Origin of the sequence: Micromonospora hortensis, from assembly GCF_022230935.1 — a bacterium.
GTDB lineage: Bacteria > Actinomycetota > Actinomycetes > Mycobacteriales > Micromonosporaceae > Micromonospora > Micromonospora hortensis.
On the sequence record NZ_JAKKFE010000017.1, the window covers coordinates 56759 to 114429 of the forward strand.

Genomic DNA, 57671 nt, shown 5'->3' on the forward strand with positions numbered 1-57671 from the left:
GAGCTCGCCGATGCCGTCGATCCGCACGGTGACCGTATCCCCCTCGACAAGCGGGCTAACCCCGGCCGGAGTGCCGGTGAGAACCACGTCGCCGGGCAGCAGAGTCATGACGTGCGAGATGTAGGACACCAGGCCCGGCACGTCGAAGACCATGTCCTTCGTCCGGCCGAGTTGGCGCACCTCCATCTCCTCCGGGTTGCGACCCACCTCACAACGGATCTCCAGGTCGGAGACGTCCAGCCCGGTGGTGATCCACGGGCCGATCGGGCAGAACGAGTCGAAGCCCTTGGCCCGGGTCCACTGCCCGTCCGAACGCTGGAGGTCACGAGCGGTGACGTCGTTGGCGCAGGTGTAGCCGAAGATGGCGCGTTCGGCGGCGGCGCGGTCGGCCCGACGCGCACCCGGCGCCCCGATCACGACCGCCAGCTCCGCCTCGTGCTCGACCTGCTTGGAGAAGATCGGCAGCCGGATGGCGTCCCGGGGGCCGATCACCGAGGTGGACGGCTTGAGGAAGAGCAGCGGCTCCTTGGGCACCTCGTTGCCGAGCTCGGCGGCGTGGTCGGCGTAGTTGCGGCCGACACAGACGACCTTGCTGGGCAGGATCGGCGAGAGCAGCCGGACGTCGGAGAGGGCCCAGCGGGCCCCACTGAAGGACAGATTGCCGAACGGGTGGCCCTCGATCTCGGCGATGGTCAGGCCCTGCGGCCCAGCCTCCGCTTCGCCTTCGACGGCACCGAACGACATTCCCTTGGCATGGGCGAAACGAGCGATACGCACCCGGCCAATCTAGCGCCGACGGCGCCCCAACCGGCCAGGACAGGCGCTCGGGTGTGCTCAACCTGTCAGCGCGCGGCACCCTATCGGAGCTGGAGGTGACCGGCGCGGACTTCTCGACTTCGTACCCGCACGGAGGCGGCTCGCCCCTAGCGTCGGCTCCGGAGGTTCGTTCGTATGCCTGCATCGACACGACACCACAGAGCCCTCGCAGTGTTCGTGCACTGCCTCGGCATCCTCGCCGCCGTGCCGGCCCTGCCGTCGGCGGCTCCGGAGGCGGCGGCCGCACCACGACCACCGGCCGCCACGCCACAACCAACGGCGGCCGCACCACGACCACCGGCCGCCACGCCACAACCAACGGCGGCCGCACCACGACCACCGGCCGCCACGCCACAACCAACGGCGGCCGCACCACCAGCGACCGCACCACCAGCGACCGCACCACCAGCGGCCGCACCACCACCGGCCGCCACACCAGCATCAGCGGGAACCCGGCCGCCGCTGGCGATGGTCGCGCGGGTGACCGAGCCCACCCCGCCGTCGGCGCCACCGGCGATGGCACCACCGACCCGGGCACCGGCGTCAGCGCCCCCGCAACAGGTCACGGTGGCGGTCGCGACGGAGAGCAGCCCGGCGCCGAGGTACCGGATCCAGGTGCGCAACGTGAGCAACTCTCCGCTGGAGACCACTGTGCGCCAGGAACTGCCGCCGGGCTCGTCGACGACAGCTATCAGCGGTGGTGGCCGGTCCACCCCGGCCGGCGGATCGGCCACCGAGGTGACCTGGCGCTTGCGGCTGCCCGCGCACAGCACCACCACCCTGGGCACCGCGCTCGCGACGACCGCGCCGGGCCGGCCACTGACCGCGCCGACCTGCGCGTTCACCAGCGACGGCAGCCGGCCGTACGACTGCGCCACGGCCACCTGGCGGGCGGCAGCGGCACCGGCGGCCGAGGTGAGCGAGGCGCCGCCGTGGCGCCGCTACCCGGTGCTGCTCGCCGGCTTGGCGGTCCTGCTGTTGATCAGCGCCGCCCTGGTGTGGGTGTGGCGACGTCGGCGCGGGCGTCGGGTGACGGCTGCCGCGTTGTCCACCGGCGGCGGCGAGGGTGACCGCGGGACGGTCTACCCGCGCCCGGCAGCCCCGAGTCCGGTACGGCGTCGGCGTACCCCACCGGTCTGGATGTTGGTGGGCGCCGCCGTCGTGGTGCTGGCCGGCGTGGTCGGCACCGCGGGTTGGACGGCGACCCGGCAGGTAGCGGCGATCGACACGCAGAAGCAGCCCACCAGCGGCGCGTGGGTGGGCACCGGGGTCAACGGGTCGCTGGGCGTGCCGCTGCGCGAGTCGGCGTTCGAGTTCACCGTGTACCGGATGACCTGCGGCGCGCCCGGCACCGCCGGGAAGCCCGACGGTGGCGGTGCCGCACCGGCCAACGGGCGACGCTGCGAGGCCACAGTGGGTGTGCGCAACGTCACCGGCGAGCACCAGCCCTGGCACAGCGAGCTGCAACGGGCGTACCTGCCCGGTGGGCGCTGGGTGAGCACCGACGAGTCGGCCACCCGGACGGCGAACCTGGGCCGGGACGTCTTCGCCGACCCGATGGCGGCGGGCACCCGGATGGTGCTCCCGCTGGTCTTCACCGTGGACGGGCGGGACCCGCCCCAGCAGCTGGAGCTGCGCAGCGGGGTGTTCTCCGCCGGGGTCCGGGTGCAGATGCCCTGACCGGGTGTGCGGGCGGCGGTCGTACCCTGGGTGCGTGACCGCCGCCCTCGCCCCCGCCGTGCTCGACGCGGCGCGGTGGCGGGCCCGCCGGCGGGCCCACGAGGAGCGGGTCGACGTCTGGCTGACGCCGCACCTGGCCCGGCGACGACGCGGTGAGCGGCATCCGGTGGCCGACTTCCTGTTCACCTACTACTCGCACCGCCCGGCCCAGCTGCGTCGCTGGCATCCGGGACCCGGGGTCGAGCTGCGCGACGCCGATCCGGGCGAGTTCGGCCGCGACTACCGCGCCAGCGCCGCCGGGGTCACCCTCGACACCGCTGGGGTACGCGCGCGGCGCGGCGAGTCGATCGCCTGGATCCGCTCCCTGCTGGAGGCGACGCGGAGCCGGGCACCGCACTTCGGCTGCTTCGGGATGCACGAGTGGGCGATGGTCTACCGGCAGACCCGGGAGGAGTTGCGGCACAACTCCTGGCCGCTGCGGCTCAGCGCGGAGCGCACCGCCGAGGTCGTCGAGGAGCGGGGCGTGCGGTGCAGCCACTTCGACGCGTTCCGGTTCTTCACCGCGCCGGCCCGCCCGCTGAACCTGCTCACCCCGACCCGGGAGACGCAGCACGCGCACGAGCAGCCGGGCTGCCTGCACGCCAACATGGATCTGTACAAGTGGGCGTACAAGTTGTCGCCGTTGGTCTGCTCGGAGCTGGTGGCCGACGCGTTCGACCTGGCCCGGGACATCCGCACGCTGGACATGCGGGCCAGCCCGTACGACCTGGCGGCGCTCGGCTACCCGCCGGTGCGGGTGGAGACTCCGGACGGCCGGGCGGAGTACGCGGCGGCGCAGCGCGGGTTCGCCGAGCGGGCCGCCGTGCTGCGCGACCGGCTACTCGCCGCCGTCCCGGCCTAGTCGCCGTTCCGGGCGGGTCGTCGTCCCGAACGGGTCGCCGTCCCGGGCTGGTCGTCGTCGCGGGCTAGTCGTCGTCGGCGCGGCGGTCCCGCTTGCGCTGGGACTGGCGTTTCTTCTCGGCCAGCCGGCGTTCCTTGGCCCCGCGGGACGGGCGGGTCGCTCGGCGGGTCGGCGGTGGGGGCGCTGCGGCCTCCCGCAGCAGGGCGGTCATCCGGGCCCGGGCCGCCTCCCGGTTGGCCAGTTGGGCCCGGTGTTCGCTGGCGGCGATCGTCAGCACCCCGTCGACGAGGCGGTTGGCCAGCCGGTCCAGCGCCCGCGACCGCAACCACTCGGGCACGGCCGGCGAGTTGGCCACGTCGTAGCTCAGCTCGACCCGGGAGTCAGCGGTGTTCACACCCTGCCCGCCCGGCCCCGACGAGCGGGAGAAGCGCTCCCGTAGCTCCCCGGCGGGGACGACCCACCGGTCGGTCACCCGCAGTCCGTCGTCCACGCCCCGAGGCTAACCCGCGACGACCCGCCGGGGGTCATCGGTGCGGAGGCTCACTCTGCGTCGGGGACTGGCTGGGCACCGGCCCGGCGGTCTCCTCGTCGGAGCCGACGGCCGCGTACGCCACAGCGCCGAAGAGCAGCACCCCGATCACCGCGGCCTTCACGACGACGCCACGGATCAGCGACCAGGCGCCCCGGCGGGCGCCTGGCACCGATTTCTTGACGGTCTGGTAATCGTTCCACCCGCGCCGTGCCCGGGTGTACGCCGACCCCACTGCACATCCGATGACCAGGCCCACCAGCAGGAGGACCGTGAGAAGAGGACGCTCCACCTCCGCCAGTATCCATACCGAGCGTAATATTTCCATGGTCCGATGCCGTCCGGCCGGATATCTGACAGTGGTGGCCCCCGTGGGGGCGTTCGGGCAGCTCAGCCGCCCTTGCCGATGATGGTGTCGGCGGTCTGCTGCACCTGGTCGATCGGGATGGCGAACCCGATGCCGATCGAGCCGTTTCCGTCGATGGTGGCGATGGCGGTGTTCACCCCGACCACCTCCCCGCGGGCGTTGACCAGTGGTCCACCCGAGTTGCCGGGGTTGATGGACGCGTCGGTCTGCACAGCGCTGTGCCGGTTGTTGCCGAGCCGTACCTCCCGGTCGAGCGCGCTGACGATGCCCGCGGTGACAGTTCCGGCCAGACCGAGCGGCGACCCCACAGCGAGCACCGGCTCACCGACCCGGGTCGCGCCCGGCTTGGCCAGGGGCAGCGGGGTGAGACCGGCCGATGCCGGCACCTTCAGCACCGCCAGGTCGCTGCGCGGCTCCCGTCCGACGACCTCGGCGGCGAACCGGCGGCCGTCGGGCAGCTCCACTGTCACCGGCCCGCCACCTGCCTTGGCCAGGATGTGGTCGTTGGTGATCAGGTGCTGCTGGTCGTCCACCGCGAAGCCGGAGCCGGTCGCGGACCCGCCGGTCGTGGACCCGCCGGTCGTGGACCCGCCGGTCCTGGATCCACCGGCCAGCACCGACACCACCCCGGGTACGGTCCGCTCGGCCGCGGTGACCAGCTCGGCGGGCACCGGGGCGGCGGACGCCGCGGCCGGGCCACCAGCCCCGTCCCGGCTGGCCACCACGCCGCCGGCGAGAGCACCGGAGACGGCCGAGACCGCCACCACTGCCAACACGGCGAGCAGCCGCCCGGGCCGTCGCCCGCCCGGGTCGCGCTCGGGCGTGTCCCACCACCCGCGCCCGTCCGGGCCGAGTTCCGGTGAGATGAACCAGGGACCGCGCGGTTCGCCCAGTCCGGTCTGCACTGCCATGCGTGCTCCTCACTGTCGACGTCGGTTGTGCGCGGCGATCAGGGCAGTCGGGAGAACCAGCGCATCGAGCCGGCGGCGGCGCCCATCGCGAACACCAGTCCGAGGCCGATGAACCGGGCCGAGATGTCCTGCCGCTCCGTGCGGTAGCCGACCGAACTGCCGATGTCGTCGTAGACGGCCCGCAGCTCGTCGGTGGTGCTGGCCTCGTGGAACATGCCGCCGGTCTCCTCGGCGACCGCCTTGAGGGTCTGTCCGTCCACCGGCACCTGGATGGGCCGTCCACCCCTGTCGACGAAGCCGGACGGGGTGCCGAACGAGATCGAGTGCACAGGCACCTCCGCCTTCACCGCTTCCGCGGCCGCCTCCATGGGGTCCATCCCGGAGGTGTTGGCGCCGTCGGAGAGCAGGATGACCCGGGCGGGTGGTGTCTCCTTCGCCGCCTCGCTGTCCAGGCTCTTGACCGCGCCGAGTGAGGTGTTGATGGCCTCGCCGATCGCGGTGCCCTGGACACCGGTGATGCCCTCGGCGAGCCTGTCGATCCCCTCGTCGAGGGCGTCCCGGTCGGTGCCCGGGGGCACCAGCACTGCCGCACTGCCGGCGAACGCGACGAGACCCACGTTGAACTCGTCGGGCAGGCCCTCGACGAATCGCCGGGCGGCCTCCTTCGCCGCGGCCAGCCGGTCCGGTTCGACGTCGGTGGCGAGCATCGACGTGGAGACGTCCACCGCCACCATCACAGTGGCACGTTCCCGGGGCACCCGGACCTCGGCGCTCGGACGGGCGAAGCCGACCACGAGCAGCGCCAGCATGGCCAGGAAGAGCCCGGCCGGTACGTGTCGACGCCAGGCGGGCCGCTCCGGCGCCACCCGGTCCAGCAGCCGCAGGTTGGTGAAGCGGACCGCGTACCGGCTGCGTCGCCGCTGCAGCACCAGGTACGCGACGACCAGGGCGAGCACGCCGAGCAGCAGCCAGAGCCGCAGCGGCGACTGCCAGATCACGCGGCACCTCCCCGGTGTCGGCCGGCCGGCGCGGCGGCCAGCCGACGCTGGGCGTGCACGTGCCGGACGATGTCCGCGCTCCAGTCGCCGTCGGTGCGCAGCGGCAGATGGGTGGCCCCGCTGCGGCGCAGCGCCTGGTGGACCTGTTCGCGCTGGGCGGTGGCGGCCTCGGCGTACCGCTCGCGCAGCCCACGGTCCGATGTGCACACCTCGCGGTGTCGGCCGGTCTCCGGGTCGACGAGCGTGATCAGGCCGACGTCCGGTAGTTCCAGCTCCCGCGGGTCGGTGACCTCGATCGCCAGCACCTGGTGCCGGACGGCCAGCCGGCGCATGGTCCGCTCCCAGGGCGCTGTCTGGCCGGGGTCGTCGGGTAGGCCGTCGAGGAAGTCGGAGACCACCACGACCAGCCCACGCCGGTTGGCGATCCGGTGCAGCGCGTCGAGCCCGTCGGCCAGATCGGGCGGTCGGGTCGCCGGCCCACGCCCCGGCCGGTCGGTGGGCGCTGTGGCCCGGGGGGCGGCGAGCAGCGCGCGGAGCAGGGAGAGCAGATGGGTACGCCCGCTGCGGGCCGGGAAGCGGCGTACCCCGTCGGCGCGCAGCACCTGGGCGCCGAGGCGGTTGCCGACGCCAGCGGTCAGGAAGCCGACCGCCGCGACGGCAGCCACGGCCAGTTCCCGTTTGTCCAGCTCGGCGGTGCCGAACTCCATGCTGGCGCTGCCGTCGACGAGCAGCCAGGTGGTCAGCTCCCGGTCGGCGTCGACCTGCCGGACGTGCGGCACTGCGGTCCGGGCGGTCACCGCCCAGTCCATCCGGCGGACCTCGTCCTCGCCCGGCCGGTATTCGCGACTGCCGGAGGGTTCGCTGCCGGGACCGGGCAGCAGACCACGGTACTGGCCGTGCAGCAGACCGTTCAGTCGGCGCGTGACGGTCAGTTCCAGGCGGCGCAGGCGCTGGTCCGGGGCCAGCTCGGCCAGGCCGGGGTCGGCGGGCGCGACGGCGGCGCGTCTCATGCCGCCGCCAGATCCGGTGCCTGCTGCGGGTGTCCGGTGGCAAGCCGGGGCGGCGGTACCGCCTCGACGAGCCGTCGCACCACGCTCTCGGCCGACACCCCGTCGGCCACCGCGTCGAAGGAGAGCACCAGCCGGTGGGCGAGGACGTCGACGGCAAGCTCGCGGATGTCCTCGGGCAGCACGTACTCCCGCCCCCGCAGCAGGGCCTGTGCCCGGGCGGCCGCGACCAGGCCCAGGGTGGCCCGGGGGCTGGCCCCGTACGCCAACAGCGGGGCGATCTCCGGCAGCCCGAACCGGCCGGGGTCGCGGGTGGCGAGGATCAGCCGCACGACGTACTCGGCCAACGCGTGGTGGACGAAGACCCGCTCGGCGTGGAGCTGGAGGTCCCGCAGCCGTTGCGCGTCGAGCACCTGGCGCGGGGTGGGACGGTCGGTGCTCATCCGATAGAGGATGGCCAGCTCGTCGGCGTCGCTGGGGTAGTCGACCACCACCTTCATCAGGAACCGGTCACGCTGTGCCTCCGGGAGCTGGTAGACCCCCTCGGACTCGATCGGGTTCTGGGTGGCCAGCACCAGGAACGGCTCCGGGACCGGCCAGCTGCGCCCGCCGATCGAGACCTGCCGTTCGGCCATCGCCTCCAGCAGCGCCGACTGGACCTTGGCCGGGGCCCGGTTGATCTCGTCGGCCAGCACCATGTTGGCCATGATCGGGCCCAGCTCGATGTCGAAGGTCTCCTTCGACGCCCGGTAGATCCGGGTGCCGACGATGTCGGAGGGCACCAGATCCGGGGTGAACTGGATCCGGGAGAAGGTGCCGCCGACCACCGTCGCGAGGGTCTGCGCGGCCAGTGTCTTGGCCACGCCGGGTACTCCCTCCAGGAGGCAGTGTCCGTTGGCGACCAGGGCGGTGAGCAGGCGTTCGACGAGGCGATCCTGCCCGACGATCACGCGTTTGACCTCGAAGAGGGTCTGTTCCAGCTCGATGCCGGTCGGCTCCGGATCGACCGGGCTGGGCATGCTGGCCAGGGTGTCCGAGATGTCCGTCACGGTGCTTGCTTCCCTGGCACACGCTCGACAAACGTGGGATTGTGCGGCAGGGACCGGCCCGGAGTGGCCGGAATGGGGATGAGCCGCGCGGAAGGGTGACGACCTTCGCGAGCCTGCCGAGTCTCGGACAACCGGCGAGGGATTGGCCAGTGTGCGCCCGACCGGCACGAACCGGTCGAGGAGGGCCCGACGCTTCCTGGGCTGCCGATCCGGGCGGGCGGCGCGCGCCGGGCAGACAGGGTCCGGCCCCCGCGCCGGAGGCGACGGGGGCCGGGTGTCGGTTGGTCAGGGTGTGTGGGTGAGCAGGGTGAAGCCCAGGTTGGCCGGCGTCCCGGCCGAGTTGCGGGTCTGCACGAAGACCGCGTTGGGCGTCAGCAGCCGCGGGGCGACCGAGACCTCCCCACCCGGCGGAATGCAGCAGGAGCCGGACAGGGAGAGGGTGGCCAGGAAGGCACCAGCCGAGACGGTGTGACCGAAGATCACCTCGTACTCCCCGACGCCGTACTTGACCACGGTGCCGCCGCCGCGCGCCTTGGTGCCGTTGGAGTTGACGACGGTGAAGACGTTTGTGGCCACCAGTGGGGTGGCCGCACTCGCCTTCAGCGCTGCTTTCGCGATGCGCGCCGACTCGGCGCTGACCGGCGGCTGGGAGTTCGTGCCGCGTGCCGGCTGGACCGTTTCCTGCGGCGCCTTCGCGGACGGCTGGGCGATAGCGATGCCCCCGCCGGCGAGACTGAGCCCCAGGACAGCGAACGTGACCGCCGCCACCTTGCGTCGGAAGGATGTGCTCATGACAGGTCCCCCTTGTGTGACCGTGCGAATTCGGCCGACCCGCAGGGCGGGACGGATGACTGCCCATAAATAGGCGTACGACGACAGTTGGGCGGGGGAAAGCTGCCTCGCTCACACCCGATGAGATTGATTTTCCACCAATCCTCATCCCCTCTGAGCTGCTGTTACTACTCAGAGTTGCGTCGTTTAAGCCAGATGGAACGTAGCACCGGAAAAAGCCGCCAGTCAATAGTTGATCTCGCTTTTCCGGGGTGTCAACCAACCGTCAGATAATTGTGAAAGGTGAGCGCATCGCCATTCATGAAATGGGTTCGTCGGGGCCGACTACGATCACCGTCGTGATCGTCGACGCTCCACCCGCGCACCGGAACGCTCGGCTCGGCACGGTGCTCTGCTGGCTTGCCGTCGTACCCACCGCCCTCTGGGCGGCGGCCCGACTGCTCGGCCTTGACCGGGGGCCGTTGGTGCAGGCGCTCGCCTTCACGCCGTACGTCGCGGGGGTCAGCGTGCTGGTCCTTGCCCTCGCGCTCGCCCTGCGGCGCTGGTGGCCGGCGGCGCTCGCGGCCCTGGCAGCGGTGGCGTTGCTCGGCACCGTCGCACCTCGGGCGCTGGCCAACCCGCAGCCGGCGGCGGCCGGGCCGACAGTGCGGCTGCTCACGGCCAACCTGCTCGCCGGCGCCGGCGACGCGCGGACACTTGTGGAGTTGGTCCGGCGACACCAGGTGGACGTGCTCACCGTGCAGGAATTCACCCCGGACGCGCAGGCCGCCCTGGATCGACTCGGCCTCGCCACGCTGCTGCCGCACCGGCAGCTCAACCCGGAGATCGGCACCCCCGGCTCCGGGCTCTACTCGCGGTGGCCGATCACCGACGGCGGCGTCCGACGCAACCTCGAAGGTTGGGGCTTCAGCCAGGCGTACGCGACGGTGTCCGTCCCCGGCGGGCCCGCGGTCCGCGTCGAATCGGCCCACCCCTCAGCGCCGTACGCGCTGGACCAGGTGGGTGCCTGGCGTGCCGACCTGACCGCCCAACCACCGGCCACCCCGGACGGTGGTCTGCGTATCCTCGCCGGGGATTTCAACGCGACCCTCGACCACGGTCCACTGCGGGCCCTGCTGCGCAGCGGTTACGTCGACGCCGCCGATGCCACCGGAGAGGGCCTGACCGGCACCTGGGGTCCGTACGACGGCGACCTCATCCCACCCGTCACCATCGACCACGTCCTGGTCGACCACCGGATAGCGGTCCGCTCGGTCCAGGTGTTCACCCTGCCCGGCAGCGACCACCGCCCCGTCCAAGCCACCCTCACCCTCCCTAACCCCTAACCCACCCCACCCCACCTCGTCGATCTTGCACTTACTGTCCCGGCATCAGCGACAAAAGCCGCAGACCGTCGACACAAAGTGCAAGATCGCGGGAGTGGGGGGTGGGGTGGGGGTGGGGGCGGGGAGGCAGCGGGTTAGACGGGGGTGGGGGCTAGGCCGTAGGTGAGGGCGTCTACCAGGGCGTGCCAGCTGGCCTCGACCACGTTGGGGTGGACGCCGACAGTGGTCCAGTCCCGGCCGCCGCCGTCGGAGGTTTCCAGCAGAACCCGCGTGACCGCGCCGGTGCCGTGGCTGCCCTCCAGGATGCGCACCTTGTAGTCGGCCAACTCGAAGTCGCGCAGCTGCGGATAGTGCCGCGCCAGCCCCACCCGCAGCGCCTCGTCGAGGGCGTTGACCGGGCCGTTGCCCTCGGCGGTGGCGATGACCCGCTCACCGCGAACCCGGATCTTGACAGTCGCCTCGGAGACCACAGCGCCGTCCTCGCGATGCTCGACCAGCACCCGGTACGACTCCAGGGTGAACGGCCGGGCCGGGCTGCCCTCCGGCAGCTCGGAGCGGACCAGCAGCTCGAAGGAAGCATCGGCCGCCTCGAAGGACCAGCCACCCGCCTCCAGCTCCTTGACCCGCTTGGTGACCCGGGTCAGCGCCTCGGGGCTGCCGGCCAGGTCCAGGCCGAGCTCACGGCTCTTGAGCTCGACGCTGGCCCGGCCGGCCATCTCGGTGATCAGGATCCGCATGTCGTTGCCCACCACCGACGGATCCACGTGGTTGTAGAGCAACGGGTCGACCTTGATCGCGCTCGCGTGCAACCCCGCCTTGTGGGCGAAGGCAGCGGCCCCGGCGTACGCCTGGTGGGTGTCGGGGGCGATGTTGGCGATCTCGGCGATGGCGTGCGAGACCCGCACCATCTGCTCCAGGCAGCCCTCCGGTAGGACGGGCATGCCGAGCTTGAGTTGGAGGTTGGCGACGACAGCGAAGATGTCGGCGTTGCCCGGACGTTCGCCGTACCCGTTGGCGGTGCCCTGCACGTGCCGGACGCCCGCCTCCACGGCGGCGATCGTGTTGGCCACCGCGCAGGCGGTGTCGTTCTGGGCGTGCATACCGAGCAGCGCGGCGTCGATCCCCAGCCTGGTCGTCAGGTCGTGGATCACGGCGGTCACCTGGGACGGCAGCATGCCGCCGTTGGTGTCGCAGAGCACCATCCGCTCGGCGCCGGCGGCGAGCACTGTCTGCACCACTGCCGCGCCGTACGCGGGGTCGTGCCGATAGCCGTCGAAGAAGTGCTCCCCGTCGACGAAGACCCGTCGTCCCTCGCGGACGAGGTGGTTGACAGTGTCGTGGATCATGGCGAGGTTCTCCGCGCCGGTGGTGCGCAGCGCGCGCTCGACGTGCCGGCTGTCGGCCTTGGCGACCAGGGCCACGGCCGGGGTCTGCGCGTCCAGCAGGGCGCGTACCTGGGGGTCGTCCGCGACCGCGACGCCGGCCTTGCGGGTGGCGCCGAACGCGACGAGCACGGCGTGCCGGAGATCCAGCTCGGTGCGGGCGCGGCGGAAGAACTCGGTGTCCTTGGGCACCGCGCCCGGCCAGCCGCCCTCGATGAAGCCGACGCCGAACTCGTCGAGCAGCCGGGCCACTGCCAGCTTGTCGACCACCGAGTAGGTGAGCCCCTCGCGCTGGGCGCCGTCGCGCAACGTGGTGTCGAAGACCTGGAACGTCATCAGGATCCTTTCTCGGAGCAACAAAAAGACCTCCCGCGGATGCGGGAGGTCTGCGCGCTCGGCAGAGGGGAGAGCCGGCGCGCTAGGTCGCAATAATCAGGGCGGTGCTGGTCACGATGGCCACTCTGCCACCCCTCCCCTGTATGTGGGAGGAACAATCCACATAGCGGGATGCTGATGGAGGGTTCGTTCGCCCCGAACCGCCGCTCGTGATCGGCTTCACAAGCCACCGGGCCACCCATTGGCGGAAACAGCGATGCGGAAGCATCTGGAACGGATCCGATGATGGCCACCGTGCCGTCTGCAAGGAGGACCTGTGCTCACCGTCAGTGACCGCTTACCTGAGCACGGACCCGCCGCCTGCGTATCGCTGGGCGCCAACAACGCGTCCAGGACGATCAGCCACACGTCCCACGAGGGCACGTGGTGCGTGGTCTTCGTCGGGCCGATGGGTTTCACCTCCATCAGCCCGACGGAGATCGCCGACCAGCCCCCCGCCGCCGGAGTCTGACCATGGGCCTGGACGCGATCAAGGCAGCCCTGCCGGAGTACGCCAGGGACATCAGGCTCAACCTCGGCTCCACCATCGGTTCCTCGGCGTTGACCCCGGCTCAGACCTGGGGCACCGCGCTGGCCTGTGCGGTGACCGCGCGCAACCCTGTCGTGTTGCGGGAGATCGCGGCCGACGCGCTCGGGCACCTCGGGCCGGAGGGCGTCGAGGCGGCCAAGGGCGCCGCGGCGATCATGGCGATGAACAACATCTACTACCGGGCCAAGCACCTGATCGGCGACGAGCAGTACGCCTCGATGCCGGCCCGACTGCGGATGCAGATCATCGCGAGGCCGGGGGTGGACAAGGGCGACTTCGAGTTGTGGTGTTTCGCCGTGTCGGCCATCGCCGGCTGTGAGGTGTGCCTGGAGTTGCACGAGAAGAAGCTGCGCGCCAGCGGCTTCACCCGGGAGCAACTGCACGAGGCCCTGCGGATCTCCGCAGTGGTGCACGCCGCCGCCGTCACCCTGGACGCCGAGGCCGCCCTGGCCTGAGCCTGTCGCCGTTTCCGGCCCCCGACGGCCGGGTAGCTCCTGCGGAGACATGAGTTGATCGGTGACAGTCAGGAGTGAACGGCATGGACAGGATCGATCCGCACGCCACCCACGCCGGGCCGGACCCGCTGCGCGGCGGCGACCAGGGCGCGGTGCCCGGCGGCGCGCCGGCCGGCACGTTCGACCCCTGGCGCTACCGGGACCAGGCCGGCGTGGCCGACGTCGACCTGGTCGGCTACAAGGTCGAGGCCACCGACGGTGGAATCGGCAAGATCGACAGCGCCAGTCACGAGGTGGGCGGCAGCTACCTGGTCGTGGACACCGGGCCCTGGATCTTCGGCAAGAAGGTGATGTTGCCGGCCGGCACCGTCAACCAGGTCGACCACGACCAACGCACAGTCTCCGTCGACCGGACCCGGGACCAGATCAAGGCCGCCCCGGAGTACGACGAGACCAGCCACAGCGACCCGAGCTACCGGGACCAGTTGGGTGGCTACTACGACGAGACGTACGGCGCGCTCCCGCCCGGCACCGCACGGTGACTGTTCGGCCCGACGGCCGGTGGGGCACTGTCCCACCGGCCGTTACCGTGAGGGCGTGGACGCCATCGACGACAGCCGACAGATTTCGCTCCCCGCCACCTTCAACTTCCGCGACGCCGGCGGCTACCTCGGGCACGGCGGACGACCCGTACGCCGTGGCCGGCTCTACCGCTCCGACTCGCTGCACCGCCTCACCGAACAGGACCGCGACGCGTTCGTCGCGATCGGCGTCCGCACCGTCATCGACCTGCGCCGCCCCACCGAGGTGGAGCGGGACGGCCGGGTGCCGGCATACGAGGGGTTGACCTACCGGCACATCCACCCGGAGCACGACGACTGGGCGGGCGTGCCGCACGAGGAGGGCGCGAGCCTGGCCCGGTACCTCGCGGACCGGTACGCCGACCTGGCCCAGACCGGCACGGCCGGGCTGGCCGAGGCGGTCGGGCTGATCGCCGACTCCGCCAACGCCCCGGTGGTCGTGCACTGCGTGGCTGGCAAGGACCGCACCGGCATCGTCTGCGCGCTGACCCTCGCCGTGCTTGGCGTCGACGACGCTGACATCACAGCGGACTACGCGTTGAGCAGCGAGGCGTCGGCCCGGTACAGCGCCTGGCTGGCCTCCATCAACCCGGACGGAGTGGAGGTGCCGGCGCCGTTCCTGGCCTCCCCCGCCGAGGCGATGCAGATCTTCCTGGACGAGCTGCGCGCGGGGCACGGCTCGGTCGAGGCGTACCTGCGCCACGCCGGGGTGACCGACGAGCAGCTCGCCGCGCTCCGCGACCACCTGCTCGACGAGCCCACCAAGGCGCAGCCCACCGACGCGTAGGGGCGACTGTGCCGGCCCGTCCGGGTGGACGGGCCGGCACAGCGACGGAGATCAGAAGACCCGCTGCACCCAGCCGTGCGGGTCGGCCGCCTTGCCCCGCTGGATGTCGACCAACTGCTGACGCAGGGCCATGGTGACCTGACCGGGCTCGCCACCACCGATCAGGAACTCGCCGTCCGGGAAGCGGACCCCACCGATCGGGGTGACCACCGCGGCGGTGCCGCAGGCGAACACCTCCCGAAGGCGACCGCTGGCGGCGTCGGCCTGCCAGTCGGCGAAGCTGACCGGCCGCTCCTCGACCTGGTGCCCGGCCGCGCCGGCCAGCGCGAGGACGGCGTCGCGGGTGATGCCCGGCAGGATCGTGCCGGTCAACGGTGGGGTGACCACAGTGCCGTCGTCGTAGACGAAGAAGACGTTCATGCCGCCCAGTTCGTCGACGAACCGGCGCTCCACCGCGTCCAGGAAGACGACCTGGTCACAGCCGGCCTCGATGGCCTCCGCCTGAGCGGCGAGCGACGCGGCGTAGTTGCCGCCGCACTTGGCCGCGCCGGTGCCGCCGGGCGCGGCCCGGGTGTAGTCCGGGGAGACCCAGACGGTGACCGGCTTGACGCCACCGGTGAAGTACGCCCCGACCGGTGAGGCGATCACCATGTAGAGGTACTCGTTGGCCGGGCGGACGCCGAGGAAGACCTCGCTGGCGAACATGAACGGCCGCAGGTAGAGGCTGCCGTCCTCGCCGGTGGGGATCCACTCCCGGTCGATCTCGATGAGCTTGTGCAGCGAGTCGACGAACACCTCCGGCGGCAGCACCGGCATCGCCATCCGCTGCGCTGAGGTGGCGAAGCGGGCCGCGTTGGCGTCCGGCCGGAACATCGTCACGCCACCGTCGGCAGTGCGGTACGCCTTGAGCCCTTCGAAGATCTCCTGCGCGTAGTGCAGCACCGCGCTGGCCGGGTCCATCGGGATCGGGGCACGGGCTTCCACCCGGGCGTCGTACCAGCCCTTGCCGTCGGCGTAGCGGACGGTGACCATGTGGTCGGTGAAGACCCTGCCGAACCCGGGGTTGGTCAGCAGTGCGGCCCGATCGGCGGCGGATACCGGCGCGAGATTCGGACGGATCTCGAAGTCGATCTTGTCGCCACCGCTCATCGCGCTGACCTCCCTGCGGAACAACGGCATGCGGGACCGCACACCGACATGGCTGTGCCAGAAACTTACCCCGAACGGTCGTTAAGCGGGTAGCGCCGGTCGGGCTGCCCGTGGCAGATCCGCCTCAGAGGCCGGTCGCCACTCGGGCCGGGGCGATCAGGCTACGGCGTGGGCGGCGAGCCGGTCGCCGACCTCTTCGGTACGCAGCGTCACGCCCGGCACCCGGCTGGCCAGCTCGGCGGCGACCGCCGCGTTGACCCGGGCGGCCGACTCGCTGTGCCCGAGCTGTTCCAGTAGCAGCGCGGCGGAGAGCACCGCGGCGACCGGGTCGGCGATGCCCTGCCCGGCGATGTCCGGCGCCGAGCCGTGCACCGGCTCGAACATCGAGGGGTACGCCCCCTCGGGGTTGATGCAACCGCTGGCGGCCAGCCCGATGCCACCGGTGACGGCCGCGGCGATGTCGGTGAGGATGTCGCCGAAGAGGTTGTCGGTGACCACCACGTCGTAGCGCTGCGGCTGGGTGACCAGGAACATGGCCGCCGCGTCGACGTGCTGGTACTCGGTTTCGATGTCCGGGTGCTCGGCGGCGACGGCGTCGAACGTGCGCGCCCAGAGCGACCCGGCGTGGGTGAGTACGTTGGTCTTGTGCACGAGGGTGACCTTGCGCCGCTCCCGGCGGCCGGCGCGCGCGAACGCGTCGCGGATCACCCGCTCCACGCCGTGCCGGGTGTTCAGGCTCTCCTCGGTGGCGACCTCGGCCGGGGTGTCCCGGTGCAGGGAACCGCCGGCACCGGCGTAGAGCCCCTCGGTGCCCTCGCGCACCACCACGAGGTCGACCTCGCCCGGCTTCACGTTGCCCAGCGGGCCGGCGACCCCGGGCCAGAGCCGGGACGGGCGCAGGTTGACGTACTGGTCGAAGGCGAAACGGAGCTTGAGCAGCAGCCCACGCTCCAGCACACCCGGCGGGACCGTCGGGTCACCGACCGCGCCGAGCAGGATCGCGTCGTGCCCGGCCAACTCGGTCAGCACCGAGTCGGGCAGCACCTCTCCGGTACGGTGCCAGCGGGCGGCGCCGAGGTCGTACTCGGTGGCCTGCACGTCGGGCAGCACCGCGTCGAGGACCTTGCGGGCCTGCGCGACCACCTCGGGCCCGATGCCGTCTCCGGCCACCACCGCGATCCGCGCCACGACCGCACTCCTCTGCTCAACGGTTCCGTCCGGGCAACGGTACGTCGCTGTCCCGCCTCCCGGTACGCAGCGTCCATAATTTGGGATGCGGGAATGCACAGCACCCTCTCAGCTGGGACTCATGGGGCGGTCATCTCCGCTGCCTACGGTAGTGCTCAGTGGGTCGCGGGGGCCCGCTGACCAACGGGGTCGCGGTGACGCGGCGCCATGCGCGAGGGGGCAGATGCGATGCGCATCGACGAGCAGCCACGGACACGCTGGCCGGACCCGTCCGCGTTCCGCAACCGCCGGCCGGACCTTCGACTCGGCAGCCGTCGGCACCGGATCGACCCGGCCGCGGCCACCGAGGGCCGGATCGCGGTGCAGCACACCGTACGCACCGCGACCGCCGAGTACACACTGCTGCTCAACGCCCCCGAGTGGCTCGGTCGCCGGGGCGTGGGCGAGGCGCTGCGGGACAGCGTCGCCGAGCTGCGCGCCATCGACCTCACCTATGGCCCCAACCGACCGGAGAGCCTGGTCTCCCGGCTGCGTCGGGGCGAGATCAGCCCGGAGTCGTACCCGCCGCTCGCCGACCTGGTGGACCGCTGCGCCGCGATGCGCGCGGCCACCGACGGGTGGTTCGACGCCTGGGCGGTGCCCGGCGGCTTCGACCCGGGCGGCCTGCTCGGCGGTTGGGCCGTGGAACGCGCCGCCGAGCGACTGCGCGCCGCCGGCATCCACGACTACGCCGTACTCGCCGGCGCCGACCTCGTCGTCCGGGGCCGCGCGGCGCACGGCGGACCGTGGCGGGTAGCTGTGCACCATCCGACCGCACCCGAGCGCGCGCCGCTGGTGCTGGAGATGACCGCCGGCGCGATCGGCACCTCCGGGGTGACCGGGCGGCAGGGCCACGTGGTGGACCCGCACACCGGCGAGCCGGCCGATCACCTCGTCGCCGCCACAGTGGTGGGCCCCGACCTGACGATCGCCGACGCCTACGCCACGGCGCTCTACGCCGCCGGCCCCACCGGCCTGGCGTGGTTCCGGGGCAACTCCGACTATCGCGCGCTCTTCGCACACCGTCGCTGAGCCGGTCGGGCGCGCGATCGGCCCCCACGGTCTCGGCAACGACCGTGAGGGCCGGTCAGCGACGAGTGCGCGTGGCTCGCACAACCGAGGGGTGCGGACCGGTCGGGCCGGACGTCGACCGCGCCACCCGAAGACGGGCCGGCGCCTCGAACTCGGCCAGTGACCGCAGTGCGTACGCTAGCGAATCGACGCAACTCGACGCAAGAGTCTCCACACCGGACCGTCGTGACCGGAGCACGCGGTGATCGGTGGTTGACCGGCGGCGAGGCAGTTTCGACATGCTGAACGGCGGATGGCACGCTATCCGCCGTGAGTTTCGATCTGAGCGTGTGGGCCCTGGAGGACGGGGCGACGCCCGAGGACGTGCGGACAGCGGTCAACGGTTGCCGGCAGGGGCGGCACGTGGATCGCTATCCCGATCCGCGGGTGGTCAGCTTCTACCGGGCGATCACCGCCTCCTATCCGGACCGTCACCCCGGCCCGAACAGCCCGTGGGCGGTGGCGCCGCTGCACGCGGCCCACGACCACGTCGAGCTGAACCTGCACCCGACCTGCGCGGATCAGGTGCTACTGGACATCGAGCGGCTGGCCGGCGAGCACGGGCTGATGCTCTTCGACCCGCAGGACGGCTCGGTCTACCCGCCGCCGGCGCGGATGCCCGGCTGACCTGACCGGCGGCACGGACGGGAAATGACGAGGGGCCCGGCGAATCGCCAGGCCCCCCACGGTGTTTGTCGTCTACTACTCGTCGCGCAGGTCGGCGGCGCTGGCCGCCGTGGCGCCGATCGACTCGGCGGCCGAGGTGAGCAGGTCGGCGCCGAGCGCCTGGTCGACGGTGAGCGTCATCAGCGTCTCACCGCCCGCCTCCCGACGAGCCACCTGCATGGCGGCGATGTTGATGCCCGACTCGCCGAGCAGGGTACCGACGGTGCCGACCACACCGGGCCGGTCGGCGTAGCGCAGGAAGAGCAGGATGCCCTCCGCGCCGATCTCCACGTCGAAGCCGTCCACCTCGGTCAGCTTCAGCACGTCCCGAGCGCCGGAGTGGGTGACAGTGCCGGAGACACTGACCGTCCGACCGTCCGGCAGCGCCCCGCGCACAGTGACCAGGGTCGGCTGCTCGGCCGTCTCGGCCAGCGTGGCCAGGGTGACCTCGACGCCACGCTCGGCGGCCAGGTGCGGGGCGTTGACGTAGGTGACCTGCTCCTCGACCACGGAGCTGAACAGGCCCTTGGTGGCGGCGAGCTTGAGCACCGACACGTCGTGGCTGACGATCTCACCGCGGACCTCGACGGTGACGCTGGCGGCGACCCCGCCCGCGACCGCGGTGAACGCCCGGCCGAGCTTCTCCGCCAGCGGCAGCAGCGGCCGAACGTCCTCGGCGACCACGCCGCCGGCCTGCACGTTCACCGCGTCCGGAACGAACTCGCCCTGCAACGCCAGCTTGACGCTCTTGGCCACGGCCAGACCGGCCTTGTCCTGCGCCTCGTGGGTGGAGGCGCCCAGGTGCGGGGTGGCCACCACGTTGTCGAAGGCGAACAGCGGGGACGAGGTGCACGGCTCCTTGCTGTACACGTCGACGCCGGCGCCGGCGACCCGGCCCTCGGCGATCGCGTCCGCCAGCGCCTGCTCGTCGACCAGCCCACCACGGGCGGCGTTGATGATGCGAACGCCGGGCTTGACGAGCGCCAACTCCTTCTCACCGATCAGGCCCACCGTCTCCGGCGTCTTCGGCAGGTGGATGGAGATGAAGTCGCTCTCCCGCAGCAGTTCCTCCAGCCCGACCAGGCGGACGCCGAGCTGCGCCGCACGGGCCGGCTGGATGTACGGGTCGTACGCGATCAGCCGGGTGCCGAAAGCGGCGATGCGCTGTGCGAAGAGCACCCCGATACGACCGAGCCCGACCACGCCGACGGTCTTGCCCTGCACCTCGACGCCTGTGTACTTCGACCGCTTCCACTCCCCCGCCTTGAGCGCGGAACTGGCGCTCGCGGTGTTGCGGGCGACGGCGAGCAGCAGCGCGACGGCCTGCTCGGCGGCGGAGACGATGTTGGAGGTGGGCGCGTTGACGACCATGACGCCCCGCGCGGTGGCGGCCGGCACCTCGACGTTGTCCAGTCCGATGCCCGCCCGGGCGACCACCTTCAGTCGCGGCGCGGCAGCAATCGCCTCGGCGTCGATCTGGGTCGCGCTGCGCACGATGACGGCGTTGGCCTCGGAGAGCGCCGAGAGCAGGGCCGGACGGTCGGTGCCGTCGACGTGACGGACGTCGAAGTCGTGGGCGAGCACCTCGATGGCGGCGGGGGCGAGTTCTTCGGCGATCAGTACGACAGGATTCATCGGTCCTCGTAGAGGTCGTGTTTGCGATCGGCCCGGGCGGCGGGGCGCCGCACTGCGCCCTGCGCTGATCCGTGCCGTGGCCGTCAGGTGCCGGCTGCTGCACCTACAGGCGATCGTAGGGGCCCCGCTGGTCGGCGTGTTCCGGTCTTCGGGGTGAGTGCCCTCACACGCCCGGTCGGGCGACGGACATCGGCCGTTCACCGCACCGACACGGTTCTCCGGCCGCGCCGAGCACCGACGGCGTCGGTCACCCGGTCAGTCCGGGAGAGTCGTGGCGCACGAGCACTGCCGCCCGACGTATCGACGGGCGGCAGCATGCCGGGCAGCCCCGGGGCGGCGCTGGGGAGAGCGCCAGCCCTGGGGCTGTCGGTGGATCGTCGTTCGAACGGGTCAGGCGGTCTCGGTGATCGGGCGGTCGACCCAGCTCATCATGCCGCGCAGCTTCTTGCCGGTCTCCTCGATCGGGTGCGCCGCACCCTCGGCCTGCCACTTGGTGAAGTTGGGCCGGCCGGCCTCGTCCTCGGCGACCCACTCGCGGGCGAACTCGCCGGACTGGATCTCACCCAGGATCTTGCGCATCTCGTCCTTGACCCGGGAGTCGATGATGCGCGAGCCACGGGAGAGGTCGCCGTACTCGGCGGTGTCGGAGATGCTGTAGCGCATCTTCGCGATGCCGCCCTCGTACATGAGGTCGACGATCAGCTTCAGCTCGTGCAGGCACTCGAAGTAGGCGATCTCCGGGGCGTAGCCCGCCTCGGTGAGCACCTCGAAACCGGTCTGCACCAGCGCCGAGGCGCCGCCGCAGAGCACCGCCTGCTCGCCGAAGAGGTCGGTCTCGGTCTCCTCGGTGAAGGTGGTCTTGATCGCGCCGGCGCGGGTGCCGCCGATCCCCTTGGCGTACGCGAGGGCGAGCGCGAGCGCGTTGCCGCTGGCGTCCTGCTCGACGGCGACGAGACAGGGCACGCCCTTGCCGTCGCTGTACTGGCGGCGGACCAGGTGACCGGGGCCCTTGGGCGCGACCATCGCGACGTCCACCTCGGCCGGCGGCTTGATCAGGCCGTACCGGATGTTGAAGCCGTGGCCGAAGAAGATCGCCTTGCCCGGGGCGAGGTGCGGGGCGATCGACTCCGCGTAGATCCCGCGCTGGGCGGTGTCCGGTGCGAGCACCATGATCACATCGGCCTCGGCGGCGGCCTGTGCGGGCGTGACCACTCGCAGGCCCTGCTCCTCAGCCTTGGGACGGCTCTTCGAGCCCTCCGGCAGACCGATCACCACGTCGACGCCGGAGTCACGCAGCGACAGCGCGTGGGCGTGGCCCTGGCTGCCGTAACCGATCACCGCGACCTTCTTGGCCTGGATCAGGCCGAGGTCGGCATCGTCGTCGTAGTACACCTCAACGCTCATGAGAACTTCCCTTTCGTACGACGGCCGGGGCGGCCCGTCGTGGTCTGTGCGGATGAATTCGCCGGACGGTCGGCCGAGGGCCGACCGGCGGCGGGTCAGGCGGCCCGAAGCGCGGGACCGGCGGTGATCGAACGCGAGCCGCGCCCGATGGCCACCAGCCCGGACTGGACCATCTCCTTGATGCCGAAGGCCTCGAGGTCGCGGAGCAGCGCGTCGAGCTTGTCCGGGGTGCCGGTGGCCTCGATGGTCAGCGTGTCCGGTGCGACGTCGACCACCCGGGCGCGGAACAGGTTGACGGTCTCCAGCACCTGCGACCGCGCGGACCGGTCGGCGCGAACCTTCACCAGCAGCAACTCTCGGGCGACCGAGACCTGGGGATCCAGCTCAACGATCTTGAGCACGTTGACAAGCTTGTTCAGCTGCTTGGTGACCTGCTCCAGCGGGGACGACTCCGCGTTGACCACGATGGTGATCCGGGAGACGTCCGGGTTCTCGGTCTCGCCGACGGCGAGGCTGTCGATGTTGAACCCGCGCCGGGAGAACAGGCCGGAGACCCGGGCGAGCACGCCCGGCTTGTTCTCCACCAGCACGGACAAAGTATGCATGGTCATTAAATGTCATCCTCGTCGAAGGCCGGGCGGACGCCACGGGCGAACATGATCTCGTCGTTGCTGGTGCCGGCGGCGACCATCGGCCAGACCATCGCGTCCTTGCCGACCACGAAGTCGATCACCACGGGGGCGTCGTTGATCTCCATGGCGGCGGCGATCGTCTTGTCCACGTCATCGGCGCTCTCGCACCGCAGCCCGACGCAGCCCAGGGCCTCGGCGAGCTTGACGAAGTCGGGGATGCGGTGCTTGTGGGTGCCGAGCTCGGTGTTGGAGTAGCGCTCGTTGTAGAAGAGCGTCTGCCACTGCCGGACCATGCCGAGATTGCCGTTGTTGATGACGGCGATCTTGACCGGGATGCCCTCCAACGCGCAGGTGGCCAACTCCTGGTTGGTCATCTGGAAGCAGCCGTCACCGTCCACCGCCCAGACCACCGTGTCCGGCTTGCCGACCTTGGCGCCCATCGCCGCCGGCACCGCGTAGCCCATCGTGCCGAGGCCGCCGGAATTCAACCAGGTGTACGGCTTCTCGTAGGAGATGAACTGTGACGCCCACATCTGGTGCTGGCCCACCCCGGCCACGAAGATCGCGTCCGGGCCGACGATCTCGCCCAGCCGCTTGATCACGTACTGCGGGGACAGGGTCCCGTCGACCGGCTCGTCGTAGCCCAGCGGGTAACGGTTGCGCAGGTCGTTGAGCTGCGTCCACCAGTCACCCAGGTCGGCGGTGTGCCCTGCCGACCGCTCGGCGGTGACCGCGGCGATCAGCTCGTCGATGACGTGCTTGGCGTCACCGACGATCGGGACGTCCACGTGCCGGTTCTTGCCGATCTCGGCGGGGTCGATGTCCGCGTGCACCACTGCCGCGTCCGGGGCGAACGAATCCAGTTTGCCGGTGACCCGGTCGTCGAAGCGTGCGCCCAGCGCGACGATCAGATCCGCCTTCTGCAGGCCGTAGACCGCGGCGACAGTGCCGTGCATGCCGGGCATCCCGAGGTGCTGCTGGTGCGAGTCGGGGAACGCGCCGAGCGCCATCAGCGTGGTGACGACCGGGATGCCGGTCAGCTCGGCCAGCCGGCGCAGCCCGTCGGTGGCACCGGCCTTGAGCACGCCGCCGCCCACGTAGAGCACCGGCCGCCGGGCTGCGGCCATCAGCCGCGCCGCCTCCCGGATCTGCTTGCCGTGCGGGTGCAGGGTGGGCCGGTAGCCGGGCAGGTCGAGGGTGGGCGGCCAGGAGAAGGTGGTCGGCGCCTGGAGCACGTCCTTGGGGATGTCGACAAGCACGGGGCCGGGTCGCCCGCTGCTGGCCAGGTGGAACGCCTCGGCCAGCACGCGGGGGATCTCCTCGGCGTTCTGCACGAGGAAGTTGTGCTTGGTGATCGGCAGGGTGATGCCCTGGATGTCCGCTTCCTGGAAGCCGTCGGTGCCGATCAGCGGGCTGGCCACCTGTCCGGTGATCGCCACCATCGCCACCGAGTCCATGTACGCGTCAGCGATCGGGGTGACCAGGTTCGTCGCGCCCGGGCCGGAGGTGGCGATGCAGACGCCGACCTTGCCGGTGGCCTGCGCGTAGCCGGTCGCCGCGTGCCCCGCGCCCTGCTCGTGCCGCACCAGGATGTGCCGAACCGTCGAGTCGTAGAGCGGGTCGTACGCCGGCAGGATCGCGCCGCCCGGAATGCCGAAGACGACGTCGACCTCGAGCGCCTCGAGGGACCGCACGAGCGAGCCGGCCCCGGAGATCGGGGTCGCGGCGGCGGGCCGTACCGCCGGGGCGGCCGGGGTGGTCGTGCGCGTGGCGGCCTGGTCGACATCGAGGGTCGGGTCGGCGGCCGCGCGGGCCCGGCGGGCGGTGTGGGCGAGGGTCTCGGGCGTGGGTCTCGTCATGGCGGTTCTGGCCTTCGGCTGGAGTGGCTGGTGGCTAGTCAAGCGATGCGACACGGGCGGGGCCCGCCTCGCCAGGTTCCGATGGCAATAAAAACGGCCCTCGTGCAGATGCACGGGGCCAGCGCACTCTCAGGTGGGAGAGTGCGCTCAGGTAAGTACTCGCAGCGACCGGTACGACGACATGCGGCTAAGCCTGACGCATCTCACGCGATGAGTCAACTGATCCCACATGTTGGTTAACGGAGGTCGGCGCGTCGGCCTGCGACGCGCCATCGGCAGGTGGGGTGAGCTGCCCGGATCCACCCGGAGCACGGCGTGGTGCGGGCACCGGAGCGGGACGCGCGCCCGGGGATGTGGCCGCCTCCAGCATCGCCTCCAGGTGCTCGGCGGGCACCCCCCAGCCGAAGAGCGCGCCCTGGCCAAAGCGGCAACCGGCGGCCACCACGGCGGCCAACTCGGTCGGGGTGGTCACCCCCTCGGCGATCACCTCCAGCCCCAACTGGTGGCCCAGGCGCATGACGATGTCGACCATCGGGGCGAACGCGGGGCCGTCCTGGCCGACCGGGCGGACCGGCTCGTGCTCGGCGACCAGACTGTGGTCGATCTTGAGGATGTCGATCGGCAACCGGCGCAGCTGCCCCAGCGACGAGTAGCCGGCCCCGAAGTCGTCCAGCGCGATCCGGACACCTGTCAACCGCAGCGCGGTGAGCCGCCGGATCAGCTCGTCCAGGTCGGTGGCGACCGCGTGCTCGGTGACCTCCAGGACCAGCCGCTGCGGCGGAACGTGGTGGGCACGCAGCGCCTCGGCGACCTGGACCACGTACTGCGGGGCGTGCAGCTCACGCGGGGAGACGTTCACCGACACCCAGACGTCGTGCCCGTCCGCCAGCCACCGGGAGAGCTGGTAGCAGGCCTGATGCAGCACCCAGGCGCCGAGCGGGGCGATCATCCCGCACTCCTCGGCGAGCGGGATGAACTCGTCCGGACGCACGTTGCCCAGCTCGGGATGGTGCCAGCGGAGCAGCGCCTCGGCGCCGACCGGCCGCACCGACGGCAGCGACGCCACCGGCTGGAACGCCAACCGCAGCTCGTCGCGGTCGATGGCCCCGCGCAGCTCGTGCTCCACAGTCGTACGGCGGCGCAACAGCTGGTCGTACGCGGCGTCGTACCGCTCGATCCGGTTCTTGCCACGCTGCTTGGCGTAGCGCAACGCCAGGTCGGCGTGGCGCAGCAGCAGGTCCACGTCCGGCTCGTCGGCCCAGTCGGCCACCCCGATGCTCACCGACAGGAAGACCGGCCCCTCCGGCTGGTCGTAGGGGCGGTTGAGCACCCCGAGGAGCCGTTCGGCGACCCGGTCCGCCTCGACCGACCGACCCTGCATGAGGACGGCGAACTCGTCGCCACCCAGCCGGGCGGCAACGTCGCCGGGGCGCAGGTTGCCGCGCAGCCGCCGGCCCACCTCGGCCAGCACAGCGTCGCCCACGTCGTGGCCCCGCATGTCGTTGACGTTCTTGAAGCCGTCCAGGTCCAGGCCGAGCAGCACACACGGGTTGTGGTCGGCGGCGTTGCGGTGCAGCGCCCGGAGCAGCCCGCGCCGGTTGGCCAACGACGTCAGCGGATCGGTGTGCGCCAACTCCCGGAAGTGCGCCTCCCGCTCGGCCAGGCGGCTCGCGTACCCCCGGACGTCGCGAAGGGTGAGGTACTGCCGTGCCACCAGGGCGAAGCCCTCCACGCTGCCGGCCACGATGCCCGCCGCGGTGAACCGGCCGTCCTGGGCGAGGTGGTACATCGCCGAGGCGGCCATCGCCAGCATCGGGGCGATCGCGTACTCGCCGTCGCTGCCGACCAGGTCCAGGTCGATCTGCCCCGGCCGGTCGGCCCGGTACACGGCGAGCGCGACGACCAGCAGACCAGCGGCGAGCACCGCCGCACCGGCCAGCGCCATCGTCGGCCCGGCCTGGCAGAGCCCGGCGCTGAGACCCAGCCCACCGCAGGTCACCGCGCTGATGCCGGCGCCCAGCGCGGCGAGCCGTCGACGTGGCGCGGCGGCCCGGAAGACGACGATCACGACGAGCCCGGCACCGAGCGCGGCGCTCACGGTGGCCACCAGGATCGCCGGGCAGGCCATCGGCGTGGCGGCACCGAGCAACCGGGTGGGCTCGGTGAAGAGCACCCAACCGACGAACCACAGCGCCGCCGCCATGACCAACCCGTCCAGGGCGAGCCGGGTCGTTCCGGCAGCGGTGGCTGCCACCCCGGGCAGCCGGAGCAGACCAGCGGCGAAGGCCAGCCCGCTCACCGCGGTGCCGATCGCCACCGCTGTCGCCCAACCGGTGCGCTGCCCCTGCTGGTGGGCCCAGTGGTCGTTCGCGCTGAGCGCGGCGACAACCCCGGCCAGGAGGCTGAGCAGTGCAACTCCGGCGGCCGCCGCGAGCAGCACGTGTGCCGGTCGACGCGGCGCCACCCGCCGCCGGGCGACGACGGTCAGCAGCACGGCGGCCACCGCGGCGACGAGCCCGCTGAGCGCCGCGACAGCGACCATGCCCGGTGGAAAATGCACGCCTCCAAGAGTGCCGGATGGGCGCACGTCATGGGGGGCTGGGTGTGCATCTGTTGGGACACGGCAGATACCGGGGTGGGCCGGTGCGCCGACGGTGTCATGCTGGTATGCATGCCTGAGCTGCGGTCGAGGACTTCCACACACGGTCGGACGATGGCCGGCGCCCGGGCCCTCTGGCGGGCCACCGGGATGACCGACGACGATTTCGGCAAGCCGATCGTCGCCATCGCCAACAGTTTCACCCAGTTCGTGCCTGGTCACGTACACCTCAAGGACATGGGTGGCCTGGTCGCCGACGCGATCGCCGAGGCCGGCGGGGTGGGCCGGGAGTTCAACACCATCGCTGTCGACGACGGCATCGCGATGGGCCACGGCGGCATGCTCTACTCGCTGCCCAGCCGCGAGCTGATCGCCGACGCCGTCGAATACATGGTCAACGCGCACTGCGCGGACGCCCTGGTCTGCATCTCCAACTGCGACAAGATCACTCCCGGGATGCTGCTGGCCGCGTTGCGGCTCAACATCCCGACCGTCTTCGTCTCCGGCGGCCCGATGGAGGCCGGCAAGACGATGGCGATCGAGGGCGTCGTGCACAGCAAGATCGACCTGATCGACGCGATGATCGCCTCCTCGAACGAGGCGGTCACCGACGAGCAGCTCGGTGAGATCGAACGCTCCGCCTGCCCGACCTGCGGCTCCTGCTCCGGCATGTTCACCGCCAACTCGATGAACTGCCTCACCGAGGCGATCGGGCTCGCGCTGCCCGGCAACGGCTCCACGCTGGCCACCCACGCCGCCCGCCGGTCGCTCTTCGTCGAGGCCGGCCGGACCGTCGTGGAGATCTCCAAGCGGTGGTACGACGGCGACGACGACTCGGTGCTGCCGCGTGCTGTCGCCTCCAAGGCCGCCTTCGAGAACGCTGTCGCCCTGGACGTGGCGATGGGCGGCTCCACCAACACCGTGCTGCACCTGCTGGCCGCCGCCCGCGAGGCGGAGATGGACTTCGGCGTCACCGACATCGACGCGATCTCCCGGCGGGTGCCCTGCCTGGCCAAGGTCGCGCCGAACTCGCCGAACTACCACATGGAGGACGTGCACCGGGCCGGCGGCATCCCGGCGATCCTCGGCGAACTGGACCGGGCCGGGCAGCTCAACCGGGACGTGTGGGCCGTGCACTCCCCCTCGCTGGCACAGTGGCTGACCGACTGGGACGTGCGCGGTGGCTCCCCCACCCCCACGGCCGTCGAACTGTTCCACGCCGCTCCTGGCGGCGTGCGTACCGTCGAACCGTTCTCCACCACCAACCGGTGGTCGTCGCTGGACACCGACGCGGCCGGCGGCTGCATCCGGGACCGCGAGCACGCCTACTCCGCCGACGGTGGTCTGGCCATCCTGCACGGCAACCTGGCACCCGAGGGCAGCGTGGTGAAGACCGCCGGCGTGCCCGACGACTGCCTGACCTTCCGTGGCCCGGCGAAGGTCTACGAGTCGCAGGACGACGCGGTGACAGCGATCCTCGCCAAGCAGGTGGTCGCCGGGGACGTCGTGGTGATCCGGTACGAGGGGCCCAAGGGCGGCCCCGGCATGCAGGAGATGCTCTACCCCACCTCGTTCCTCAAGGGACGCGGGCTGGGCCGCTCCTGTGCGCTGCTCACCGACGGCCGTTTCTCCGGTGGCACCTCCGGGCTCTCCATCGGGCACGTCTCCCCCGAGGCGGCCTCCGGCGGGCTGATCGCCCTGGTCCGCGACGGCGACGAGGTCGTCATCGACATCCCGGGCCGGTCAATCGAGCTGAACGTTTCCGCCGAGGAGCTGGAGGCTCGCCGGGTGGCCGAGGAGAAGCGCGACAAGCCGTACACCCCCACCGACCGGCAGCGGCCGGTGTCTGCGGCGCTGCGCGCGTACGCCTCGATGGCCACCTCGGCCAGCGACGGCGCCTACCGCCGCGTCCCGGAGTAACCACCGCTCGCATCGACATCCGTGATGTCGGGTATCCCGTCGGCCCGGATACCCGACATCGGTGCCGAATCATCGTTCTACAGCGCACCTAGCCGGGTCGAACATCGGATCCTCGATCGCCTTCAGCAGCGGTCGGGATGCCACATGCTCCGGCCTGATGTGCCGCCCGAGCACCACGACCGCCACCGACGACGCGCCAGCGCTCTTCAACGCGTACGCCAGCGACTGCGCCCGGGAACCTGTCGTCCAGGTGTCGTCCAGGACCAGCGGCCGAACGCTGACGCTCTCGACCGGAAGCTGGACCGTGAACCAGTCGCGCTGGAACGTCCGCGTCTCAGATCCGTGGCGGGGATTCGACAGCGCCGCGAGCCACGGCAGTCCAAGACGGTCGCCGATCAGATCCTGCAGGGGGTGCGGATGAGCCTGGCTCCGGGTGCTCGGCACGACCACCACGTGGGTCGGCGCACCGCCCATCCGATCAGCGACGCAGTCGAGGTGCCGCTGCAGGAACAGCAGCAGCAGTGCGAGCAGATTCCACCTAGCCTGGGCCGACCCCGGCGTGGACTTGTACAGGCACAGGTGGTGGTGATGCTGACCGGTACGCGGCGAGTAAGCGATTGGAGCGACCACGTCGGCGAGCAGGCCACCAGACGCCGTCTGGTGTTCCTGGCAGGGGTAGCAGTAGTCGAACCCGGGAGTGCGGACACCGCGACACGTCGGGCAGATCCAGGGAAGAGTGGGCAAGGGATTTCGAAGAAAGTTCCGCTGGGTCTCGACGTACTCCCGGACCCTGGCCCACGGGTCAGAGGCTGGCGAAATCAGGAAAGCCCTCCAACTCGGCCGCAGCCGGTGAACGGTCGAGAATGGCGTCGACCGCCTCCACCAGGTCCATGGTCCCGTGCGCGACGTGGACGCCGGGCCGGGTGGCGAAGGCGCGTGCCCAGTCGTGCCGCATCACCTGACTGGTGAGCACCACGGGCCGACCGTGCTGAAGAGCGAGCCGCGCCTGGATCCGGGCTCCACTGCGTTCGCCGGCTTCGATGACCACGGTGGCAGCGGCGTAGCCGCTCATCACCGCGTTTCGCATTGGGAAGCTCTGCTTTGTCGGGGCGGCATCGGGCCAAAACTGGCTGAGCACCAATCCGACCTTTGCGATGTGCTCCTGGAGCGCGTGGTTGACCGTCGGGTAGTGGTGACGAATTCCGGTGCCGATGACCGCGACGGTGCGGCCCCCTGCCGCGAGTGCCGCCTGGTGGGCTGCGGTGTCGATCCCTTTCGCCAGACCGCTGACCACCGTCACACCACGGCGGGCAAGTGATTCTGATACCGAGCTGGCGATCTCGACGCCTCGATCGCTCGCTTCGCGGCTGCCGACCACTGCGATGGCCCGAGCGTCGGGACGCGACTCACCTCGGGCGAAGAGCACTGGCGGCATCTCGCGGATGTCACGCAACTGGGCGGGGTAGTCGTCGTCGAAGAAGGCCCGCACTGTGATGCCCTCGGCCCGCCAGCCCGCGAGGTCGCCGGCTGCGGCCTCGATCAGCGAGTCGACGGAGCGGGTGTCGGGAAAGAGCGTGTCGGTCTGCCCGACGACCCGGCGCAGGACTGCCAGGGCGGTGCCGACCTCTTGAATGTCGTGCACGGCATCAGACCAGCCGAGGTCTGGCTGCCGCAGCAGCGCGATCAGCGCAGCCCGCTCCACCGTCACCCGGTCCATGCCCCTGATCGTAGAGGCAACTCCCGGCCGCCCGGCCCACCGGCCACGCGGAGCCGGCAGAGAAGCTCGGCGCACCTCAGATCGCCCCACGTGATCGAACATATGTTCCCTCAGTCCTCAGGTCAACCGGACGTCGCGCAGGTCGGGGGCTTCGGCGAGGAGGTGTACGCCGTCGTCGTCGTGTCGGTACGCCGTGCAACCGGCGCGGGTGAAGCGAACGGTGAGCACCTGCCCGGCGTGCTGGGCCGCCAGGCGTAGCAGTTCCGGCTCGGGATCGGCGACGTCACGCGGCCCCGAGCCGGGCACCGGGATGGGCACCGTCGGGTCGGTGGGGGCGGCCCCGGCTACGGCGTCGGTCAGGCATTCGACGCACCAGGAGAGCGCGGCGGCCAGACTCGGCCGGTAGGGGAAGTCGTCAGGACGGACAGGTGCGTCAAGCGGCTTCACGTCGACCGACCAGCGCAATCCGTCGGCCAGCAGTGGGTCTGCGGCGTTGTGCCGCAGGTCGCACACCGCCACCACGAGGGCCAGGTCAAGGCCGAGGGCGAGCCGCAGCAACTCGGCCAGCGGCGGCGCGTCGGGAGGCGTCGCCACCACGATCAGACGGCCGGCCGGCGTACCCCGGCTTGCGTTGCGGACGTGCTCCCCGACCGGGTCGGCCCCGGCCCAGGGCAGTGTGACGTAACCGTCGCGGAGGTCTTTGCCGATCTGCTGCCCACCGTCGGCGTCGGCCAGGTCGTCGGGCCGCGCACCGAGGACGGCCGCCCAGGAGCCGAGCCGGTAACGGTCCGGAAGCTGGACGACGGGCTTGCCGCCCGGTTGGGTGGCGACCAGCGGAGCGACTTCGGGCGCACCGGCCTGCCAGGCCAGGTGCACCACCCGGTGCCGCAGGTCGGTGATCGTGACCACCACCGTCCGGTGCAGACGGTGGGTGTCGCCGCAGGTGAAGCAGTGCAGCGCGGATGGGCGCAGGCCGGCGCCGCAGCAGTGCGGGCAGTCGGGGTCGGCCACCGGACCGCCGAGCCGGCAGTCGCAGGCGCGTAGCCGGCTGTGTGGTCGGCAGTCCGGGCACTGCCGCCAGTCGACGGGTTCACCCAGCCATTGCGGGTCGGGCGGTTCGTAGCCGCGGCTCACCGGCACCCGCACACGGCGGACGACCTGGCCGGTGGGCTGCTCCGCGAGGGTCTCCACCGGCTCGCCGGCGCGCAGAGTCGTGTGCCACCAGCGGCCGTTGCGCCACAGCGCCTGCGCGCCGGGCAACTCGTCGCCGTGGGCCGCGTCGTTGCAGTCAGCGAGCACGCGGCGTTCGAGTTGATCGACGTCCACGGCCGAAGCGACGGGTGGGCGCGGCGAGTCAGGTCGCAGCAGCCGGGCGGGAGCGGCCAGGCCGCGTTGGGCAAGGCCGTCGAGCGCCTTGGCCACGTCGGTGCAGGCCAGCGACTCCGGCAGGTCCCGGCACCAGCCGGGCGAACCGAGCGGCACCGGGGAGCCGGGCACCTCGTACCGAATGGCCCAGCAGAACCCGGCATCCTGCCGGCGGGCCTCGACGACCAGGTCGAGCAGCAGCAGGTCGGCCAGCGCACACAGCCGGGCCAGCCGTGCGGCCGGGTCGACGGTCGCCGGGACGGTGGATCGGCCGAGCACCAGCCGCCAGGGGGCGTGATCGGCCCGCAGGATGGCGTGAGCCTCCAACTCGTGCCGAAGCGCTGCGGGCAGGTCGGGCTGCCACTGCCGGTCCAACCACAGCGAAGGCACATCGGCCTCGTCCAGGACCGCGCCGACGGTGGCGGCGAGTTCGCGTACCCGGGAAGCAAGGTCGACCACCCAGTGGCCCGCCGGGTCGCGGTGGGGGTCGAGGCCGCCGGGCACGACCTGGTGGGACGCGACAGCGCCGGTGTCCAGGTTCGCGACGGTGACCACGAGCTGCGCCCGCCGCCGGCCGCGCCGCCCGCAGCGATAACAGGGGTACGTGACGGTGCCCGCGCCGCGACACTGCTCGCAGCTCCGGTACGCCTCCCGGCGTGGCCCGAGCACGTCGGCGTCGGCGAGGAACCGGTCACCGTAGGTGGTGCACCGGCACGGCTCCAGCGTGAAGGTCATCCCGTCGCAGTCCGGGCAGACGACGAAGGGCACGGCGGTCACCGACACCGCCGGGCCGCACAGTCACCGTCGTGTTCCACCCGCCGCACGCACCGCCGACCGCCGTCGAGCGGCAGGTCGCAGAAGACCCGATGGCGTACGCCCTGGGCGTCCTCGGCGGACACCGTGGTCTCACCGGCGTCCACTTCGGTGAGGAAGCTCAGGGAGCGGGCCAGGGTGCCGGCGAACTGTTGGGCGGCCGGCAGGTCGGCGGCGGTGAACGGCAGGTGCGCCACCCAGCGGGCGCTCATTCGCGGGCCGCCGAGTCCTCGCGGACCCGCCGTGACTGCCAGCACTTCAGCGCATCCTTGATCCGCTCGGTCTCCCGCCGGCTGCTGCCCAGCGCCGCGTACACCTCGGCGAGATCGTGGGCGACCCGGTCGAGGAACTCGGCGACCTCCAGGGCGTCCACGCCACGCCGGCCACGGCGGGTGAACCGGCGTCCGCGGACCTGCCAGGGCTTCAGAGGTACGTAGTTGGCCGCCCGATAGGGCGCCGGCCGGGGTGGCTCGGCCTGGAGATGACGGAGAAACGCGCACACGACAGTGCCTTCCTCGCAGGTGACCCTGGAGGCGACGTCGCCCGAGCAGCATCGCTCAGGCGACGTCGCCCACCCCATCGCCGTAGCTTGTTCAGCGGTACAGCGGCGGAGTGCTGCCCACAGCAGACCGGGTGTCATAGGACTGCGATAGACAACATGGGTTAACCCGCCGCTGTTAACCGCTGCCGCTTGGATTAGGGACACGGTTACGGCAAGCTGAACCCGCCACCATCGATCGGCAGGGGCTATGGAAAATCACCTACGCCGCGCTCGTCTTGCCAGGGGTTGGTCCCAGGCAAGGTTGGTCCATGAGATCGAGCAGTACGGCCGCCGACGCATGGTCTCGATCGCTTCCACCAACAGCCTTGGGGTATACGTCTCCGAATGGGAGAACGGTCGACGGAAAATCTCAAGCAGTTACGCGGCCATCCTGCGGAGCCTCCTCGGCACGACCGATGACGAACTATTTTCCGATAGCGTGCCCGTTGACGACGACGGGAACGGTTACGCACGATTGGTCGAACAGCTCGATGCCTCGCACTCGGTCGGTCAATCGATGGTGCACACCCTTCGGCATCAGACGGAGCTTCTTCGCACCATGGACCGTCAGCTCGGGGCGGCGCAGTTTGTCGACCAGATGCAGAGCCATCTGTCCCGTCTTCAGGAGAGCCTGTCGTTTACCGTGCTGCCATCTGCCAGGCAACCGCTCGCCCGCGCGCTGGCAGAAGCTGCATCGCTCGCGGCGTGGCAGGCCCTCGATGTCGGAGCGGCGGATCGCGCCTGGCGGCACTACGAACTGGCGAAGAGCGCCGCACGGGAGGCTGACGACCCGCTTCACCTCGCCCATGCCATGGGCGAGCAGGCATACGTCCTGGCCGATGCCGGTCGACCGGAGCTGGGGGCGCAGCTCGTGCAGGAAGCACAGACCTGCGGAGGAAGTCGGTTGTCGCCTCGACTGTCGTCCTGGCTGGCCGCCGCCGAAGCAGAGCTGTGGGCGCTCAGCCGACGCCCGGACGACTGCCGCCACTCCCTCGACCGAGCGAGCCGACATCTCTCAGGCGTCACAGGAGTTCGCGACCCCAATTTGCCAGGAATTTTCCTCGACGAAACTCACCTCCGCCGATGGCGGGGACATTCGCTGGCGCTGCTGGGCGACCCTCGGTCTATCGACGAGCTGTCGGCGGCTTTGATAGCGATGGACGACACCTTCGTGCGAGCCGCGGCGGGAATGCGCTGCGATCTTGCGCAGGCGCATTTGGTTCGGGGAGAAAGTGAGGAGGCCCGCTCTCACCTACGGGAAGCAGGGTCGCTGGTGAACCTGACCGGATCTGTGCGATACCGACGCCGGATAGATCGGATCAAGGGCTTGACGGATTGGGCGTCAGGCCAGCAATGACGTGCAGGATGGCGACCAAGGTCCCCGACCCCGCCAACTCGCCGCGCGCCATCAGGTCCGGCATGTCACTCAGCGGCACCCACTCAACGCGACCGGCCTCCTCCGCGTCCGTTGGCGGGCCGACATAAGTGGCTCCACGCCCAACGAAGATCTCATGTGGCGAGTCGACCATGCCGATCATCGGCTGGTAGGTGACCACCCGGGTCAGAGACGAGGGCCGCCAGCCGGTTTCCTCCTCCGCTTCCCGGCTTGCCGCCGCTACCGCCTCCTCGCCCGGTTCGACGATGCCGCCGGGCAGTTCCCATCTTGTTTCGCCCGGAATGAATCGGTAGCGCCGCAACATCAGAACTCGATCGTGCTCGTCGAGCACGGCGACGACGGCGACACGATCCAGCCGAACGACATGGTGGGCGAAGGGTTCGAGTCCCGGCGGCTCCACATCGACCAGATCAAGTCGCAGCCAACGGTCCTCATACACCGTCCGCTCACCCAGAATCCGCCATGGCCCCGGCTCACCCGTCGTGTTCTCGTGCACCCCGTGAAGCTACCGTCGCCCACTTCCCATCCGAGGCGATCGGCCTCTCCTCACGGTCCTTAGGCGCGTCCTCGCGGGCCTGAGGTGCGAAGCTTCGGCACTACGGCATACGCCGTGGCCAAGAGCGCCGCCAGCAGCAAGGCTGGCCTGCGTTGGCCCTTTGTGCCGCTTCTCGTGGTTTACTCGCAGAGATGTACTTGTAACCGCCCACGAGCTAGGGGCACGCGGCCAATGCTGCTGAGTTTTCGCTTCGCCAACCATCGTTCGTTTCGCGACGAGCATCAGCTGAATCTGACGCCCGTCTACGGCGACGGGGCCGAGGCCGACGAGCCGGCTCCGCAGGCGGTCCAGGTCGTCGGCATCTTCGGAGCCAACGCGTCGGGCAAGTCGAACTGCCTGGGCGCGCTGGCGTTCATGCGGCACATGGTCGTGGAGTCCGACCGGGCGGTCGAGCCCGGTGTGGGCCTGTCCCGGGAGCCGTTCCGGTTGGATCCGGAGGAAGCCGTCCAGCCATCGCGCTATGTCGTCGACCTTCGGCTCGGCGGAGTCAGACACACCTATGGCTTCTCGATCGACGACGACCGAGTGCTGGAGGAGTGGCTCTACCACTATCCGCTGGGGCGCAGGCGGCGCGTATTCGAGCGCGACGGCGACGTCTTCAACTGGGGCGAGGAGTCGGGCCGGCGCAGCGACCTGGAGCAGATCGCTGGCATCACCGCGCCAACAGCACTATTCCTCAGCACTGTCGCACGCTTCGGCCAGAGCCGCCCCCAACCGGATCCGACAAACCCACAGCCGTTGCACGACACCTACCGGTGGTTCTACCTGACCGGCCAACGGACTGACCCCAACTCTGGGCTGTCCGCCCTCGTCCGTATCGGCCAATCGGATGCCGACGAGGTACGCCGCTTGGTCGTCGACCTGTTGCAGGCCGCCGATGTGGGGATCGTCGACGTGGTGATCGCCTCTGATTCGGGTGATGATCAGACCGTCTGGTCCGACCTGCCAGCCAGGAGATCGAGCGACCGACTAAAAAGAGCCGTCGCGGCTATCCGGCCCTCGCCCCGCGTCCAGTTCGCTCATCAGGGTCCGCACGGCACCGCACTGCTCGACCTGCAGGACCAGTCGACGGGCACCCGGCAACTGCTGACCCTGGGTCTGCATGCCGCGGCGATGCTCCGTACCGGCACCACAATGCTGATCGACGAGATCGATGCGAGCCTGCACCCGATCCTGACCGCCAAGCTCATCAGCCTGTTCCGCAGCCCGGCCGCGAACCCCCTTGGAGGCCAACTCATCTTCACCAGCCACGACGCCGCCCTGCTCGGCACCCTCGACGCTGAAGAAATCCTCCGCCGCGACGAGATCTGGTTCGTGGAGAAGGACAACGAGGGTGCCTCCTCGCTGTATCCGTTGACCGACTTCAAGCCCAGGAAAGAAGGTGAGAACCGTCAGCGCCGTTACTTGAACGGCAACTACGGCGCGGTTCCCGACCTGTCCACCGACCTGTTTGAGCAGGCCCTTGCCACCCGTGGAGGATCGGATGACGCCCCGGCAGGGTGATCGGCGCGCCTCGGGCTCGATACGGTCCGGCCGTGGCCGCGAGACCGACCTCCGACGCCGCGCATCGACCCGAGAGCAGCGGACAACCGTGCTGATCGCCACCAACGGTGAATCCACGGAGCGGGACTACTTCACCGGCCTCAAGCAGGAGGCGTGGGTACGGCCTCGGGTGGTCGTCGTGGCAGAGCGCGGCTCCCCGGTCAACGTGGTAAGAGGTGCGGCGCGGCGTCGGCAGCGCGACGACTTCGACGAGGCATGGGCCGTCTGCGATGTCGACGACTTCGCCACTGAGCCGGCGACCCGCGAATCTGCCGCTAACGACGTCAATCTGGCCTGGTCCAATCCCTGCTTCGAGGTGTGGCTACTGCTCCACTACGGCAACTGCACCCGGTTCGTGGAGAACGCCAAGAGAGCCCGCGACCTGCTGCGGGAGCACGACCCCTCCTGGGACAAGACCAGGCTCGACTTCGGCAACTTCCGCGACCGGGTTGAGGACGCCTGTCAGCGGGCTGATCGACTCGACCCACCCCCGGATGGCAATCCGTCTACCTCCGTCGGGCACATAATCGCTGCGCTTCGTTAAGACCGGCAAGCCAGGTCAGGACGGAGCCCAGGGTCCGCTGACGAACTGCCCGTTGCCGACGAAAGGGCTGACGTTTGGCACGCAGCCGCCGAGGCCCATCGTCTGGGTCATCATGACCGGGGCCGGCTTGCCGCGACCGCCACACTTCATGTGGGCGAAGCCGAGGAAGTGACCGAACTCGTGATTGATCACGCCGGCGTGGTAATCGTCGATGCTGACCGGGTATCCCGGTGAACCCTGAAGCCAACGCCGCAGGTTGATCATGATGGTCTTGCCGTACTTGCAGGAGTAGACGCCCTCGGTGTCGACGCCGCTCGCGCCGCAGAGGCGGTCCACTGTCCTCGGTGTCGCGAGCCGCACGTCGACGTCGACAGTCGAGGTGCCGACCCGTTGGAAGGACCACGACGCCCGGGTCAGGTTCACCGAGGCGTTGGTGACCGGGTGCTGGGCCGACGTGGCCCAGCCGTTCGGTGCGGCCAACACCTGCTCGATGCTCGCGGCGAACCGGTCGGGCTTCCAGGCAGGGATGTCACCCCAGGCGATGCCCTTCTCCACCGAGACGCTGTAGCGCACCCGCTTCTTGCCCTTGCCGATCACGCGACCCTTGCCGGTGGCGGTGGTGAAGGTGCCGGCGGCCCTGGTGGGGATCTGCGCGTCGGTGGGGGTCTCCGGAGTCGGGCTGGAGGTTGGCGTGTCGTCGGGGCTCGGAGCGGAGTTCTGCGTACTCGGGCCGGGGCGTGGGACTTCGGCCTGCCCGGACGCCGGTGCCGACAGGCCGCAGGCGGCGGTTGCCAGCACCGCTGCCAACGAGATCGGCAGGAGCAGCCGTCCGTTGATCCGCACGTCGAGACCTCCAGGAGCAATCACGGGTGAGTGAGGAACACCGGAAGGCTACGTGACTGCCTGTAAGGAAACTGTCAGGATGATCGGTGCCGTCGCGCGGGCAAAAGCGCATAGATCCGGCATGCGATACCGAGATAGGTCACCCTAGGTGATCAGTGCTGTCGGTTTGAGCGAGGTCAGGCGGCCGCGACGACGTGGTCGATCACCAGGTGGGCGGCACCGGTGATGCCGACGTCCTGGCCGGCGGCGACCCGTTCGATGAGCAGGGTCTGGGTGGCCAGCGGGAGGCACCGCTCGTAGAGGGTGGCCCGCATGCTGGCCAGCAGCGGCTCGCAGTCGGCGAGCCGACCGCCGATGGCCACCACCTGCGGGTTGAAGAAGTTGACCACCACGGCCAGGATCTCGCCGACGGCGCGGCCGGCCTGCCGGGCGAGTGCGGTGGCCTGCCGGTCACCGTCGTCGATCAGGCGGATCACACCGGTCAGGTCGGAGACCGGCACGCCCTGCTCGCGGAGCGCGGTGACCAGTGCGGCGCCGCTGGCCACGGCCTCCAGGCAACCGGCGTTGCCACAGGTGCACGGCGGCGCGGGGTCGGCCACCACCCGGCAGTGGCTGATGTCCCCGGCGGAGCCCTGCGCGCCCCGGTGCAACCGTCCACTGGAAATCACACCCGAGCCGATTCCGGTGCCAGCCTTGACGTAGACGGCGTGGTCCAACTCGGAATGCGCGGTGCGGTGCGCGCCGAGCGCCATCAGATTGGCGTCGTTGTCCACGATGATCGGTACGTCGACACGGCCGGCGCAGAACGCGGCGACGTCGAAGCCGTTCCAGCCGGGCATCCGCGATGGGCTGACGATCCGCCCGGTGGAGTGCTGCACCGGACCGGGAATCCCGATCCCGACGCCACGGAGCGCACCTCCTGCCGAGCCGCCGGCCGTCGGGGCGCTGCCCACCAGGGTGGCGACCTCGGCGAGTAGCGCGCCGAGCACCGCCTCCGGGCCGTCCTCGATGCGGACCGGCAGGGTGCGGGCCTGGACCACCCGACCGGAGAGATCCAGTGCGCCGACGCGGGCGTGATGCGCGCCGAGGTCGATGGCGCCGACCACGGCACCGCCGGTGGGCACGGCGAGTTGGCGGGGTCGCCGCCCGCCCCGGGACCGCCCGGCGCCGGCCTCCTCCAGCAACCCCTGGCTGATCAACGCCTCGACCCGCTGGGAGACCGTCGACGGGGAAAGCCCGGAGAGGCGGGACAGGTCAGCCCGACTGACGGCCGCTCCGGTGGCCACCCAGCGCAGTAGCTCCCGGGGGCCGCCCCGGAGGGCATCGCGTGGCGCGTCGTCAATCGTCACGTCAGCTTCTTAGCACCCGGAGTTTGTTCAAGCAACCGGTTGACTTAGTTTGCTGGCTACCTTTAGATGGCGCTGTTGGTTCGATATGAAGCTGACTTAGTTTTGTAGTCGAAGGAAGTGAGGCCGTCTGGTGGCACCGGAGACGACGGGTGCGAACCGACCGATGGTGTCGGTACGCGGCCTGAACAAGTGGTTCGGTCCGCTGCACGTGCTCAAGGACATCGACCTCACGGTCGCCGCCGGCGAGGTGGTCGTCGTGGTGGGGCCTTCCGGCTCGGGCAAGTCGACACTGTGCCGCTGCCTCAACCGGCTGGAGACCGCCGGGCAGGGCAGCGTCGAGATCGACGGTGAGCCGCTGCCCGCCGAGGGACGCGCGCTGGCCCGGCTACGCGCCGATGTCGGCATGGTCTTCCAGTCCTTCAACCTCTTCGGCCACAAGACGGTGCTGGACAACATCACCCTCGGCCCGACCCGGGTCCGCCGGATCCCCCGACCCGAGGCGCGACAGCAGGCGATGGCCCTGCTGGAGCGCGTCGGTATCGCCGACAAGGCGGACCACCACCCGGCCCAACTCTCCGGCGGGCAGCAGCAGCGGGCCGCGATCGCCCGCGCCTTGGCGATGCAACCGAAGGTGCTGCTCTTCGACGAGCCGACCTCGGCCCTCGACCCGGAAATGGTCAACGAGGTGCTCGACGTGATGGTCTCCCTCGCCGCCGAGGGGATGACCATGATCGTGGTGACCCACGAGATGGGCTTCGCCCGTCGCGCCGCCGACCGGGTGGTCTTCATGGACGACGGCCGGATCGTCGAATCCGGCGCACCCGACGACTTCTTCGCAGCTCCGCGCACCGAGCGGGCCCGCGACTTCCTATCCAAGATCCTCCAGCACTAGCCCCCAACGGGAGGGTGTCATGTCAATCCTCAAGATGAGCTTCACCGGGCGGCGGTCGCTCGCCCTCACCGCCACCGCCGTGGCGGTGGCCCTCGCCGCCGCCGGCTGCGGCGGCGACAGCGGCGGCGGCGCTCCGACGCTGCCCGGCAACCCCGGACTGGGCGGCGACGGCGTGGTCGCCCAGTCGGTGTACGACGCCGCCCCGGTGGCCACCGACGCGGACATCCCGGCCGGTTCGACGATGGAGGCGATCCGCAAGCGCGGCTACCTGAACATCGGCGGATCCCTGGACGCGCCGCTGCTCGCCCAGCAGAACCCGGTCAGCGGCACCATCGAGGGCTTCGACGCCGACATGGCGAAGTTGCTGGCGAAGTACATCATCGGCAAGCCCGAGGTGAAGACGACGACCATCGGCACCCAGACCCGGGAGGCCATGCTCCAGGCCAAGTCGGTGGACGCGGTCTTCCAGACGTACACGATCACCCCGCAGCGGGCCACCCAGGTCGCCTTCGCCGGGCCGTACCTCACCTCCGGCCTCGCCGTCGGGGTCCGCAAGGACGACACCTCGATCAAGAGCGTCAAGGACCTCGCCGGCAAGACCGTGATCGTCGGGGCGAACACCCCCGCCGTCACCGCGCTGCCCTCCGCCGCGCCCGGCTCGAAGCAGATCGCCTTCGGCACCGACCCGCAGGCGTTGCAGGCGCTGCTGCAGAAGCGCGGCGACGCGTACGTGCAGGACTTCACGCTGCTCGCCTCGGGGGCCAAGGCGAACCCGGGGATGAAGGTGGTCGGCGAGCCGTTCACCACCGAGGCCTACGGCATCGGCCTCAACAAGGAGGACGCGCAGTTCAAGGAGTTCGTCAACAACTGGTTGAAGAAGATCCAGGCTGACGGCACCTGGGCGAAGGTCTGGGAAGGCACCCTCGGCTCGGTGGTGGAGGGTGGGGCGCCCACCCCGCCCGCCCTCGGTTCCGCCGACGGCTCCTGAGCAGCCTCTCGTACCGATGGAAGCCCTCACCTCGCACCTGAGCGAGCTTGGCCACGGCCTGGTCACGACGGTCGAACTGACCGTCGTGACCACCGTCGGCGCGATGCTGCTGGGCATCGTCGTGGCCACCCTGCGCATCGCCCCCGTCCCGCTGCTGCGCGCCATCGGCACCACGTACGTGGAGGTGTTCCAGAACCTGCCGCTGCTGGCGCTACTGGTGCTCTTCGTGTTCGCGCTGCCGACCATCGGCATCACGTTCCCGCTGTTCACCTCCGCCGCGATCGTCATCGCCGTGTACGAGGGGGCGTACCTGGCCGAGGCGATCCGCGCCGGGATCAACACGGTCGGTGTGGGCCAGGCTGAGGCAGCCCGAGCCATCGGGCTCACCTTCGGCCAGTCCCTGCGGCACGTGATCCTGCCGCAGGGACTCCGGGCGGTGATCCAGCCGATCGGCAACATCTGCATCGCGCTGCTGATGAACACCTCGCTGGCCGCCGCCGTCGGCGTGGTCGAGCTGACCCAGGCGGCCAACACCGTCAACCTGGTCGAGGCTCAACCGATCGCCGTCTTCACCGGCGCGGGCCTCGCCTACATGCTGCTGGCGCTGATCATCGGTCAGGTCACCGGCCTGCTCGAACGAAGGCTGGCGATCGTCCGATGAACAAGACGCAACAGATCCTCTTCGACGAGCCCGGCCCGCGCGCCCAACGGCGGATCCGGATCGCCACGGTGCTGGGTGCCGTTCTCCTGGTCGGCGCAGTGGTCGCGGCCGTCTACCAGTTCGCCAGCCACGGCGAGTTGGCCGCCGCCCGGTGGGAACCGTTCACCACCTGGCCCATCTGGCGGTACCTGCTCAACGGCCTCTGGGCCACGCTGCGCGCCGCCGCCGCGACCGCAGTGCTCAGCGCCGCGCTCGGACTGCTCCTGGCGCTCGGCCGGCTGTCGACGCACCGACCGCTGCGCTGGCTGGCCGGCGCGTACGTGGAGATCTTCCGGACCGTACCCACCCTGCTGCTGATCTACGTGACGCTGTTCGCGCTGCCGCAGTACGGGTTGAACTTCCCGCTGTTCTGGAAGCTCGTGGTGCCGCTGGTGGTCTCCAACTCGGCGGCGTTCGCGGAGATCTTCCGGTCCGGCATCCTGGCCTTGGACCGTGGCCAGACCGAGGCCGGCCTCGCGGTCGGACTGCGCCGGGGGCAGGTAATGGCGTTGGTGGTCCTGCCACAGGCGCTGCTGCAACTCGCCCCTTCCCTGGTCAGCCAGCTCGTCGGGCTGCTCAAGGACACCTCGCTCGGCTTCGTGGTCAGCTACACCGAGCTGCTCTACAGCGGGCAGGTGCTCTCCTCGTACACCCACCTGCTGATCCAGACGTTCCTGGTGGTGGCGCTGATCTACCTGGTGGTCAACGCCTCGCTGTCGAAGTTCGCCCGTGTCCTCCAGGCCCGCAACGGCCGCTTCGGCGGGCGGCGCGGACGGCGGACCGCCGAGCTGCCCCCGCCACTTCTCGAAGGGAACACCCCCCGGTGACCATCTTCCGCTACGCCGAACTGGCCCGGGTCGTGCGCAACGGCTTCGTGGAGAGCCGGCACTACGGCAGCGTCGTGGTGCTCGCCCCGGACGGCACTGTCGCCCTCGCCGCCGGCGTACCCGACGAGCCGGTGCTGCCCCGCTCCACCCTCAAGCCGGTGCAGGCACTGGCCTGCCGGATCGCGGCGGGCGACAAGCTGACCGGCCCGGCGCTGGCCCTCGCCGCCGGCAGCCACACCGGAGACGACCGGCACGTCGAGGTGGTGCGGGCGATGCTTGCCGGGGCCGGCCTGACCGAGAACGCGCTCGGCTGTCCGGAGGACTGGCCGGAGGACGAACCGACCCGGGAACGGCTGATCCGCGCCGACGGACAGCGCGACCGGATCCGGATGAACTGCTCCGGCAAGCACGCAGCGATGCTCGTCGCCTGCGTCGCCCGGTCCTGGAGCACCCACGACTACCTCGACCCCGACCACCCGCTCCAGCGGGAGACCGCCGCCGCCGTCGCCCGGCTGGCCGGCACGCCGATCGCGCACCACGCTGTCGACGGTTGCGGGGCACCGCTGTTCGGCCTGTCGCTGACCGGCCTGGCCCGCACCTTCCAGGCGTTGGTCACCGCGCCCACCGGCAGCGACGAGGCGCTGGTCGCGCAGGCCATGCGCCAGCATCCGGAGTACGTCGGCGGCTGGAACGGGCACCCGAACACCGACCTGATGCGCGCGCTGCCGGGCTTCCTCGCCAAGGGCGGGGCCGAGGGCGTGCTCGCGGTGGCCGCACCGGACGGTCACGCGGTGGCGGTGAAGGCGATCGACGGTTCGCCCCGAGCCACCACGGCCATCGCCCTCGCCGCCCTCGACGCCGTGGGCGTACCGGTGGGTGGGGCCGACGCGCTGCGCCAGGTGCCGGTGCTCGGCGGCGGCGTACCCGTTGGTGCCGTCACGGCCGTCATCGACTGGACCACAGCATCGTCTCGGACCGAAGCGGCATCGCCTCGCACGGAAAAGGAAGAATCATGAACACATTCGAGATCTGCATCGACAGCGTCGAGGGAGCGGTCGCCGCCGAGGAGGCCGGCGCCGACCGGGTGGAGTTGTGCTCCGCGCTCTTCGACGGCGGGCTGACCCCCAGCCTGGGCACCATCGAGACGACACTGCGCGCGGTCAGCCGGATCCGGGTACACGTGATCGTCCGTCCCCGGGCCGGCGACTTCATCTACTCGCCGTTCGAGATCGAGGCCATGGAGCGGGACGTCCGGGCCGCGGTGGCGGCCGGCGCGCACGGCATCGTGATCGGCGCGTTGACCGCCGAGGGCGACGTCGACGTGCCGACCACCCGCCGGCTGATCGCCGCCGCGGGCGACGCCAGCATCACCTTCCACCGGGCGTTCGACATGACCCGTGACCCGCACGCGGCGCTGGAGCAGCTGATCGAGCTGGGCGTGCACCGGGTGCTCACCTCGGGGCAGGAGGTCAGCGTGCTGGAGGGTGCCCCGCTCATCGCCGACCTGGTGCGCCGCGCCGCCGGCCGGATCGTCGTCATGCCGGGCGGTGGCATCACCCCGCGCAACATCGCCCGGATCGTCGAGGCGACCGGCGCCGACGAGTACCACTTCGCGGCCCTGGTCAGCTCGGACAGCCCAGCCGTGCACCGCAACCCGGCGCCGCTGATGGGTGGCAGCCTGAACCGGCCCGAGTACGAACGTTCGGGCACCTCGGGCGCCCTGGTCGGCCAGGTGCTCGCCGCCGCCCGCGCCTGACCCAGTCGGCAGCTTCGCCGAGCGGTGGGTCTGGAGAAACCACCTTCAGGCCCACCGCTCGCGGGTATCAGCCGACGGGCCAGGCCGCGACGTCACCCCGGTCTGGCGGCGACTGCTCAGTAGCCCAACAGGGCGACGAGCAGCGAGGACACCGCGGCGACCAGGAGCACACCGCCGGTGCCGAGCCCGACCACAGCACTCACCGCCACGGCGCGGGCCCGGGCCACCGGCACCGCCGCGAGGGCCACCACGGTGACGAGCACGGCGACCACATAGATCAACGGATAGTCGATCAGCGCCGCGACCGGGAAGAGGTGCACCCCCACGACGAGGGCGATCCAGGGGGCGGCCAGCTCATTGCGCCGCAGTAGTGCCAGCAGCCCCGCACCGACCGCGGCGGCGCCGAACTCGATGCCGACGACGATGCCGAAGGTACGGCTGGTGTCGGCGTCGAATGCCGTACCGTCCGACCAGTGACGCCAGGCGAGCAGGGCCCCGGCGGCCGCCGTGAGCAGGGAAAGAACCGAACCGGCGATGAGCACCCGCCGCCACCGCTTCGGGGGCGCCTCCTGCGCCCAACCGAACCAACTGGTGGCGAAGAAGCCGAAGACGAACGCCGTCGCCGCCGCGTCTCGGACATGTTCGGTGATCATTGGCTCCCCGATCATTGCCTGGGCTCGACGTCTGTCTTCGCCTCGTCTGTCAGCCACATTGTCGAGCCGCGATCATGATCGCGGTAGATACTGCCGCATCGGGACGGCTGCCCTGCCCGCACCCGCCCCGATCACGCACCTCCCGACCGTTACGGCCGGTCAGACGGAGCGGCCGGCTAGGCAAGACCTTGATCGCCAGTAGGCCTCTCGCCGTGGTGAGGGGCACAGGCCTACCCCACTCCCTTTGCTCTGCACCCCAATAAGCACCAGTCGCAGACCGTAGCCGTCGCGCCCGCGGGTGCAGAGCAAAGGACAACCGACACCCAACACCCCTCACCCCCGGCCACCTCAGGCACACGCCAACAGAGACACCCAGCAGTCACGCAAAGGACATCAGTGCCGCGTTGACATGGAAGTAGTGGCCTCCGCAGCCTCGGGAGGCCACTACTTCATCGATCGAGCACGATCATGGGACCGTGCGCTGACTCGACGCGATGTCGTTGACGCAGCGCAGCACCGGGCGTGCGGTCAGTGCGGCAGAGTCCAGCGACCGATCCGCCCGCACTGTGAAGGTCGTCGACTCGCCGGGCAGCAGAGTGACAAGGGCCGTGTCCACAGTGGCAGTGGCGTCCAGCCGGTCCGGGAAGAGGGTCAGGTCGCGCAGGACCGTGCGGGCCGTGACCCGGACCCGCTGCCCACCGTCGACCGGCTCGACAGTCGCGTCCCAGGCCGCCGCCGGCCAGTCCACCTCCCGGTCCTCGGCAAAGAACCACAGGGCGCGCTCTGCGCTGCCGCCGGCCTCCGCGACCAGCACCTCGCGCCGAGCATCCTCCGGCCGCGCCAGGTCCGTCGACAGCGCCAGCACCACCGAGGAGTACGCCGCGACGTCGAGGTTGACCGAGGTCTTCGCCCTCGGCTCCCCGGCGATCGTGAACCGGGTGACCGCGGCCGGTACGGTCCACGCCTCGGCGGTCTCGTTGACGGCTACCAGGGCCAGGCCGCCGTCGCGTGGCTGCACGGTGAGCAGCCGGTCGGCGTACGCGTGGCGCAGCGCGTACCACAGGGGTTTGCGGCGCCCGTCGCCGTCGACTGCCGACCAGGAGGTCACCGGCCAGCAGTCGTTGAGCTGCCAGACGATGGTGCCCGCGCAGACGTCCCGGTGGGAGCGGAAATGTTCCACCCCGAGCTGGATCGCGCGGGCCTGGTTGAGCTGGGTCAGGTAGTGCCAGTCGTCGAAGTCCGCCGGGGTGGGCAGGTGCGCGTCGAGGCCCCGCTGGAGTTTGGCGTCACCGCCGGCCGCCTTCTGGTGGTGTGCCATGCCCGGTGAGTCGTGCGCCAGGGGTTCGTCGCTCAACGCGCGGCGCAGCGTGGCGTACGCCGGTGGGGCCTGGTAGCCGAACTCGGCAACGAAGCGCGGGACGTACTCCCGGTACCTGGTGTAGTCGTGGGTGTTCCACACGTCCCAGATGTGGGTGGTGCCGTGCGCCGGGTCGTTGGGGTGGATCGCCTCGGTGCCCGACCAGGGACTGCCCGGCCAGTACGGGCGGGTCGGGTCCAGCTCGCCGACGATTCGGGGCAGCACGTCGAGGTAGTAGCCGCGCCCCCAGGTACGCCCGGCGAGGGCCTGCTGCCAGTCCCAGTCGTGCCAGCCCCAGATGTTCTCGTTGTTGCCGGTCCAGAGCACCAGCGACGGGTACGGCGCGAGCCGGGTGACCTGCTCGGCGGCCTCGGCGGCCACCTCGGTGCCGAACGGCTCCTCCTCCGGGTACGCGGCGCAGGCGAAGAGGAAGTCCTGCTGGACGAGGAGACCGCGCTCGTCGGCGAGGTCGTAGAAGTCCGCCGACTCGTACCGGCCGCCGCCCCAGACCCGGAGCAGGTTGACGTTGGCCGCGAGGGCCTGGTCGAAGCGCTCGGCCAGCCGCTCCCGGGTGATCCGGGTGGGGAACGTGTCGTCCGGGATCCAGTTGACCCCGCGGACGAAGACCGGGACGTCGTTCACCGACAACGCGAACGGGGTGCCGTGCTCGTCGGGTGTGGTGTCCAGCCGCACCGAACGGAAGCCGATCCGGTGCGACCAACTGTCCAGCGTGTCGCCGTCCGGCGCGTGCAGCGTCACATCGATCGGGTGGCGGGCCTGCTCGCCGTACCCCCGGGGCCACCACAGCGCCGGCTCGCGGACGGTGAGGGTCAACACGGCAGTGCGCTCCCCGGCCGGGACTACCACCTCGGCGCGGACGCCGGCCACGGCGGCGCGGACGGTCAGCGGGACGTCAGCGACCCGCTCGACCTCGACGTGCACCTCGACCCGGCCGTCGCGACCGTCCATGGTGACCAGTGGACGGACGGTGGCCAGTCGGGCGGTCGACCAGGCGTGCAGGCTGATCTCCTGCCAGATGCCGGCGGTGACCAGTGTCGGCCCCCAGTCCCAGCCGAAGTTGCAGGCCATCTTGCGGATGAAGTGGAACGGCTCCGGGTAGGCGTTCGGCCGGTCGCCGAGCCGCTCCTGCTGTGCCTCGGCGTAGCGGTACGCGGAGTCGAACGTGACGACCAGGTCGTTGTTCCCGTCGCGCAGCAGCCCTCGGACGTCGAACCGGTAGCCGCGGTGCATGTTCGCGGTGCGGCCGACCTCCACACCGTTGACTGCGAGCGTGGCGACGGTGTCCAGGCCGGCACACACCAGGTCGACGCGCTCGTCGTCGCCCGCCCGGTGCACGAATGTGGACTGGTAGACCCAGTCGGTGCGCCCGATCCAGGCCACCGCCCGCTCGTTGTCGTCGAGGTACGGGTCTCCGATCAGCCCGGCGTCGAGCAGATCGGTGTGCACGCAGCCCGGTACTGTCGCCGGCACGGACCGACCGGCGATCTCCTCGGGCACCTGTGCTCCGGGGGCCGCTCGCACTGTCCAACCGTCGTAGAGTGCCTGTCGGCTCACCATGTCACCGCACCTTCCCGCATCGAAAGATGCCGAACTGAACCGGATAAGCTGAGAAACGGTACGGTCCGGAATCCGGGCTGTCAACGGCCAGAGAGCGAAGGAGCACGCCGGTGAAGCGGCCGACCATCGCCGACGTCGCCCAACGCGCCGGGGTGTCAAAGGGCGCCGTGTCGTACGCGCTGAACGGGCAGCCCGGCGTCTCCGAGGCCACCCGGCAGCGCATCCTGGCCATCGCCACGGAGATCGGTTTCAGCCGCAGCAGCGCCGCCCGAGCCCTCTCGGCCGCCACCGCCGGGGCGATCGGCCTGGCCCTGTGCCGACCGGCGCGGACCCTCGGCGTCGAGCCGTTCTTCATGGCGCTGATCAGTGGCGTCGAGGCCGAACTCTCCGCCCGCTCGTACGCGCTGACCCTCCAGGTGGTGGCCGACCCGGACGCCGAGATCGCCGTCTACCGGCGGTGGTGGGGCGAACGACGGGTGGACGGGGTGCTCGTCTGCGACCTGCGCACCGACGACCGTCGCATTCCCGCACTCGAACAACTGCAACTGCCGGCGGTGGTGATCGGCGGCCCCGGCGGCACCGGTGAGCTGGCGAGTCTCTGGTCCGACGACGCCGCCGCGCTGACCGAGACGGTGGAGTATCTGGCCGCGCTCGGGCATCGGCGGATCGCCCGGGTGGCCGGCCTGCCCGACCTGCGGCACACCGAGATCCGCACCGATGCCTTCGCGGCGGTCTGCCAGCGACTCGGCCTGGTCGACGCGGTCACCGTCTGGTCCGACTACACCGGCGAGGAGGGCGGCCGGGCCACCCGCCGGTTGCTCAGCTCGGCCAGCCGGCCCACAGCCGTCATCTACGACAACGACGTGATGGCCATCGCCGGGCTCTCCGTCGCCCAGGAGATGGGCCTGACAGTGCCCGGCGATCTGTCCATCGTGGCGTGGGACGACTCGCCGCTGTGCCGGCTGGTGCACCCGCCGCTGACCGCGCTGGGCCGGGACATCCCGGCGTACGGCGCGCACGCCGCCCGGCAACTGCTCGCCGTCGTCGCCGGGCAGCCGGGCGGGCGGGTGCAGGACGAGACAGCGCACCTCACGCCGCGCGGCAGCACCGCACCGCCCCGGGGGAGATGAACCGGTTCAGCGAGACGCTGAGGGAAACTCCTCGAAGTACGCCTCGACCCGCTCGGCCGTCGCCGGCCGGGCCAGTGCGAACCCCTGCCCGTACCGGCAACCACCCCGGCGCGCCCCCTCGACCTGGGTCGACGACTCCAACTCCTCGGCGACGATCTCGACGCCCAACCGCTCACCCACGTTGACCACCACGTCGATCAGCGGCGGTTGCCCGTCCGGCCGTGCGCCCACCAACTCCGGGCCCACCTTGAGCAGATCGATCGGCAGGCGGCGAAGCTGCGCCAGTGAGGCGTGCTCGGCCCGGAAGTCGTCCAACGCGGTGCGTACGCCCAACGACCGCAGCCCGGCCAGCCGAGCCACCACCGTCGACAGGTCACCGGCGACCCTCGGCTCGCTCACCTCCACCACCAGTCGCTCCGGTGGCACCCCGTACGCGGCCAGCACTGCCGCGAGCCGCTGGACGAAGTCGGGGGTGGTCAGCTCCCGGGTCGTGACGTTGACCGCCATCCACAGCTCCCGGGCGCCCACCGACCAGTCGGACAACTGCCGGCAGGCCCGGTCCAGCACCCACCACTCCAACTCGCCGACCAGGTCCAGGTCCTCGGCGACCGGCAACAACTCGGCCGGGAGCACGGTGCCGAGCACCGGGCTGCGCCACCGCAGCAGCGCCTCCGCGCCCACCGGCTGCCCGTCGGTCAGGTCGACCACCGGCTGGTAGACGAGGTCCAGCTCGCCGCGCGCCACCGCACCGGGCAGCTCGCGCTCCAGGTCGAGCCGGCGCACCAGCTGTTCCTCCAGGAACGCGTCGTACCACTCCACCCGGTCCCGGCCCAGTTGCACGGCCCGTCGTCGGGCCAGCTCAGCCTGCCGGAGCACGTCCGCCGGCCCCGCGCCGCTCACCTCGGCCAACCCGATGCTCGTCTGCACACGCAGCATCGCGCCGGCCAGCCGGTAGGGCGGGCCGAGCGCGCTCAACAGTCGGGTGCCCAGCGCGTAGGCCAGCACCGGGCCGGCGGCGGTGACCACCGCGAAGCCGGTGCCCGTGCACCCGGTGACCAGATCGTCGGGGGCGATGACCGCGCGGGCCCGGTGTACCGCCTCGGCCAGCACGTCCTCCCGGGCCGTCGGGCCGAACCCCTCGGTGCCGTGCAGGTCCACCAGCAGCAGCGCGCCGGCCGGCGCCGGAACGTCGCCGATCGCCGCCAGGGCGTCCAGCAGGGCAGCCCGGTCGCCGCCGCCCGCCGCCGCGGGCCGCCGGCTGAGCCCCGACCACGCGGAACTGTGATCAGGCGACCAGGTCGAGCCGGCGCCCGTGGCGGTTGCCGCGCCCTCCGGGACGCCGAGGGCTCGCTCGGGCGGCGGCTCCGGTGTGCCCGGCCAGCGGCCGGGGGCCGCCCGGCGGTGCCGCAGCGACCGGCCGGCCGGTCGCCGATGAGCGGCCCGCCGAACGGACGTGGACGCGTCACCGGCGCGCAGCAGCTCGCGCAGCACCAGGGGCGGTACCGCCGCCAGGGCCAACAGCACGCTCGTCCGGTCCGGTGCGCGGCCGGCGCCGAGGTGCACACCCGATGCCAGCAGCAGCACCGCCGCGGGGAGCACCGACCGGGGCCAGGCCGCGGCGACCGGCTCCACCGACTCCGTGTCGTCCGCCGCATGCGCCGCGCCGACCGCGACGAGCAACATCCCGAACACCAACGGAGGTACGGCCAGCAGGGCTACCCGGCCGGCCGGCGCGGACGGCAACGTGGCCAGCAGCACCAGCCCGCCCACTGTGAGCAGGACGCCGCCCCGGCAGAGTGCCGCGCCCGAGCGCCGCCGTGGCCCCGCGAAGGCGTTCAACGCGGCCATGCCCAACCCGCCGAGCGTCAACGCGGCGGCCAGTCGAACCGGGACCGGTGGGCCGTCGGGGGGCAGCAACAACCAGCCGGCGAGGGCCAGACCGACTGCCGGGCCGGTCGACTCGGCCAGCCACCGCAACCGGACCGAGGCCGCCGCTCGGGACCGGCCGGGGAGCCGGTACAGACCGGCCGTCGAGAGGGCCGCCACGACCAGCGACCCGATCAGCACGGCGAGGGTGTGCCCGATGCCGGCCAGGGGCAGCACGACGGCGGTGAGACCCGCGGCCACCACCGCCGCGTCGAGCAGCACCCCCGCCGCACGCGGTGTCGGATCGGTGCCGCGGCGGGAGGCCAGCCGGGACAGTCGCAACCCGGCGAGCGTGGCACCGGCACCGGCGGCCAGCGCGATCACCACCGAGGGCGGGACCAGGTCGACGGAACCGGCGAGGAGGAGCAGCGCCACCGCCACGGACGTGGCGGCCTCCGGCGCCGCACGGCGGGGGACGAGAACGCGGAACGGGTACGCGAGGAGCACGGCGGTCGCCTTCGTGAGGGGGCACGGGGGCGGTGCGGCGGTGCGGGACATCGGACGTTGCGAGTCCGCTACCCACGATTGGCAACGATGGACGGCCGAATTGGTTACTTGCCGGTCACTCAGGGAAGACAACGACCCGTGTCACTGTACGGCGTACCGCACGCTGCCGGCACCGCCCGCCGCGAGCCGAAACAACCCGAAGTGGGATCATCGGAGGGTGAGTAAGCCCGACACGGTCCGCTTCCGGTACAACCAAGCCATCCTGGTGGCCGCGATCATCGCCTTCGTCGGCGCCCTGCCGCTGGCCAACGCCCAGGACTACCTGCTGCCGGTGCTGCTCGTCCCGCTAGCGGTCGCGGTGTGGGCCTGGCGGGCCGGCACCGACGCCGACGCGCGGGAGCTGCGCATCCGGGCGCTGATCGGGCACCGTCGGATCGACTGGGACCAGGTCCTCGAGCTGACCACCGACCAGCGCGGGCGGGCTGTGGCCCGGCTCGACGACGGCCGCCAGGTCGCCCTGCCGGCCGTCCGTGGCGCGGATCTGCCCCGACTGGTCGCGGCGACCGGCCAGCCGCTACCGGACGCTCCGGCGGAGACCCCCGGTCAGTAGCCGTCGACCACCGTGTTGATCAGCGGCTGCCCGGCGGCGAACCGGCGGACCTGATCGCCCACCAGCCGGTAGGCCCGTGGCAGCAGCCCGCGCACCGACCCGCCGACGTGCGGAGTGAGCAGCACGTTCGGCATGACCCAGAGCGGAGAGTCGGCGGGCAACGGCTCCGGGTCGGTGACGTCCAACGCCGCCGAGATCCGACCGGTGCCCAGCTCGGCGACGAGCGCCTCGGTGTGCGCCACCGGGCCCCGGGCGGCGTTGACCAGCAGCGCCCCGTCCGGCATCGCGGCCAGGAACGCCTTGTCGATCAGACCACGGGTCTGGTCGGTGAGCGGCACCAGCACCACCACCACGTCCGCGTCGGGCAGGAGCCGGGGCAACTCCTCGACGGCGTGCACCCCCTGCTCCGGGCGGGCCGTCCTGGCGACCAGCGTGAAGCTCACGTCGAAGGGGGCGAGCCGGTCGCGCACCGCGGAGCCGATCGAGCCGGCGCCGATGATGAGCACCCGCTTACCGGTCAACTCGTCGGTCGGGGCGTTCTCCGCGAACGTCCAGCGCCGCTCGGCCTGCGCGCGGACGAACGCCGGGAACGCCCGCAGCTGGGTGAGGATCGCGGTGACGACCCACTCGGCGGTGGAGGGGTCGTGCACGCCCCGGGCATCGCAGAGCGTGACAGCCGGCGGTGTCCGGCCGGCCCAGGCGTCCGCCCCGGCGGAGAGCAACTGCACCACCGCCAGGTCGGGCAGCTCCCGCAGCACCGCCGTCGCGTCCGAGCCACCCAGGAACGGCGGCACCCAGAAGCGGACGTCCGCCGCCTCGGACGGCATCCGGTCGGTGTGCTCGAAGACCTCCACCGTCACGTCCGCGGGCAGCTCGCCCAGGAGGTTCAGGCCGGCCTGGTGCGGAATCCATACCTTCACGTCCGCCGACGATAGTCCCCGGCGCCGCGGCTGGTGGAGGCACGGCGGCGAACCGGCGTCCCGGGGGATGGCGCGCGGTGTCGAGGCGGGCGAGACTCAGCACACCGATGTTCGACTCCGCCCCCAACGAGGTATAACGAAGGGTCGGAGGGCCGGTCGGCCTCCGCCCCGGCAGACAGGTGCTCGATGACCGACGGCTCCCCCGGCCCCGCCCGGCGTTCGATCGCGCCACCTTCGGTGCTCGGCGACCCGCAGCGGTTGCGCGCGCTCGCCGACACCGGGCTGGACGCCGTCCCGGACGAGGCGTTCGACAGGTTCGCCCGGCTGGTGAGTGACCTGCTCGACGTGCCGGTCGCGCTGGTCTCCCTGGTCTCCGCCGACCGGCAGTTCTTCCCCGGCGCGGTCGGGTTGCCCAAGCCCTGGTCGCAGCGCCGGCAGACTCCGCTGAGCCACTCGTTCTGTCAGCACGTGGTGGACACCGAGGTGCCGATGGTGTTGCCGGACGCCCGGCTCTACCCCCGTGTCCGGGACAACCTGGCCATCGACGACCTCGGCGTGGTCGCGTACGCCGGGATGCCGCTGACCGACCTCTCCGGCCGGGTGCTCGGCTCGCTCTGCGCCATCGACAGCAAGCCCCGCGCCTGGACGGCAGCGCAGCTGCGGACACTGGCCGACCTGGCCGCCGCCTGCTCGTCCGAGCTGCGCCTGCGGATCGCGCTCGACGGCGCGCAGGAGGCCCGGCGGCGGGTCGTGCAGGCGCACGAGCGGCTGGAACTCGTGGCCGGGGTGAGCGAGACGCTGGCCGGCACCCTGGACGTGGGCACCGCGCTGCGCCGGCTCGCCGCCACCATGGTGCCGCTGCTCGCCGACTGGTGCCTGCTCACCCTGATCGGGCCGACCGGCCTGCCCCGCGAGGTGGTCTCGGTGCACCGGGACCCGGCCCGCACGGCGGACGTCGACCGCTTCGGCGAGCTGCTGCGCACCGGGTTGAGCCCCGAGTCGGTCATCCGGGCGGTGCTCCGGACCGGCCAGCCCCGGCTGGGCAGCGTGGCGTCCCTGGCCGACGTCACGAGGGGCACCACGAACCCGGAGATGGCCTCCATCGCCAGTCGGCTGGGCATCGCCTCCTACCTGAGCGTGCCGGTGCGGGGTGTCGGCGGCACGGTGCTGGGGGCGATCACGCTCGTCAACGGTGGCCAACGTCAGCAGTTCGACGACCGGGACCTGCTCACCGCTGTCGACATCGGCCGCCGGGCCGGCCAGGCAGTCGGCAACAGCTCGATGTACGGCGAGCAGCGGCACGTCGCCGAGGTCCTGCAACACAGCATGCTGCCCCGGCTTCCGGTGGTGACGGAGCTCGAGTTGGCGGCCCGCTACCAGCCGGCGGCCGACCGCAACGAGGTGGGCGGTGACTGGTACGACGCCTTCGTGCAGCCCGACGGTGACGTGATCGCGGCGATCGGCGACGTGGCCGGGCACGACATCGAGGCGGCGGCGACCATGGGCCAACTGCGCAACCTGGTGCGGGGCAACGCCTTCGGCCGGCCGGACGCGGTCGGGTCTCTAATGAGCAACCTGGATGGCGCCATCCGCGGCCTGCGGCTGCCGATCGCCGCCACCGCGACGCTGGTACGGATCTGTCCGCAGCACGCCGGTGTGCACGAGGTGACCTGGTCCAACGCCGGGCACCCGCCGGCGCTGGTGGTCCGCGTCAGTGGGGCGGTGGAGGTCCTGGAGGCGACGCCGGAACCGCTGCTCGGCCTGGCCCGCCCGTCGCCCCGGAGCAGCCAGTCGACCGTCCTGGCCACCGGCGACACCCTGCTGCTCTACACCGATGGACTGATCGAACGGCGGGACCGCTCCATCGACGAGGGGTTGGCCGAGCTGGTGGGTCTGCTGACCGGCACCGACACGCTGCCCCTCGACGACCTGTGCGACCTGCTGCTCGCCTCGATCCGGCACCGTGAGGACGACACCGCGTTGCTGGCCGTACGGGCTCGGTGAGCGGTCCACCGGGGATCATCGGGGGGGTCCTTCGGCACCCGTTGCATCTCGACGGGCCCGGTCGGGTCGCGCGGCGGGCTACCCTGGGCCGGGTGAGCGCCCGTCCCCCGTACCCTCGCATCCACCGCCTCCGGGTGGCCCTCGCGGCGTCCTGCGCGGCGCTGCTGTTCACCGCCGGTTGCAGCTTCGGTGAGCCGGAGCCCGACCCGGCCGGCGAACCGCCCAACCTGCCGACCCCGTCCGCGTCGGCGAGCCCCGGCGGCGCCGGTCAGCAGGCGGTGGCCACAGTGCTCGCCAAGGGTCTGCGGGTGCCCTGGGCGATCGCCTTCCTGCCGGACGGCGGCGCGTTGGTCACCGAGCGGGACAACGGCCGGATCCTCCAGGTCGGGCCCGAGTCCGGGCCGGACGGGCTGCGGGTCCGCCCGGTGCAGACGATCACCGACGTGGCGGCGGCGGGCGAAGGTGGCCTGCTCGGCATCGCGGTGTCCCCCGACTACGCCCGAGACCGGACGGTGTTCGTCTACTACACCGCCGAGCAGGACAACCGGGTCGCCCGGCTGCGGCTCGGCGGGCAGCCCACCCCGATCCTCACCGGCATCCCCAAGGCCAACGTGCACAACGGCGGAGGGCTCGGCTTCGGCCCGGACAAGCAGCTCTACGTCAGCACCGGTGACGCCGGTCAGCGCCCCCTCTCGCAGGACGTGAAGAGCCTCGGCGGCAAGATCCTCCGGATCACCCCGGACGGCAAGCCCGCCGCCGGCAACCCGTACCCCAACTCCCCGGTGTGGTCGATGGGGCACCGCAACGTCCAGGGTCTCGCCTGGGACGCCGCGAAGCGGATGTACGCCGTGGAGTTCGGCCAGAACACCTGGGACGAGATCAACCAGATCACCAAGGGCGGCAACTACGGGTGGCCGGAGGTCGAGGGCCAGGCCGGCGACAGGCGGTTCACCGACCCGATCGCGCAGTGGGCGACGTCGGACGCGTCCTGCTCCGGTCTGGCCGCCACGGACCGGCTGCTGGTCACCGGTTGTCTGCGCGGCAAGCGCCTCTGGGTGATGGAGTTGACCGACACCGGCACCCTGCTCGGTCAGCCCAGTGAGCTGCTCACCAACCGCTACGGTCGGCTGCGTGCGGTGGCCGCGGCACCGGACGGGTCGCTCTGGGTGAGCACCTCCAACCACGACGGCCGGGGTGACCCGGCGGGCGACGACGACCGGCTCCTGCGAGTGGTCTTCGCGGGTGGTGACGGCGGACGCAGCTGATTGCGTCACCATCCGTTCAGGTTTGCCAAGATCTTCCGACGGGCAGGTCAGACTTTCAGCATGGACGGGCAACGCGACGAGCGGCACGACGACGCCGATGACCGGGACGACCCGGTGACCGGCGACGATCGGCCGCGCCCGACGGGTTGGTGGGTCGGGGCCGCCGGCCCGCTGCGCCGCCTCGGGCTGATCGTCGCCGTCCTCGCCGTGGCCCTGGCCGGGGCGGTGCTCGGGGTGCTGGCCGGTGGCCAGGTGAGCACCGACATCGGCCCGTTCCGGGCCAATCTCAGCATCTCCCCGGCCCGGGACGGCGGCACCACCGTCGACATCCCGCCGCTCGGCGCGCTGCTGCTCGACAGCCACGACGGGCCGACCCATCTCACCGTCCGGCTGGGCGCCCTCGACCAGGGGCGCACCGAGGCGCTGATCGACGACCCGGCCAGCATCAGCCGGGCCAGCCAGAGCGCCGTGGAGGACGTCCGCTCCGGAGTGATGCGCCTCGGCCTGCGCACCCTCGGCGCGTCGCTGCTCGTCACGTTGATCCTGGCCGGGCTGATCTTCCGCGACGTCCGGCGCACCGCCTGGGCGGGAGGGTTGGCGTTGCTGGTCACCGCCGGCAGCCTCGGCACGGCGGCGGCGACACTTCGTCCGCAGGCCATCGAGGAACCACGCTACGAGGGGCTGCTTGTCAACGCGCCGGCCATCGTCGGTGACGCCCGCCGGATCGCCAACGACTACACCAAGTACGCGGAGCAGTTGCAGCGCCTGGTCGGCAACGTCAGCCAGCTCTACACCACTGTCTCGGCGCTTCCGCTGTTGGAGCCGACCCCGGGCACCACCCGGGTGCTGCACGTCTCCGACATGCACCTCAACCCGACCGGCTGGCAGCTGATCCGGACGGTAGTGGAGCAGTTCGGCATCGACGTGGTGATCGACACCGGGGACATCACCGACTGGGGCAGCGAACCGGAAGCCTCCTTCGTCGCCTCGATCGGCCTGCTGAAGAAGCCGTACGTCTTCATCAGGGGCAACCACGACTCCGGTAAGACCGCCGCCGCTGTGGCCCGTCAGCCGAACGCGATCGTGTTGAACAACACGACGACGACCGTCGCCGGGCTGACCATCGCCGGCATCGGCGACCCGCGCTTCACCCCGGACAAGAACACCTCCCCGGCTGGCAGCGGGTTGACCCAGCAGGTGGCCGACCAGGTGATCGGGGTCGGCAACCAGCTCGCCGCGACGGTTCGCAGCTCACCGCGACCTGTCAACATCGCGCTCGTGCACG

The 57671-nt window shown here is 71.3% G+C and carries 52 protein-coding genes (2 of these 52 running past the window's edge); 24 read left to right on the forward strand and 28 right to left on the reverse strand.

What is annotated here, in order from left to right; genetic code table 11:
* Window positions 1-777, reverse strand: partial view of a fumarylacetoacetate hydrolase family protein gene (locus tag NIE111_RS13010; RefSeq protein WP_091393135.1) — the 5' portion only. It extends 27 nt beyond the left edge of the window; only the first 777 of its 804 coding nucleotides appear in the window; the start codon lies at window positions 775-777; its stop codon lies beyond the left edge, outside the window.
* A 174-nt stretch (window positions 778-951) separates the two neighbouring features.
* Here NIE111_RS13010 and NIE111_RS13015 point away from each other — a divergent pair, with 174 nt between their 5' ends.
* Both NIE111_RS13015 and NIE111_RS13020 read left to right on the forward strand, forming a co-directional pair.
* Window positions 952-2496, forward strand: a complete 1545-nt coding sequence (locus NIE111_RS13015; RefSeq protein ID WP_238684639.1) for a hypothetical protein — start codon at window positions 952-954, stop codon at window positions 2494-2496.
* A gap of 34 nt (window positions 2497-2530) precedes the next feature.
* Window positions 2531-3397: a 3-methyladenine DNA glycosylase gene (locus NIE111_RS13020; RefSeq protein ID WP_238684640.1), complete on the forward strand. Its 867-nt coding sequence runs from the start codon at window positions 2531-2533 to the stop codon at window positions 3395-3397.
* A gap of 64 nt (window positions 3398-3461) precedes the next feature.
* On the opposite strand, the gene arfB is transcribed toward NIE111_RS13020, so the two are convergent.
* From arfB to NIE111_RS13055, 7 genes are all read right to left on the reverse strand, one after another.
* Window positions 3462-3887: an alternative ribosome rescue aminoacyl-tRNA hydrolase ArfB gene (arfB, locus tag NIE111_RS13025; protein WP_238680798.1), complete on the reverse strand. Its 426-nt coding sequence runs from the start codon at window positions 3885-3887 to the stop codon at window positions 3462-3464.
* A 34-nt stretch (window positions 3888-3921) separates the two neighbouring features.
* A complete protein-coding gene (locus NIE111_RS13030; protein WP_238684641.1) occupies window positions 3922-4218 on the reverse strand; it encodes a hypothetical protein in 297 nt (98 codons plus the stop codon).
* A 98-nt stretch (window positions 4219-4316) separates the two neighbouring features.
* Window positions 4317-5204: a S1C family serine protease gene (locus NIE111_RS13035; protein WP_238684642.1), complete on the reverse strand. Its 888-nt coding sequence runs from the start codon at window positions 5202-5204 to the stop codon at window positions 4317-4319.
* A gap of 38 nt (window positions 5205-5242) precedes the next feature.
* Entirely contained in the window at window positions 5243-6202 is a 960-nt protein-coding gene (locus NIE111_RS13040) for a VWA domain-containing protein (protein ID WP_238684643.1), read from the reverse strand.
* The gene (locus NIE111_RS13045) at window positions 6199-7212 is read right to left on the reverse strand and encodes a DUF58 domain-containing protein (RefSeq protein ID WP_238684644.1); all 1014 of its coding nucleotides are present in this window, start codon (window positions 7210-7212) and stop codon (window positions 6199-6201) included. The genes NIE111_RS13040 and NIE111_RS13045 overlap by 4 nt, the downstream gene beginning before the upstream one ends.
* Window positions 7209-8258, reverse strand: a complete 1050-nt coding sequence (locus tag NIE111_RS13050) for an AAA family ATPase (RefSeq protein WP_238684645.1) — start codon at window positions 8256-8258, stop codon at window positions 7209-7211. The genes NIE111_RS13045 and NIE111_RS13050 overlap by 4 nt, the downstream gene beginning before the upstream one ends.
* Window positions 8259-8543: 285 nt before the next feature.
* A complete protein-coding gene (locus tag NIE111_RS13055; protein WP_210786399.1) occupies window positions 8544-9050 on the reverse strand; it encodes a hypothetical protein in 507 nt (168 codons plus the stop codon).
* 341 nt (window positions 9051-9391) lie between these two features.
* On the opposite strand from NIE111_RS13055, the gene NIE111_RS13060 reads away from it, so the two are divergent.
* Entirely contained in the window at window positions 9392-10375 is a 984-nt protein-coding gene (locus NIE111_RS13060; RefSeq protein ID WP_372488321.1) for an endonuclease/exonuclease/phosphatase family protein, read from the forward strand.
* Between the two features lie 134 nt (window positions 10376-10509).
* Here NIE111_RS13060 and cimA read toward each other — a convergent pair whose 3' ends face one another.
* Window positions 10510-12093: a citramalate synthase gene (gene cimA, locus NIE111_RS13065; RefSeq protein ID WP_238684646.1), complete on the reverse strand. Its 1584-nt coding sequence runs from the start codon at window positions 12091-12093 to the stop codon at window positions 10510-10512.
* A gap of 316 nt (window positions 12094-12409) precedes the next feature.
* On the opposite strand from cimA, the gene NIE111_RS13070 reads away from it, so the two are divergent.
* The 4 genes from NIE111_RS13070 to NIE111_RS13085 all read left to right on the forward strand — a co-directional run bounded on the left by NIE111_RS13070 (window position 12410) and on the right by NIE111_RS13085 (window position 14505).
* Complete coding sequence (locus NIE111_RS13070) at window positions 12410-12604, forward strand: hypothetical protein (RefSeq protein ID WP_238684647.1); 195 nt, start codon at window positions 12410-12412, stop codon at window positions 12602-12604.
* A gap of 2 nt (window positions 12605-12606) precedes the next feature.
* A complete protein-coding gene (gene ahpD, locus NIE111_RS13075) occupies window positions 12607-13137 on the forward strand; it encodes an alkylhydroperoxidase, AhpD family (RefSeq protein ID WP_238684648.1) in 531 nt (176 codons plus the stop codon).
* Between the two features lie 83 nt (window positions 13138-13220).
* A complete protein-coding gene (locus tag NIE111_RS13080; RefSeq protein WP_238684649.1) occupies window positions 13221-13679 on the forward strand; it encodes a PRC-barrel domain containing protein in 459 nt (152 codons plus the stop codon).
* A gap of 55 nt (window positions 13680-13734) precedes the next feature.
* Window positions 13735-14505, forward strand: a complete 771-nt coding sequence (locus NIE111_RS13085) for a tyrosine-protein phosphatase (protein WP_238684650.1) — start codon at window positions 13735-13737, stop codon at window positions 14503-14505.
* A gap of 51 nt (window positions 14506-14556) precedes the next feature.
* On the opposite strand, the gene NIE111_RS13090 is transcribed toward NIE111_RS13085, so the two are convergent.
* The gene (locus NIE111_RS13090) at window positions 14557-15654 is read right to left on the reverse strand and encodes a branched-chain amino acid aminotransferase (RefSeq protein ID WP_238684651.1); all 1098 of its coding nucleotides are present in this window, start codon (window positions 15652-15654) and stop codon (window positions 14557-14559) included.
* A gap of 156 nt (window positions 15655-15810) precedes the next feature.
* A complete protein-coding gene (locus NIE111_RS13095; RefSeq protein WP_112582053.1) occupies window positions 15811-16842 on the reverse strand; it encodes a 3-isopropylmalate dehydrogenase in 1032 nt (343 codons plus the stop codon).
* Between the two features lie 228 nt (window positions 16843-17070).
* On the opposite strand from NIE111_RS13095, the gene NIE111_RS13100 reads away from it, so the two are divergent.
* Entirely contained in the window at window positions 17071-17913 is an 843-nt protein-coding gene (locus tag NIE111_RS13100) for an FAD:protein FMN transferase (RefSeq protein WP_238684652.1), read from the forward strand.
* A 309-nt stretch (window positions 17914-18222) separates the two neighbouring features.
* Entirely contained in the window at window positions 18223-18579 is a 357-nt protein-coding gene (locus NIE111_RS13105; RefSeq protein ID WP_238684653.1) for a hypothetical protein, read from the forward strand.
* A gap of 75 nt (window positions 18580-18654) precedes the next feature.
* On the opposite strand, the gene serA is transcribed toward NIE111_RS13105, so the two are convergent.
* The 5 genes from serA to NIE111_RS13130 form a co-directional block, all read right to left on the reverse strand.
* Window positions 18655-20253 (reverse strand): phosphoglycerate dehydrogenase, encoded by a 1599-nt coding sequence (gene serA / locus NIE111_RS13110; protein ID WP_238684654.1) that lies wholly within the window; start codon window positions 20251-20253, stop codon window positions 18655-18657.
* Between the two features lie 390 nt (window positions 20254-20643).
* Complete coding sequence (gene ilvC, locus NIE111_RS13115) at window positions 20644-21657, reverse strand: ketol-acid reductoisomerase (RefSeq protein WP_238684655.1); 1014 nt, start codon at window positions 21655-21657, stop codon at window positions 20644-20646.
* A 95-nt stretch (window positions 21658-21752) separates the two neighbouring features.
* On the reverse strand, window positions 21753-22268 hold the full coding sequence (ilvN, locus tag NIE111_RS13120) for an acetolactate synthase small subunit (RefSeq protein WP_088946549.1): 516 nt from the start codon (window positions 22266-22268) through the stop codon (window positions 21753-21755).
* Window positions 22268-24148, reverse strand: a complete 1881-nt coding sequence (locus NIE111_RS13125; RefSeq protein ID WP_238684656.1) for an acetolactate synthase large subunit — start codon at window positions 24146-24148, stop codon at window positions 22268-22270. Before NIE111_RS13125 ends, ilvN begins: the two co-directional genes overlap by 1 nt.
* A gap of 187 nt (window positions 24149-24335) precedes the next feature.
* On the reverse strand, window positions 24336-26690 hold the full coding sequence (locus tag NIE111_RS13130; RefSeq protein ID WP_274531068.1) for a putative bifunctional diguanylate cyclase/phosphodiesterase: 2355 nt from the start codon (window positions 26688-26690) through the stop codon (window positions 24336-24338).
* A gap of 129 nt (window positions 26691-26819) precedes the next feature.
* Here NIE111_RS13130 and ilvD point away from each other — a divergent pair, with 129 nt between their 5' ends.
* Window positions 26820-28667 carry a dihydroxy-acid dehydratase gene (gene ilvD, locus NIE111_RS13135; protein ID WP_238684658.1) on the forward strand — a complete coding sequence of 616 codons (1848 nt, stop codon included), beginning with the start codon at window positions 26820-26822 and terminating at the stop codon, window positions 28665-28667.
* Between the two features lie 69 nt (window positions 28668-28736).
* Here the strand turns inward: ilvD and NIE111_RS13140 are convergent, their stop codons facing one another.
* From NIE111_RS13140 to NIE111_RS13160, 5 genes are all read right to left on the reverse strand, one after another.
* Window positions 28737-29297 (reverse strand): phosphoribosyltransferase, encoded by a 561-nt coding sequence (locus NIE111_RS13140; protein WP_238684659.1) that lies wholly within the window; start codon window positions 29295-29297, stop codon window positions 28737-28739.
* A 172-nt stretch (window positions 29298-29469) separates the two neighbouring features.
* Window positions 29470-30384, reverse strand: a complete 915-nt coding sequence (locus NIE111_RS13145; RefSeq protein WP_238684660.1) for a DNA-processing protein DprA — start codon at window positions 30382-30384, stop codon at window positions 29470-29472.
* A gap of 117 nt (window positions 30385-30501) precedes the next feature.
* Window positions 30502-32526 carry a hypothetical protein gene (locus tag NIE111_RS13150; protein WP_238684661.1) on the reverse strand — a complete coding sequence of 675 codons (2025 nt, stop codon included), beginning with the start codon at window positions 32524-32526 and terminating at the stop codon, window positions 30502-30504.
* The gene (locus NIE111_RS13155; RefSeq protein WP_238684662.1) at window positions 32523-32774 is read right to left on the reverse strand and encodes a hypothetical protein; all 252 of its coding nucleotides are present in this window, start codon (window positions 32772-32774) and stop codon (window positions 32523-32525) included. Before NIE111_RS13155 ends, NIE111_RS13150 begins: the two co-directional genes overlap by 4 nt.
* Entirely contained in the window at window positions 32771-33064 is a 294-nt protein-coding gene (locus NIE111_RS13160; protein ID WP_238684663.1) for a DivIVA domain-containing protein, read from the reverse strand. The genes NIE111_RS13155 and NIE111_RS13160 overlap by 4 nt, the downstream gene beginning before the upstream one ends.
* A 337-nt stretch (window positions 33065-33401) precedes the next feature.
* Here NIE111_RS13160 and NIE111_RS13165 point away from each other — a divergent pair, with 337 nt between their 5' ends.
* On the forward strand, window positions 33402-34460 hold the full coding sequence (locus tag NIE111_RS13165) for an NsdA family TPR-like regulatory protein (protein WP_238684664.1): 1059 nt from the start codon (window positions 33402-33404) through the stop codon (window positions 34458-34460).
* On the opposite strand, the gene NIE111_RS13170 is transcribed toward NIE111_RS13165, so the two are convergent.
* A complete protein-coding gene (locus tag NIE111_RS13170; RefSeq protein WP_238684665.1) occupies window positions 34423-34995 on the reverse strand; it encodes an NUDIX domain-containing protein in 573 nt (190 codons plus the stop codon). The genes NIE111_RS13165 and NIE111_RS13170 overlap by 38 nt on opposite strands.
* Before the next feature lie 231 nt (window positions 34996-35226).
* Between NIE111_RS13170 and NIE111_RS13175 the strand changes: the two genes are divergently transcribed.
* Both NIE111_RS13175 and NIE111_RS13180 read left to right on the forward strand, forming a co-directional pair.
* A complete protein-coding gene (locus NIE111_RS13175; protein ID WP_238684666.1) occupies window positions 35227-36558 on the forward strand; it encodes an AAA family ATPase in 1332 nt (443 codons plus the stop codon).
* Between the two features lie 88 nt (window positions 36559-36646).
* Window positions 36647-37141, forward strand: coding sequence for an RloB family protein (locus tag NIE111_RS13180; RefSeq protein WP_238684667.1), 495 nt, complete (start codon window positions 36647-36649; stop codon window positions 37139-37141).
* Window positions 37142-37156: 15 nt separating this feature from the next.
* Here NIE111_RS13180 and NIE111_RS13185 read toward each other — a convergent pair whose 3' ends face one another.
* Both NIE111_RS13185 and NIE111_RS13190 read right to left on the reverse strand, forming a co-directional pair.
* Window positions 37157-37984 carry a DUF3152 domain-containing protein gene (locus NIE111_RS13185; protein WP_238684668.1) on the reverse strand — a complete coding sequence of 276 codons (828 nt, stop codon included), beginning with the start codon at window positions 37982-37984 and terminating at the stop codon, window positions 37157-37159.
* A 176-nt stretch (window positions 37985-38160) separates the two neighbouring features.
* On the reverse strand, window positions 38161-39333 hold the full coding sequence (locus tag NIE111_RS13190) for an ROK family transcriptional regulator (protein WP_238684669.1): 1173 nt from the start codon (window positions 39331-39333) through the stop codon (window positions 38161-38163).
* 163 nt (window positions 39334-39496) lie between these two features.
* Here NIE111_RS13190 and NIE111_RS13195 point away from each other — a divergent pair, with 163 nt between their 5' ends.
* The 6 genes from NIE111_RS13195 to NIE111_RS13220 are packed head-to-tail and all read left to right on the forward strand — an operon-like array spanning window position 39497 to window position 44496.
* Window positions 39497-40225 (forward strand): amino acid ABC transporter ATP-binding protein, encoded by a 729-nt coding sequence (locus NIE111_RS13195; RefSeq protein WP_210781094.1) that lies wholly within the window; start codon window positions 39497-39499, stop codon window positions 40223-40225.
* 19 nt (window positions 40226-40244) lie between these two features.
* Window positions 40245-41213: a glutamate ABC transporter substrate-binding protein gene (locus NIE111_RS13200; protein ID WP_238684670.1), complete on the forward strand. Its 969-nt coding sequence runs from the start codon at window positions 40245-40247 to the stop codon at window positions 41211-41213.
* Window positions 41214-41229: 16 nt separating this feature from the next.
* Entirely contained in the window at window positions 41230-41874 is a 645-nt protein-coding gene (locus NIE111_RS13205) for an amino acid ABC transporter permease (RefSeq protein WP_238684671.1), read from the forward strand.
* Window positions 41871-42740, forward strand: a complete 870-nt coding sequence (locus NIE111_RS13210) for an amino acid ABC transporter permease (protein ID WP_238684672.1) — start codon at window positions 41871-41873, stop codon at window positions 42738-42740. The genes NIE111_RS13205 and NIE111_RS13210 overlap by 4 nt, the downstream gene beginning before the upstream one ends.
* A complete protein-coding gene (locus NIE111_RS13215) occupies window positions 42737-43756 on the forward strand; it encodes an asparaginase (protein WP_238684673.1) in 1020 nt (339 codons plus the stop codon). The genes NIE111_RS13210 and NIE111_RS13215 overlap by 4 nt, the downstream gene beginning before the upstream one ends.
* Window positions 43753-44496, forward strand: coding sequence for a copper homeostasis protein CutC (locus NIE111_RS13220; protein WP_238684674.1), 744 nt, complete (start codon window positions 43753-43755; stop codon window positions 44494-44496). The genes NIE111_RS13215 and NIE111_RS13220 overlap by 4 nt, the downstream gene beginning before the upstream one ends.
* 116 nt (window positions 44497-44612) lie before the next feature.
* On the opposite strand, the gene NIE111_RS13225 is transcribed toward NIE111_RS13220, so the two are convergent.
* Window positions 44613-45149: a hypothetical protein gene (locus tag NIE111_RS13225; protein WP_238684675.1), complete on the reverse strand. Its 537-nt coding sequence runs from the start codon at window positions 45147-45149 to the stop codon at window positions 44613-44615.
* Between the two features lie 466 nt (window positions 45150-45615).
* A complete protein-coding gene (locus tag NIE111_RS13230) occupies window positions 45616-48084 on the reverse strand; it encodes a glycoside hydrolase family 2 protein (RefSeq protein WP_238684676.1) in 2469 nt (822 codons plus the stop codon).
* A gap of 110 nt (window positions 48085-48194) precedes the next feature.
* Between NIE111_RS13230 and NIE111_RS13235 the strand changes: the two genes are divergently transcribed.
* Window positions 48195-49214 carry a LacI family DNA-binding transcriptional regulator gene (locus tag NIE111_RS13235; protein WP_238684677.1) on the forward strand — a complete coding sequence of 340 codons (1020 nt, stop codon included), beginning with the start codon at window positions 48195-48197 and terminating at the stop codon, window positions 49212-49214.
* A gap of 6 nt (window positions 49215-49220) precedes the next feature.
* On the opposite strand, the gene NIE111_RS13240 is transcribed toward NIE111_RS13235, so the two are convergent.
* Window positions 49221-51587: a GGDEF domain-containing phosphodiesterase gene (locus NIE111_RS13240; RefSeq protein WP_238684678.1), complete on the reverse strand. Its 2367-nt coding sequence runs from the start codon at window positions 51585-51587 to the stop codon at window positions 49221-49223.
* 217 nt (window positions 51588-51804) lie between these two features.
* On the opposite strand from NIE111_RS13240, the gene NIE111_RS13245 reads away from it, so the two are divergent.
* The gene (locus tag NIE111_RS13245) at window positions 51805-52197 is read left to right on the forward strand and encodes a PH domain-containing protein (RefSeq protein ID WP_238684679.1); all 393 of its coding nucleotides are present in this window, start codon (window positions 51805-51807) and stop codon (window positions 52195-52197) included.
* Here the strand turns inward: NIE111_RS13245 and NIE111_RS13250 are convergent.
* The gene (locus NIE111_RS13250; RefSeq protein ID WP_238684680.1) at window positions 52191-53117 is read right to left on the reverse strand and encodes a 2-hydroxyacid dehydrogenase; all 927 of its coding nucleotides are present in this window, start codon (window positions 53115-53117) and stop codon (window positions 52191-52193) included. The genes NIE111_RS13245 and NIE111_RS13250 overlap by 7 nt on opposite strands.
* Window positions 53118-53303: 186 nt before the next feature.
* Between NIE111_RS13250 and NIE111_RS13255 the strand changes: the two genes are divergently transcribed.
* The 3 genes from NIE111_RS13255 to NIE111_RS13265 form a co-directional block, all read left to right on the forward strand.
* Complete coding sequence (locus NIE111_RS13255) at window positions 53304-55121, forward strand: SpoIIE family protein phosphatase (protein WP_238684681.1); 1818 nt, start codon at window positions 53304-53306, stop codon at window positions 55119-55121.
* Window positions 55122-55213: 92 nt separating this feature from the next.
* Entirely contained in the window at window positions 55214-56386 is a 1173-nt protein-coding gene (locus tag NIE111_RS13260) for a PQQ-dependent sugar dehydrogenase (protein WP_238684682.1), read from the forward strand.
* Window positions 56387-56446: 60 nt separating this feature from the next.
* Window positions 56447-57671, forward strand: the 5' portion of a protein-coding gene (locus tag NIE111_RS13265) for a metallophosphoesterase (protein WP_238684683.1). 380 nt of this gene lie beyond the right edge of the window; the window shows 1225 of its 1605 coding nt (coding positions 1-1225); it begins with the start codon at window positions 56447-56449; its stop codon lies off the right edge, out of view.

Bases quoted from the DNA above. Each gene is read 5' to 3' on its own strand.
- NIE111_RS13015 (WP_238684639.1), top strand. From the start codon at position 952: ATGCCTGCATCGACACGACACCACAGAGCCCTCGCAGTGTTCGTGCAC.
- NIE111_RS13035 (WP_238684642.1), bottom strand. From the start codon at position 5,204: ATGGCAGTGCAGACCGGACTGGGCGAACCGCGCGGTCCCTGGTTCATC.
- NIE111_RS13045 (WP_238684644.1), bottom strand. From the start codon at position 7,212: ATGAGACGCGCCGCCGTCGCGCCCGCCGACCCCGGCCTGGCCGAGCTG.
- NIE111_RS13055 (WP_210786399.1), bottom strand. From the start codon at position 9,050: ATGAGCACATCCTTCCGACGCAAGGTGGCGGCGGTCACGTTCGCTGTC.
- cimA (WP_238684646.1), bottom strand. From the start codon at position 12,093: ATGACGTTCCAGGTCTTCGACACCACGTTGCGCGACGGCGCCCAGCGC.
- ahpD (WP_238684648.1), top strand. From the start codon at position 12,607: ATGGGCCTGGACGCGATCAAGGCAGCCCTGCCGGAGTACGCCAGGGAC.
- NIE111_RS13080 (WP_238684649.1), top strand. From the start codon at position 13,221: ATGGACAGGATCGATCCGCACGCCACCCACGCCGGGCCGGACCCGCTG.
- NIE111_RS13090 (WP_238684651.1), bottom strand. From the start codon at position 15,654: ATGAGCGGTGGCGACAAGATCGACTTCGAGATCCGTCCGAATCTCGCG.
- NIE111_RS13100 (WP_238684652.1), top strand. From the start codon at position 17,071: ATGCGCATCGACGAGCAGCCACGGACACGCTGGCCGGACCCGTCCGCG.
- serA (WP_238684654.1), bottom strand. From the start codon at position 20,253: ATGAATCCTGTCGTACTGATCGCCGAAGAACTCGCCCCCGCCGCCATC.
- ilvC (WP_238684655.1), bottom strand. From the start codon at position 21,657: ATGAGCGTTGAGGTGTACTACGACGACGATGCCGACCTCGGCCTGATC.
- ilvN (WP_088946549.1), bottom strand. From the start codon at position 22,268: ATGACCATGCATACTTTGTCCGTGCTGGTGGAGAACAAGCCGGGCGTG.
- NIE111_RS13125 (WP_238684656.1), bottom strand. From the start codon at position 24,148: ATGACGAGACCCACGCCCGAGACCCTCGCCCACACCGCCCGCCGGGCC.
- NIE111_RS13130 (WP_274531068.1), bottom strand. From the start codon at position 26,690: ATGGTCGCTGTCGCGGCGCTCAGCGGGCTCGTCGCCGCGGTGGCCGCC.
- ilvD (WP_238684658.1), top strand. From the start codon at position 26,820: ATGCCTGAGCTGCGGTCGAGGACTTCCACACACGGTCGGACGATGGCC.
- NIE111_RS13145 (WP_238684660.1), bottom strand. From the start codon at position 30,384: ATGGACCGGGTGACGGTGGAGCGGGCTGCGCTGATCGCGCTGCTGCGG.
- NIE111_RS13155 (WP_238684662.1), bottom strand. From the start codon at position 32,774: ATGAGCGCCCGCTGGGTGGCGCACCTGCCGTTCACCGCCGCCGACCTG.
- NIE111_RS13165 (WP_238684664.1), top strand. From the start codon at position 33,402: ATGGTCTCGATCGCTTCCACCAACAGCCTTGGGGTATACGTCTCCGAA.
- NIE111_RS13175 (WP_238684666.1), top strand. From the start codon at position 35,227: ATGCTGCTGAGTTTTCGCTTCGCCAACCATCGTTCGTTTCGCGACGAG.
- NIE111_RS13195 (WP_210781094.1), top strand. From the start codon at position 39,497: ATGGTGTCGGTACGCGGCCTGAACAAGTGGTTCGGTCCGCTGCACGTG.
- NIE111_RS13200 (WP_238684670.1), top strand. From the start codon at position 40,245: ATGTCAATCCTCAAGATGAGCTTCACCGGGCGGCGGTCGCTCGCCCTC.
- NIE111_RS13205 (WP_238684671.1), top strand. From the start codon at position 41,230: ATGGAAGCCCTCACCTCGCACCTGAGCGAGCTTGGCCACGGCCTGGTC.
- NIE111_RS13210 (WP_238684672.1), top strand. From the start codon at position 41,871: ATGAACAAGACGCAACAGATCCTCTTCGACGAGCCCGGCCCGCGCGCC.
- NIE111_RS13220 (WP_238684674.1), top strand. From the start codon at position 43,753: ATGAACACATTCGAGATCTGCATCGACAGCGTCGAGGGAGCGGTCGCC.
- NIE111_RS13225 (WP_238684675.1), bottom strand. From the start codon at position 45,149: ATGATCACCGAACATGTCCGAGACGCGGCGGCGACGGCGTTCGTCTTC.
- NIE111_RS13230 (WP_238684676.1), bottom strand. From the start codon at position 48,084: ATGGTGAGCCGACAGGCACTCTACGACGGTTGGACAGTGCGAGCGGCC.
- NIE111_RS13255 (WP_238684681.1), top strand. From the start codon at position 53,304: ATGACCGACGGCTCCCCCGGCCCCGCCCGGCGTTCGATCGCGCCACCT.